The 46,857-nt window shown below is 64.2% G+C and carries 38 protein-coding genes; 27 read left to right on the top strand and 11 right to left on the bottom strand.

What is annotated here, in order from left to right:
* Positions 1 to 295: 295 nt before the first annotated feature.
* The 3 genes from galE to B2790_RS05930 form a co-directional block, all read right to left on the bottom strand.
* Positions 296 to 1,270, bottom strand: a complete 975-nt coding sequence (gene galE / locus B2790_RS05920) for a UDP-glucose 4-epimerase GalE (protein ID WP_286918436.1) — start codon at positions 1,268 to 1,270, stop codon at positions 296 to 298.
* Positions 1,271 to 1,349: 79 nt separating this feature from the next.
* Positions 1,350 to 3,965 (bottom strand): cellulase family glycosylhydrolase, encoded by a 2,616-nt coding sequence (locus B2790_RS05925; RefSeq protein ID WP_286918437.1) that lies wholly within the window; start codon positions 3,963 to 3,965, stop codon positions 1,350 to 1,352.
* A gap of 5 nt (positions 3,966 to 3,970) precedes the next feature.
* Complete coding sequence (locus B2790_RS05930; RefSeq protein WP_286918438.1) at positions 3,971 to 5,497, bottom strand: O-antigen ligase family protein; 1,527 nt, start codon at positions 5,495 to 5,497, stop codon at positions 3,971 to 3,973.
* Between the two features lie 376 nt (positions 5,498 to 5,873).
* Between B2790_RS05930 and B2790_RS05935 the strand changes: the two genes are divergently transcribed.
* The 9 genes from B2790_RS05935 (at position 5,874) to B2790_RS05975 (ending at position 15,660) form a co-directional block, all read left to right on the top strand.
* On the top strand, positions 5,874 to 7,340 hold the full coding sequence (locus B2790_RS05935) for an FAD-dependent oxidoreductase (protein WP_286918439.1): 1,467 nt from the start codon (positions 5,874 to 5,876) through the stop codon (positions 7,338 to 7,340).
* Positions 7,341 to 7,395: 55 nt separating this feature from the next.
* Entirely contained in the window at positions 7,396 to 8,352 is a 957-nt protein-coding gene (locus B2790_RS05940) for a glycosyltransferase family 2 protein (protein WP_137163860.1), read from the top strand.
* A gap of 8 nt (positions 8,353 to 8,360) precedes the next feature.
* Complete coding sequence (locus B2790_RS05945; protein WP_286918440.1) at positions 8,361 to 8,885, top strand: serine O-acetyltransferase; 525 nt, start codon at positions 8,361 to 8,363, stop codon at positions 8,883 to 8,885.
* A gap of 5 nt (positions 8,886 to 8,890) precedes the next feature.
* On the top strand, positions 8,891 to 9,868 hold the full coding sequence (locus tag B2790_RS05950; protein ID WP_286918441.1) for a glycosyltransferase family 2 protein: 978 nt from the start codon (positions 8,891 to 8,893) through the stop codon (positions 9,866 to 9,868).
* A gap of 9 nt (positions 9,869 to 9,877) precedes the next feature.
* Positions 9,878 to 10,882 carry a VirK/YbjX family protein gene (locus B2790_RS05955; RefSeq protein ID WP_286918442.1) on the top strand — a complete coding sequence of 335 codons (1,005 nt, stop codon included), beginning with the start codon at positions 9,878 to 9,880 and terminating at the stop codon, positions 10,880 to 10,882.
* A 60-nt stretch (positions 10,883 to 10,942) separates the two neighbouring features.
* On the top strand, positions 10,943 to 12,145 hold the full coding sequence (locus B2790_RS05960; protein WP_286918443.1) for a glycosyltransferase: 1,203 nt from the start codon (positions 10,943 to 10,945) through the stop codon (positions 12,143 to 12,145).
* A complete protein-coding gene (locus B2790_RS05965; protein WP_286918444.1) occupies positions 12,142 to 13,329 on the top strand; it encodes a glycosyltransferase family 2 protein in 1,188 nt (395 codons plus the stop codon). Before B2790_RS05960 ends, B2790_RS05965 begins: the two co-directional genes overlap by 4 nt.
* Positions 13,329 to 14,081: a WecB/TagA/CpsF family glycosyltransferase gene (locus B2790_RS05970; RefSeq protein WP_286918445.1), complete on the top strand. Its 753-nt coding sequence runs from the start codon at positions 13,329 to 13,331 to the stop codon at positions 14,079 to 14,081. Before B2790_RS05965 ends, B2790_RS05970 begins: the two co-directional genes overlap by 1 nt.
* A 157-nt stretch (positions 14,082 to 14,238) precedes the next feature.
* A complete protein-coding gene (locus B2790_RS05975) occupies positions 14,239 to 15,660 on the top strand; it encodes an undecaprenyl-phosphate glucose phosphotransferase (protein WP_286918446.1) in 1,422 nt (473 codons plus the stop codon).
* Between the two features lie 279 nt (positions 15,661 to 15,939).
* Here B2790_RS05975 and B2790_RS05980 read toward each other — a convergent pair whose 3' ends face one another.
* A complete protein-coding gene (locus tag B2790_RS05980; protein ID WP_075046970.1) occupies positions 15,940 to 16,881 on the bottom strand; it encodes a LysR substrate-binding domain-containing protein in 942 nt (313 codons plus the stop codon).
* Between the two features lie 146 nt (positions 16,882 to 17,027).
* On the opposite strand from B2790_RS05980, the gene B2790_RS05985 reads away from it, so the two are divergent.
* Entirely contained in the window at positions 17,028 to 18,404 is a 1,377-nt protein-coding gene (locus B2790_RS05985) for an L-serine ammonia-lyase (RefSeq protein ID WP_286918447.1), read from the top strand.
* 158 nt (positions 18,405 to 18,562) lie between these two features.
* Here the strand turns inward: B2790_RS05985 and B2790_RS05990 are convergent, their stop codons facing one another.
* The 4 genes from B2790_RS05990 to B2790_RS06005 form a co-directional block, all read right to left on the bottom strand.
* Entirely contained in the window at positions 18,563 to 19,240 is a 678-nt protein-coding gene (locus B2790_RS05990; protein WP_025339019.1) for a DUF3313 domain-containing protein, read from the bottom strand.
* Positions 19,241 to 19,444: 204 nt separating this feature from the next.
* Positions 19,445 to 20,740, bottom strand: a complete 1,296-nt coding sequence (locus tag B2790_RS05995) for an NAD(P)/FAD-dependent oxidoreductase (RefSeq protein ID WP_085704449.1) — start codon at positions 20,738 to 20,740, stop codon at positions 19,445 to 19,447.
* Between the two features lie 13 nt (positions 20,741 to 20,753).
* On the bottom strand, positions 20,754 to 21,842 hold the full coding sequence (locus B2790_RS06000) for a polyamine ABC transporter substrate-binding protein (protein WP_286918448.1): 1,089 nt from the start codon (positions 21,840 to 21,842) through the stop codon (positions 20,754 to 20,756).
* A 139-nt stretch (positions 21,843 to 21,981) separates the two neighbouring features.
* Positions 21,982 to 23,340, bottom strand: coding sequence for a glutamine synthetase family protein (locus tag B2790_RS06005; protein WP_025339022.1), 1,359 nt, complete (start codon positions 23,338 to 23,340; stop codon positions 21,982 to 21,984).
* 183 nt (positions 23,341 to 23,523) lie between these two features.
* On the opposite strand from B2790_RS06005, the gene B2790_RS06010 reads away from it, so the two are divergent.
* Together B2790_RS06010 and B2790_RS06015 are read left to right on the top strand one after the other, a co-directional pair.
* Positions 23,524 to 24,423, top strand: coding sequence for a helix-turn-helix domain-containing protein (locus B2790_RS06010; protein ID WP_085589571.1), 900 nt, complete (start codon positions 23,524 to 23,526; stop codon positions 24,421 to 24,423).
* Positions 24,424 to 24,611: 188 nt separating this feature from the next.
* Entirely contained in the window at positions 24,612 to 26,522 is a 1,911-nt protein-coding gene (locus tag B2790_RS06015; protein WP_286918449.1) for an AAA family ATPase, read from the top strand.
* A gap of 114 nt (positions 26,523 to 26,636) precedes the next feature.
* Here B2790_RS06015 and B2790_RS06020 read toward each other — a convergent pair whose 3' ends face one another.
* Complete coding sequence (locus B2790_RS06020; RefSeq protein WP_286918450.1) at positions 26,637 to 28,022, bottom strand: aldehyde dehydrogenase family protein; 1,386 nt, start codon at positions 28,020 to 28,022, stop codon at positions 26,637 to 26,639.
* A 107-nt stretch (positions 28,023 to 28,129) separates the two neighbouring features.
* On the opposite strand from B2790_RS06020, the gene ptrR reads away from it, so the two are divergent.
* From ptrR to B2790_RS06040, 4 genes are all read left to right on the top strand, one after another.
* On the top strand, positions 28,130 to 28,996 hold the full coding sequence (gene ptrR / locus B2790_RS06025) for a putrescine utilization regulator PtrR (RefSeq protein ID WP_013972688.1): 867 nt from the start codon (positions 28,130 to 28,132) through the stop codon (positions 28,994 to 28,996).
* A gap of 125 nt (positions 28,997 to 29,121) precedes the next feature.
* On the top strand, positions 29,122 to 29,565 hold the full coding sequence (locus tag B2790_RS06030) for a hypothetical protein (protein ID WP_025339026.1): 444 nt from the start codon (positions 29,122 to 29,124) through the stop codon (positions 29,563 to 29,565).
* A gap of 54 nt (positions 29,566 to 29,619) precedes the next feature.
* On the top strand, positions 29,620 to 30,366 hold the full coding sequence (locus B2790_RS06035; RefSeq protein ID WP_286918451.1) for a phytanoyl-CoA dioxygenase family protein: 747 nt from the start codon (positions 29,620 to 29,622) through the stop codon (positions 30,364 to 30,366).
* 197 nt (positions 30,367 to 30,563) lie between these two features.
* On the top strand, positions 30,564 to 31,085 hold the full coding sequence (locus B2790_RS06040) for an acyloxyacyl hydrolase (RefSeq protein ID WP_286918452.1): 522 nt from the start codon (positions 30,564 to 30,566) through the stop codon (positions 31,083 to 31,085).
* Positions 31,086 to 31,253: 168 nt separating this feature from the next.
* Here the strand turns inward: B2790_RS06040 and B2790_RS06045 are convergent, their stop codons facing one another.
* A complete protein-coding gene (locus B2790_RS06045) occupies positions 31,254 to 33,377 on the bottom strand; it encodes a TonB-dependent siderophore receptor (protein WP_286918453.1) in 2,124 nt (707 codons plus the stop codon).
* A gap of 242 nt (positions 33,378 to 33,619) precedes the next feature.
* Positions 33,620 to 34,510, bottom strand: coding sequence for a universal stress protein (locus B2790_RS06050; protein ID WP_025339029.1), 891 nt, complete (start codon positions 34,508 to 34,510; stop codon positions 33,620 to 33,622).
* Between the two features lie 146 nt (positions 34,511 to 34,656).
* On the opposite strand from B2790_RS06050, the gene hisN reads away from it, so the two are divergent.
* From hisN to B2790_RS06105, 11 genes are all read left to right on the top strand, one after another.
* On the top strand, positions 34,657 to 35,448 hold the full coding sequence (gene hisN, locus B2790_RS06055) for a histidinol-phosphatase (RefSeq protein ID WP_286918454.1): 792 nt from the start codon (positions 34,657 to 34,659) through the stop codon (positions 35,446 to 35,448).
* Positions 35,449 to 35,639: 191 nt separating this feature from the next.
* A complete protein-coding gene (locus B2790_RS06060) occupies positions 35,640 to 36,371 on the top strand; it encodes a hypothetical protein (protein WP_025339031.1) in 732 nt (243 codons plus the stop codon).
* A 370-nt stretch (positions 36,372 to 36,741) separates the two neighbouring features.
* A complete protein-coding gene (locus B2790_RS06065) occupies positions 36,742 to 37,698 on the top strand; it encodes a helix-turn-helix transcriptional regulator (protein WP_286918455.1) in 957 nt (318 codons plus the stop codon).
* 160 nt (positions 37,699 to 37,858) lie between these two features.
* Positions 37,859 to 39,217 (top strand): benzoate 1,2-dioxygenase large subunit, encoded by a 1,359-nt coding sequence (benA, locus tag B2790_RS06070; protein ID WP_286918456.1) that lies wholly within the window; start codon positions 37,859 to 37,861, stop codon positions 39,215 to 39,217.
* Complete coding sequence (gene benB, locus B2790_RS06075) at positions 39,214 to 39,699, top strand: benzoate 1,2-dioxygenase small subunit (RefSeq protein WP_004374327.1); 486 nt, start codon at positions 39,214 to 39,216, stop codon at positions 39,697 to 39,699. Before benA ends, benB begins: the two co-directional genes overlap by 4 nt.
* 72 nt (positions 39,700 to 39,771) lie before the next feature.
* Positions 39,772 to 40,782, top strand: a complete 1,011-nt coding sequence (benC, locus tag B2790_RS06080; RefSeq protein WP_025339040.1) for a benzoate 1,2-dioxygenase electron transfer component BenC — start codon at positions 39,772 to 39,774, stop codon at positions 40,780 to 40,782.
* 145 nt (positions 40,783 to 40,927) lie between these two features.
* Positions 40,928 to 41,689, top strand: coding sequence for a 1,6-dihydroxycyclohexa-2,4-diene-1-carboxylate dehydrogenase (locus B2790_RS06085; RefSeq protein ID WP_137163876.1), 762 nt, complete (start codon positions 40,928 to 40,930; stop codon positions 41,687 to 41,689).
* A gap of 58 nt (positions 41,690 to 41,747) precedes the next feature.
* Positions 41,748 to 43,076 (top strand): MFS transporter, encoded by a 1,329-nt coding sequence (locus B2790_RS06090; RefSeq protein WP_286918457.1) that lies wholly within the window; start codon positions 41,748 to 41,750, stop codon positions 43,074 to 43,076.
* A gap of 30 nt (positions 43,077 to 43,106) precedes the next feature.
* The gene (catA, locus tag B2790_RS06095) at positions 43,107 to 44,021 is read left to right on the top strand and encodes a catechol 1,2-dioxygenase (protein ID WP_286101846.1); all 915 of its coding nucleotides are present in this window, start codon (positions 43,107 to 43,109) and stop codon (positions 44,019 to 44,021) included.
* A gap of 283 nt (positions 44,022 to 44,304) precedes the next feature.
* Positions 44,305 to 45,504 carry a benzoate/H(+) symporter BenE family transporter gene (locus B2790_RS06100; RefSeq protein ID WP_286918458.1) on the top strand — a complete coding sequence of 400 codons (1,200 nt, stop codon included), beginning with the start codon at positions 44,305 to 44,307 and terminating at the stop codon, positions 45,502 to 45,504.
* Positions 45,505 to 45,558: 54 nt separating this feature from the next.
* A complete protein-coding gene (locus B2790_RS06105) occupies positions 45,559 to 46,809 on the top strand; it encodes an OprD family porin (protein WP_075045183.1) in 1,251 nt (416 codons plus the stop codon).
* Positions 46,810 to 46,857 lie beyond the last annotated feature (48 nt).

Here is a 46,857-nt window from a genome sequence, read left to right on the forward strand (position 1 = left end):
TCGCGGCTAAGGCCGCTCCCACAGGTACAGCGTGATCCCGAAGCCAGCGCAGTACCTGTGGGAGCGGGCAAGCCCGCGAAGCAGGCGACGCGGTGGATGGCACCGGCTGCGCCGGTGTTCGCGGGTAAACCCGCTCCCACAGGTACAGCGCATTCCTTCAGCTGGTGGGCACCCTGTGGGAGCGGGCATGCCCGCGAAGCAGGCGACGCGGTGGGTGGCACCGGCTAGGCCGGTGTTCGCGGGCATGCCCACAGGTAGGGCGCATTCCTTCAGCTGGGTAGCGAGCCCCACAATCTCAGCTTTGGCGCTGAACCCAGGGGTACTGCAACTCCCACTGCCACGCATGTCGCACAATCGATTCCAGCGTGGCAAACTCCGGCCGCCAGCCGAGCATGCGCATGGCCTTGCCGGCATCCGCCACCAACCGGGGCGGGTCGCCGGGGCGGCGGGGGGCATCAAGGGTGCGGATCTGCCGGCCGGTCACCGCCCGGGCCGTATCGATCACCTGCTGCACCGAAAAGCCCAGCCCATTGCCCAGGTTGAACGCGGTTCGCTCGCCACCCGCCAGCAGGTAATCCACCGCCAGCGCATGGGCCGCCGCCAGGTCGGCCACATGTACATAGTCGCGTATGCAGGTACCATCCGGCGTGTCGTAGTCGCGGCCAAATACCGTTACCGCATCACGCCGGCCCGAAGCGACCTGCAGAATCAACGGAATCAGGTGGGTTTCCGGGTCATGGCGCTCTCCCAGCTGGCCTTGCGGGTCTGCGCCGGCTGCGTTGAAGTAACGCAGGCATACCGACTTCAAGCCGTACGCCCGGTCGAAGTCCTCGAGAATCTGTTCGACCATCCATTTGCTCAACCCGTACGGGTTGATCGGCCCCTTGGCATGCGTTTCGTCGATCGGCACGTACTGCGGGTTGCCGTAAACGGCCGCGCTGGAAGAAAACACCAGGTGCCTGATACCGGCATTCACCATGGCCTGCAGGAGGGAAAGGGTGGCCGCGACATTGTTCTGGTAATACTTGCCGGGCACGCTGACCGACTCGCCCACCTGAATGAACGAGGCAAAGTGGAACACGGCGTCGAAACGGCAAACCCCGAACAGCACATCCAGGGCGGGTTCGTCGGCGATGTCCAGTTTCACCCACTGGACGCCGGGGCCGGGCGATACCAGGTCCGCCACCACCACCTCATGGCCCGCAACGAGCAAGTGCTTGACCATGTGCGAGCCAATGTAGCCTGCGCCACCGACAACCAGAAACTTCATCCATGCCTCCCGGACTCTGCTGTTGTACAGCCGCGCTTTTCAGCTACAGGTCTGTGGTGAGGGTAGATGGCCATATACCCTATTTCAAGAACAGCCAGTTGGACATGTACTTGCCGTCGAACGTGATGCTGTAGTGCCCATCCTGGTAAGCCATCGGCAACGGTTTCAACTGTGCCTGCGCGTCCCGGGCGAACAGTTTCAGGCCAGCAGGCGCCTTGATGCTCAAGGTGCCGGCAAGCGGCTCGACGTTGAACGGCGTCTTGTAATCGGCCTTGGGCACGGCACGGGTACCCAGCGACAGCAGCAGTTCGCGTGACTGGCCCAGGGGCTTGCCGTCCAGGCTTTGCACCACGACGCTGGCGTACGGCGTTCGTGCTTGCACCTGGATGGCGCCCAGGCTGATCGAGCGACCTCCCAGCCAGCCAGTGGCGGCCTGGGTCAGGGGTGTGTCGATGGTATAGATGCCCTGTTGCCAGTTGCGCTTGAGCTCGCCCGTGTCGCTGAGCGCTTGCGTGGCGTCGGCTGGCAGCAAGGACTGCCCCGGGTCCTGCAGTACCTGCGCGCCGGCAGGGATGGCGGCGGGCTTCAGCCAGGGCAACTCCGGCGTCTGTGGCAGGGCGATCTGCAGTTGGCCCTTTTCCATGGCCGTGCGCAGCAGCGCTGAAGTGCGCGGGGTGATCTCCTGGTTGTACAGGGTGGCGGGTGTCGGCGCGAACACATAGCGGGTCGTGGCCGGCTTCACGTCCGCGCGGCGATAGAGCAGGGCGGCAGCGGGCAGGGTGGCGATCATCGCCGGGTCGTTGTACGCGTGCCAGTTGTCCGCCGTGCGCCAGCCTGGGTTGAAGGCTTGCTGGCTGTAGGCGTACTGCAGCATGGCGTCCCAGCCCTGGTGGGCGGCGGTGCCGGCCACGTACAGCGGCAGCGAGTGGCGGTCGGGCAGCGGGAAGGGTTCGGCGTTCCACTCGGAGACGGTCAGCGGCTTGCCGACTACCTGGGCGGCGGCGAGCCAGTTGATCATGCCGTCGCTGGTCAACGGGTTCTTCTCCAGTTGCCCATTGGCACCGTAGGCATGGGCATCGATGACATCGCCTGCGGTCAGCGCCGGCAGCGCGCTCAGGCCATTGCCGCCCCAGGTACTGGTGGTGGCAATCGGTACTTTCACGCCGAGGCCGCGCAGGTGGCTGATCATGTCGGCGTTGAAGCGCTGTTCCAGGTCGTTGAGAAACAGCTTCGAAGGGCCATGCTCCCAGGCGCGCCAGGTGAGGTCGGTGGGCAGGTCGTATTGTTTGGCGAAGGCTTTGGCAGCTTCCATGTAGCGCTCGCTGTGGTGCGGCACATCCTTGTTCGGCATCAGGGCGTTACCATAATGCTGGGTGAGGTCGTTCTCATTGGTGAGCAGTACGGCAGCGATGGCCGGGTCGTCCTTGTAGGCCAGGCCGGTGTATTCGTTCACATGGGTCAGGTACTGCTCGGCAAAGCGTTTCATCGCCTGTTGGATACTGCGGTTCACATAGGCGTATCCCTTCAGGTCGACGTGGTTCTCGCCCTTGGCCAGTTCCTTGAAGTCATCGATGTTGTCATTGACGGTAAGTGCCCGCTGCACGTGCAGGTCCAGCCAGATATAGATGCCTTCGTCCTTGAGCGCGTTGATCCACATGTCCAGCTTGCGCAGCGATTCGGCACTGAGCTGCTGGGTATCGCGCACCAGGGTGCCGTCGCCAAACACGTTCGGGCTGACCCAGGGCGAGTCGTGGTGGTGCAAACGCACCAGGTTGAAACCCAGTGCCGACAGGCGCTTGGCCTGTTGGCGGATTTCTTCGTCGGGGCTCTTGAACAGCGAATAGGCGGACAGGTTGGTGCCCCAGAAGCGCACCGGGGTGTTGTTTTCGAACATCAGCTGCTCGCCCACAGCCTTGACGAAGCCGTGCTTGCCGGCAGGCTTTTCCGCAGCGTTGAGGAATGACAGGTCCACTGGCGAGGTGCGCCAGTCCAGTTGGTCGTCGGGCCAACCGGCGGGGTCGGCCAGACCGAAGCGTTCGCTGGGCGTGGGCCCCAGGTCGATGTCGCCGGTAATGTTCAGCACCGCCTTGATCTGCTGCCGACCGGCGTTGATCGGGTCGCTGTAGATGAACGCACGCAGTTCGGACGGGTTGCCGCGCTCGAAATACACCTTGGCCAGCGGTGGGTCGAAGCGCATTTCGATGCGCCGGCCCTGGTCAGCCTTGCCCCACGACCAGCCACGGTTGCCGGGCAGCAGCTGCGGGGTGCCCATCTCGCCGGCAATTTGCGCAGGGTCGAACTCGAACACCATGCCGCCGCCCATCACCCCGGCCTGGCGGCTATGGGCGTCGAGGTCGAAGGCCCAGCTCAGGGTTTGCGCCTGCTCCTTGCGGATATCCGCCGCCAGGTCGAAGTCCAGCTCCTTGTTCTTGCCCTGCAGCGTGTAGTGGTAGGGGCCATTGACCTTGAACGTGGTGGAGAAACCGGTCCAGCTCCAGTTGGCTGCCCAGAAGTCGAACTTGGCTTTCATCACCGGCCCACCGCCGCGGGTCACCATGGGCAGGCCGTTCTGTTCATCGACACTGACTTGCCACGCCGATGCCCAGCCGGTGAGCGGCAGCAAGGCCAGGCCGGCAATGGCCGAAACCCGCAGCAGGGTTTGAAAACCCCGGCTGCGCAGGGGGAACAGGCTCATGACTGTCACCTTGGTTGAAGGCCGGGGTCGGCCAGCGCGATGGCCTGGCTGCTGTGCAGCCTGCGGACCATCTGGATGTAGGCCACGCCCAGCCCGGCGACAGTCCAGTACACCACCGGGATGAAGGTGATGCTGCTGACGGTGAAGATGATCACCAGGATGCCGATCAGTGTCGCCAGCAATGCCCGGCCGAGCTGGTGTTGTTCGTCGTCCTTGTCGGGGAAACTGCGCATGGCCTTGCGGATGCCGTGCAGTACGGCGGCGAAGAACGCCACGAACAGGCCAAGCCCGACCAGCCCTACCCGCAGCGCCAGGTTGATGTAGGTGTTGACGATGTCGATGATGCCTTCACCCTGGATCATCGATTGCATTTCCGGGGTGTTGCGGAAGTCGAACGAGCCGAACAGCGGGTTGCGCTGGATGACGATCCACGAGTTGTCCATCAGCCTTGCGCGGTAGGTGATGTTCTCTTTCTCGAGGTTGCCAATGAACGGCAGCATGTCCAGTACCTTGTCGCCACCGGGCACGATGGTCAGCAAGGGCAGGGCCAGCACGCCGGCCGCGGCGAGCAGCGCCAGGCGCCTGACCGCACCTTTGCCCAGGGCAATGAACACCACCACGATGACCACGGCGCCGATCCACGGGCCACGGGACAGTGGCGCGAACAGCCCGGCGGCCAGCAGCAGGGCGCCCAGCGCCCGCTGCAGGGGGCGGCGCACGTAACCCTGGACGAACAGGAACAGGCCGATGGCCACGCTCATCACATAGCCCAGGGCAATCGCCTGCCCGGTGGTGACGCTGGCGCGCAGCGAACCGCCACGGCTCAGGTAGCCGGACATGCTCCACGGCACGCCCATGGCGTCGACCAGGGCGCTGTACAGCAGCCAGTGGCGCACGTACTCGGCCACGCCGATCAGGGCCAGGACGAAGGAGGCAAGCACGAAGGCCAGCAGGGTGTCCTTGAAGTCGCTGATCTGGCGCAGGCCACGGCTGGCCACGTAATACGGCAGTAGCACGTCGACATACAGGTACAGCGTCTGGCGCAGGGTGTCGGTCAGGGTGGTTTCGCGCAGGTAAAGCACGCTCATCAGCAGCAGGCCGGCCGCCAACAGCCTGTCGGGCCAGGTGCGGCCGAAGCGCAGGGTGTCGCCTTGCCGGCGCAGGGCCAGTGCCGCCGGCAGCAGCACGCACAGGGTCAGCAGGCGGATATGGTTGAGGTCGACCAGGTAATTGACCACGCCAAAGCCGGGCACCTGCACCGAAGCCGGCGGGACCAGGAACAGCAGCATGTAGAACAGCGCCATGGGGTTGTGTTCGCGGCGCCCGGCGATGTACAGGATGACGGCGCCAGCACCCAGGTACAGCCAGAAGCTGTGCGAGAAGAACGCCAGCAGGGTAAGCAGGAACCAAAGGTTGCGCCGGCGCTTGAAGTCGCTGAGCGGGATCAGGTCGGTGGCAGGCCGCCGCGCCAGCAGGAAGACCACGCTCGCCAGAAACAGGATGACGATCAACGCACGAAAATGTTCAGGCATTGGCTATGTGCACCTATGCGTCGGTGGGCAACGGCTAGCATCGTGGCTGATTGAAACTATAGTGACCTTTTAGCCAATCGGTCAGAGATCGACGCCATGCCGTCGATTGTGACGCTGGCCCCGGGGACTGGCGGTAGTAATGCGGCTTGTCGGGTAAATCTTTCAAAGGTGCAGGTCACTGTGTCATGGGGAAGCTTACTTTTTGCACTGCGCAAACGGGCCGTAGAGGATTTCTCCAGAGTTGCGTGTTGCTGGGGGTTGGTGGTTTGGTGTTCGCTGCTACGCCCGCCGCCGCCAGCCAACCTGCCGGCAGGCCCGGGTTCGTGGTGATCAACGGCTGGGTATTGCCGTCTCGCTACTTCCGGAACGAACACCCATGATCAAGGATTATCAGCAGCAGAAGGCCCTGCGCGACAGTTACGATGTCTGCATCATCGGTGCCGGCCCCGCGGGCATCACCCTGGGGCTGCGCCTGGCTGCAGCCGGCTGGAGCGTACTGCTTGCCGAAGGTGGCGGGCGTGAATATTCGGCGAACTCGCAAGCCTTGTACGCCTGTGCATCCACTGGCCTGGAGCTGTACGCCGGGGAGGCTCGCCTGCGTTACCTGGGCGGCACATCCAACCATTGGGCCGGCCGTTGCCGGCCGTTCAGCCCCTCGGACTTCGCCGTTCCCCCTATTGGCGACCTGCCTGGCTGGCCCATTCCCTACTCGGAGATAGCAGGCTACCTGCCTGCTGCCATGGATATCGTCGACCTGCCGCCCGGGTCGGATTTTCACGCGTTGAATGCTGGCCTCGACGGCGGAGAATTCGAGCCAGACCGCTTTCTGCTCAGCCCGCCCACGCGTTTTGCGCAAAAGTACGCCACGGCCCTGGAACAGACCCAAGGCCTGGACGTGTTCATCAACTGCAATTGCGTGAACCTGGAGTTCGACCAGGCCTCCGGCCACCTGGCCGCAGTCGTACTGTCCGATTACGCGTGCAATCGCCAGCGCCTGGTTGCGAAAAACTTCGTGCTGGCCACCGGTGCCATCGAGAATGCCCGGCAACTGCTCAACAGCGAGTCGTTGCTGGCGGCGGGGGTCGTGAGCAAGGACGGGCTGGTCGGCCGGTGCTTCATGGAGCATCTGAACATTGACCTTGGGACTTTCATCCTCAAGTCGGGGCTGGACCCCGAGCCGCGCGAGTACTACACCACCGATGCTTTCGTTGACGAATACAAGGCAGGTAAAGGCAATGTCAGGGCCGCCTTGCTGGCCGATGTACAAACCTATGGTCGTACTGCCGAGGTGAAGCATTTTCTGGAGAACCTGGCCTGCGACATGGGGGTCGCCAGCAAGATCGCCTTCGTGACCAAGTTCAGTTGCCCCGGTGACGGTGTCATCAGCACCATGATCGAGCAGTTCCCCAACCTGCGCAGCCGCATTTCGCTGCTGGACGAGAAGGACGCACTGGGCGTGGCCAAGGTCAATGTCAACTGGGCCCTGAGCGCTGATGACCGGCACACCATCAAGTGCATTGGCAGTGAACTGGCCAAGCAATGGGCGGACATGAACCTGGGCTTCATCAAGCTCAATGACTTCGTTTATGACACCTCGATACCGCTGAAGCTGTCGCCACATGCCCACCACATGGGTACCACGCGCATGGCGTCGTCGGCGCAGTTCGGTGTTGTCGATACCAACTGCAAGGTGTTCGGTACCGAAAACCTTTACATCGCCGGCAGCAGCATCTTTGCCACGGGCGGGGCCTCCAACCCGACCATGCCGCTGCTGCAGTTTGCGGTACGCCTGGCCGACCACCTCGATGCCAGGATGAGCGCGGCCAGGGAAGCCGTGGTGTGAGGAATGTTGTGCTGATGCTGCAAAGGCGCGGGGACTTCTTCGAGGGATGGCAACAATGGCTAGCAAACCTGTGGACGTCATGGTGGTCAACTTCAACACGGCCAGGCTGCTGCAGCCGATGTTCGATGCGCTGCGCCGCGCCGACAGCGAACGGCTGGCCAGCTACCTGGTGGTGGACAATGCCTCGGTCGATGACTCGCTGCAGCGCATGGCCGAGGTGTGCCCGCAGGCGCTGCTGCTGAGCAACAGGCAGAACGTGGGGTTCGGCCGGGCCAACAACCAGCTGTTGGCGCACCTGAAGGGCAAGTACGCCTTGCTGCTGAACACCGACGCCTTCGTCGCCGCCGATTCCTTGCAGAAAACCCTCGACTACATGGAAGCCCACCCGGAGTGCGGGGTGCTGGGGGTGCGCCTGGAGGGCCGCGACGGCGACCTGCAGCCCAGTTGCCGCTACTTCCCCACACCGCTCAACGTGTTCGTCGGGCGTACCGGGCTGGGGCGCTTGTTCCCCGGCCTGAAGATGGTCGACGAAATGAACTGGGACCACGCTTCGGTCCGCGAGTGCGACTGGCTGCCTGGCTGCTTCTACCTGGTGCGCCGCGAAGTGCTCGACCAGGTGGGCCTGTTCGACCCGCGCTACTTTCTTTATTACGAAGAGGTCGACCACTGCAAGCGGGTGAAGGCGGCCGGCTGGAAGGTGGTGTTCTACCCGCATACCACGGTGGTGCACATCGGTGGGGAAAGCTCCAGATCGGTGGCCGAACTTGAGGCGGCCAGCCGGCAGATCTCGTCATACCAGATCGAAAGCGAGCTGCTGTACTTCCGCAAGCATCACGGGCTGGCGGGCCTGGCCCTGCACATGCTGCTGGTCACCTTGGGCGACCTGGTGCTGGCACTAAAGGCGCTGTTGAAACGACGCGGCCGGGGCGCGATACAGGCCTGCTGGCGTCACTGCCGGGCGACCTGGTCTCTGTTGTTCAAGACCCGGTACGCCAGCCAACCGACAAGGTAGGTGGAGCCATGTTCGAGAATATTCGTGCCGACCTGCGTGCCCACGGTGGCGACTGGGGCGCCCAGGGCTTCTGGGTACTGCTGGTGTACCGCTTCGGCCGCTGGCGCTATGGGGTGCGCCCGGCACTGCTGCGCAAGCTGTTTTCGCTCATCTACAAGGTCCTGTTCAAGTTCGTGCAGATCATCACGGGTGTGGAGCTGCCGTGCGAGGTGGTGATCGGCCGCAACTTTGTCATCGACCATTTTGGCGGCATCGTCATCAGCGGCTATGCCCGCTTTGGCGATGACTGCCGTATCCGCAATGGGGTGGTGGTGGGCCTGAAGAACGTCGACGAGCCGATTGCACCGGTGTTCGGCAACAACGTCGATATCGGCACCGGCGCCAAGGTGCTCGGTAGCATCCGTATCGGCAACAACGTGATCATCGGTGCCAATGCCGTTGTGCTGGTGGATGTGCCGGACAATTCGCTGGCGGTGGGGGTGCCGGCCATCATCAAGGCCAGGCAACCGGCCGCCACGGCGCCCGTCGAGTGAAACCCATGGCGAGCGGGGTCGGTGTGGTGGTCATTGGCCGCAACGAAGGCCAGCGCCTGGAGCGTTGCCTGCGTTCGCTGCTGAAGGGGACGGACAAGGTCATGTACGTCGATTCGGGCTCCACCGATGGTTCACTGCACTTGGCCCGCAGACTGGGGGTAGAGGTACTGGCGCTGGACCTGGGCACCCCGTTTACTGCCGCACGCGCCCGTAACGAAGGCTTTTTCGCCTTGCAGCGGCGGCTGCCGTCGATGCAACTGGTGCAGTTCGTCGATGGCGATTGCGAGGTGGATAGCGGCTGGCTGCCCGCGGCGCAGGCGTTTCTCGACGACCATCCCGACGTGGCGGTGGTGTGTGGCCGCCGTCGCGAGCGCTTCCCGCAGCGGTCGGTGTACAACCTGTTGTGCGACCTGGAGTGGGACACCCCCATCGGCGAGGCCAAGGCCTGCGGTGGCGATGCCCTGATGCGGGTAGATGCGTTCGCCGCGGTCGGCGGCTTTCGCCCCGAGCTGATCGCCGGAGAAGAACCCGAACTGTGCGTGCGCCTGCGGGCAAAGGGCTGGAAAGTCTGGCGCCTGGACGCCGAGATGACCCTGCACGACGCCGCCATTACCCGTTTCAGCCAATGGTGGCGGCGTAGCCTGCGCGCTGGCCACGCCTATGCCGAAGGGGCCTACCTGCATGGTCAGCTGCCCGAGCGGCACTGGCTGCGCGAATCGCGCCGGGCCTGGCTGTGGGGCCTGGGCATCCCCGCGGTGACCGTGCTGGCCTGCCTGCTGCTGGGCGGCTGGAGCCTGCTGTTGCTGCTGGTCTACCCGCTGCAGGCCGTACGCCTGGCCCGGCGTGGCGGCAAGTCGGTGCGGGAGAACTGGCTACAGGCGGTGTTCCTGGTATTGGGCAAGTTCCCGGAAATGCTCGGGCAACTGAAGTTCTTGCGCCACCGCATCGCGGCCGGCAAATCGACGTTGATCGAGTACAAGTGAGAGGGGCCTATGATGCTCGGCACGATCGTGAAAAGCGTGTTTACCTTGCACCCCGGCTACTCGTTGCGGGCGCTGAACAACAAACGCAAGTTGACGCTGCAGATTGCCAGGCAATGGCCTGAGCTGAATGCGTTCCTGCAGCGCATGACGGCGACGCTGGGCCCACAAGGTTTGCAGCGGCTGGGGGTGGATTGCATCGGTGTCGTGCAGTGGCCCTACCTCAGCAAATGCTGGGAAGCCCCGCAGCGCCTGGAGGTGCTGGCTTCGCACTTCGAAGTGCTGGCCGGGCAGTTTCCGGCGCTGTTGCTGCTGGGGCGGGACGAAAGCCTGACGCTGTGCGAGCTGTCCAGCCATTCGCCGGGCTGCCGCCTGGTGCTGGACCGGCCGATCTGGTTCAAGCGCGAAGGCGAGTTGGTATTGAACCTGTTCCAGGGCGACCTGCGGGTGGCCTCCCTGGCGTTCAGCCTGTGCCGCAGCCAGGGCGAGCTTTGCCTGTTCATCGGTGCCGTGCAGGGCATCCACAAGGGTGTCGACAGCGAAACCTCATTGGCCATTTACCGCGACCTGACCAAGGACTTCGAAGGGTTGCGCCCGCGCAGCCTGTTGCTCGAGGCATTGAAGTGCCTGGCCAGGACCCTGGGCGTGGCGCACCTGTATGCCGTCAGTGACGCCTGCCGCCACCATCGGCACGCGTATTTCGGCAACGACAAAGGCCAGGACCTGGCGGCCAATTATGACGTGATCTGGCTGGAGCACGGCGCTACTGCGTCGAACCATGCGGATTTCTTCGCCCTCCCGCTGGCCGCGGTACAGCGGGCGGAACAGGACATCCCGGCGAAGAAGCGGGCGATGTACCGCCGCCGCCAGGCGTTGCTCGACGATGTTTTCACCCGCTTGCAGGCCAGGTTGCCAGGCAGCGGTCACAACCTTGGGCTACAAGGGAAACAGGAGGATGCACCTGACGAGGTGGCATCGGCGGGGCGCCGGCCGCCGGTAATCGACAGCCTGAAGTAACGGCCGGCCCTGCCACGGCAGGCCTGAAGGTTCATTACGCGGGTCTTGATCTGGATTCCTATGCGCATTGCTTATTTCATTAACCAGTACCCGAAGGTCAGCCACAGTTTCATCCGCCGCGAGATCCTGGCGCTGGAGCGCCAGGGGGTAGAGGTGCAGCGTATTGCCCTGCGCGGGTGGGACGCCGAGTTGCAGGATGCCGAGGACTCGAGCGAACAGGCCAGGACCCGCTATGTGCTGCAACGTGGCATCAAGGGCTTGCTGGCACCGGCCTGGCAAGTGCTGCGCGCACAGCCGCGCCGGTTCTTCCAGGCGCTTTGGCTGGCCATGCGCCTTGGCCTGCGGGCCGACCGCGCCTGGCCCTACCACCTGGTCTACCTGGCCGAGGCCTGCCAGGTGCTGCAGTGGTTGCAGGCTGGCGAGGCAAAACATGTGCATGCGCATTTCGGCACCAATTCCACCGAGGTGGTGATGCTGGCCAACGTGCTGGGCGGGCCAGCCTACAGCTTTACCGTGCACGGGCCGGAAGAGTTCGACAAACCACAGTTCCTGCACATGGGCGAGAAGGTGCGGCGTGCCGCATTTGTCGCGGCGGTCAGCTCGTACGGGCGCAGCCAGTTGTTTCGCTGGGTGGCACACGACCACTGGGCCAAGGTGAAGGTGGTGCATTGCGGCCTTGAGCGCAGCTTCCATGAGGTGGCGCCGGTCGGCGTGCCCACGGCGCCACGCCTGGTGTGCGTCGGCCGCCTGTGCGAACAGAAAGGCCAGTTGCTGTTGCTCGAGGCCGCGCGGGTACTGGCCGCGCGGTCGATCGCCTTCGAGCTGGTGCTGGCCGGCGACGGTGAAATGCGTGGGCAGATCGAGGCGTTGATTGCCCGGCACGGCTTGCAGCAGCAGGTGCGCATCACCGGCTGGCTCAGCAGCGCACAGGTGCGCGAGGAAATCCTTGCGGCGCGTGCACTGGTGCTGCCCAGCTTTGCCGAGGGGTTGCCGGTGGTGATCATGGAGGCCATGGCCTTGCGCCGGCCAGTGCTGACCACCTATGTGGCAGGCATTCCCGAGCTGGTGCGGCCGGGCGAGAACGGCTGGTTGTTCCCTGCCGGCGCCGTGGACGAGCTGGCGGCGGCCATGGCCGACTGCCTGGCGCAACCTGCCGAAGCGCTGCAGCGCATGGGCGAGGCAGCCCGCCAGCGTGTGCTGCAACGGCATGACATCGATACCGAGGCGGCCAGGCTGGCCAGCTATTTCAAGGCGTCCGCATGATGAGTGTATTGGCTTGGTCATTGGGCACGCTGGCGGCCATCGCCCTGTTGCCGGTGCTGCTGCTGTTGGTGCAGGTGTTGATGGCTTGCCTGCCAGCGCGCGCGCAGCCGTTGGGCAACAACGCTCGTCCGCAGGTGGCCGTGCTGGTGCCAGCCCATGACGAGGCTTCGCTGATCGGCGCCACGCTGGCGAGCATTGCCCCGCAGTTGCGGCCTGGCGACCGCTTGCTGGTGGTGGCGGACAACTGCACTGACGACACCGCGCAACTGGCGCGCGAGGCCGGTGCCGAAGTGGTTGAGCGCCGCGATGCGCGGTTGCGCGGCAAGGGCTACGCCCTGGACTTTGGCGTGCGCCACCTGGCCAGCCAGCCGCCCGAGGTGGTGATCGTGGTGGATGCCGACTGCCAGGTGGGCGAGGGGGCGATCGAGCGCCTGGCACGGCGCTACCGCGAGGTCGCTCGCCCGGTGCAGGCGCTGTACCTGATGCACGCACCGGCAGGGGCCGGGCTGGCAGTGCAGGTTGCCGAGTTCGCCTGGCGGGTCAAGAACCTGGTGCGCCCGCGTGGTTGGGCACGGTTGGGCCTGCCTTGCCAGTTGATGGGCGCTGGCATGGCGTTCGGCTGGCGTGACCTGGCCTTGATCGACCTGGCCAATGGGCATCTGGTGGAGGATGTGAAACTGGGCCTGGACCTGTGCCAGCAGGGCAAGCCGCCAGTGTTCTGCCCCGAGGCCGTGGTCAGCAGCCGGTTCCCTGCCAGCCAGCAAGGCCTGGGTAGCCAGCGCACCCGCTGGGAGCATGGGCACCTGAGCCTGATGCTGGCCGATGCGCCCAGGCGTGCGCTGGCCGCAGTCACCCAGCGTAACGGCAGCTTGCTGGCCATGACCCTGGACTTGCTGGTGCCGCCCCTGGCGTTGCTGGTGCTGAGCCTGCTCGGGCTCAACCTGGTGGCCTGGTTGGCGTACCTGCTGTTCGGCCTGGCAGCACCTGCCTGGATCGCCCTTTGCGCGCTGGCATTGCTCGGCCTTGCCGTCGCACTGGCCTGGGCGCGCTTCTGTCGCGAATTGATCCCGTTTTCCGTGCTGCTGTACGCGCCGTTTTACGCCGCAAGAAAGGCCCCGTTGTATCTGCGGTTCCTGATCAAGCGCCAGGTTGAATGGGTACGTTCAAAACGGGATGAAGGCTGATGGCTGAGTGGCAGAAACGCTGGAGCACCCTCGTCGGCAAGCTCGAAGTGGTGGCGGATGCCACTGCCGCGCAGCGCCTGCTGGACAGGCTGAGCGCCCCGGAAGCCGCGACCGTGCTGGGCTTCGTCAATGCCCATGCAATGAACCTGGTGGTTCACGATGGCGCCTGCCACCAGGCATTGTCGGTGGCCGACGTGCTGCTGCGCGACGGGGCCGGCATGGCGATCCTGTATCGCCGGCTGGGGCTTGAACCGGGGCTCAACATGAATGGCACCGACTTCATACCTCGGCTCCTGGCTGCCTACCGTGGGCGGCGGGTCGCGTTCTGGGGCACCCGGCAACCTTACCTCGACCAGGCCGTGCAGCGCAGTGTAGCCATGTTCGGGGTGGTGCCGGTGTCGGTCCACGATGGCTTTGCCAGCGTCGATACCTACCTGCAACTGGCTAGGGAGCGACAACCGGAGCTGATCGTGTTGGGCATGGGCATGCCCAGGCAGGAGGTTGTGGCGGCAAGGCTGGCAGCAACTGGCGGGCCGTGCCTGATCGTGTGCGGCGGCGCGATCCTGGACTTTCTCGGCGGCAAGGTCAGCCGGGCGCCCGAGTGGCTGCGGCGGTTGGGCGGGGAGTGGCTGTACCGGCTGTTGCGCGAGCCGAAGCGTTTGTTCATGCGTTATGTGGTGGGCAACCCGTTGTTCCTGCTGCGTACCTTGCTGTACCGCCGCGACGGAGGGGCGGCCAGACACCCCGTATGAGCGGCACAATCCGCGCACACTGATGGCGGGTGGCTGCTACAGTGAGATCAATGGGTTGGGGCTGCAGGATTTCGCTTCACGGGCTTTGCATGAGCCGTTGTCAAGTCTTGCTGGTTTGTGGAATGCACTTGCTGCACGCAAATTGATGAGGTCTGAAATGGTTCTAGAGCCCAGAAGCAGTCGGTCCTTGTTGCAGAGAAGAAGCAGCGTAAGTAACGCCATTCAGGCCGGCCTAGATGGGATTGCAGTCACCGGTATCGCCTGGTACCTGATCTACGACAAGTTTGGCTACATCACCTCCGATTACGTGATCATGTTGCTGTTGCTGGTGGGGGCCTTGGCAGTCATCTACGATCACTATGCGATATACCGTACCAACGTTGGCCTTTCCATCAAGGCTTTCCGGCTGTTCAAGGCTTGGTCGGTAACCTTTTGCTTCCTGGTAGTCATGGCTTTCCTGGCCAAACAGAGCGAAACCTATTCGCGGCTGCTGGTCGTGCAGTTGTTCATCATTGGCTACATCGCCCAGTTGTTCCTGCACTTTGCCGTGCGCGAATTGCAAAAGCGCTTCACCGCCCATGCCCGCCTGGACAACGCCCTGATCATTGGCGCCGGTGACCTGGCCAACTTCCTGTACCAGAAAATCAGCAACAACCCCTGGTTCGGTGAGCGTGTGCTGGGTTGCGTGCTGATCGACAGCGCCGATGAGCCGGGGCGCGAAAGCGCCGACGGCAAGCAGCGCATGCCGGTACTCGGGCATGTTGCCGAGCTTGACGATATCGTGGCTCGCCACGGCATCCGCACGGTGTACCTGGTGACCCCACTGGGCGGTTCCGAGGTCATCAATGATGTGTATCTCAAGTTGCTCGACAAGTGCATTGCGGTGAACTGGGTGCCGGATATCTTCTCGTTGCGCCTGATCAACCACAGCGTGCGGGAAATTGCCGGCATTCCCGTGCTGACCTTGTCGGAAACACCGCTGACGGGCATGAGCCTGTTCCTGAAGAACCTCGAGGACAGGGTGTTGGCGGCGCTGATCCTGCTGCTGGCATCGCCGGTGTTGCTGGCCGTTGCGCTGGCCATCAAGCTCGATAGCCGCGGCCCGGTGTTCTTCCGCCAGGAACGCACCGGCTGGACCGGGGAAGCGTTCCGCATCTGGAAGTTCAGGAGCATGCATGTCCATCAGCCGGAAGATGGCGTGGTGAAGCAGGCGCAGAGGAACGACCCGCGGCTGACCCGGGTCGGCGCCTTCATCCGCCGCACCAGCCTGGATGAACTGCCGCAGTTGTTCAATGTGCTGACCGGGGAGATGTCGCTCGTAGGGCCGCGGCCGCATGCCTTGCAGCATGACACGCTGTATTCGCAGGACATCGTCGACTACTTTGCCCGCCACAATATCAAGCCTGGCATGACCGGCCTGGCGCAGGTGCGTGGGTTCAGGGGCGAGACCAGGGATATCGAGCAGATGATCCAGCGGGTGGACTCGGACATCGAGTACATCAACAACTGGTCGCTGTGGCTGGATTTCGTGATTCTGGTGCGCACGTTGAATGCGTTTACCGGCAAGCAGGCCTACTGACGCAGCACTGTTGGGCAAAGAGCAAATTTCGTAAGCGCCCTGCACACCCTGTGGGAGATTGCCCAGCACTTCGGGTTGCGCTGTCGCATAGGGATCAAGATTCGAGAGCGTGTCACATTCCATGTGGGAGCGGGCGTGCCCGCGAATGGCCCGACGCGGTGTATGGCACCGGCTACGCCGGTGTTCGCGGGCACGCCCGCTCCCACAGGGTACGCGGATTGCTTGTAATTCAATGTGTCATTTGCAATTCCATGAAAGCGTGCAACGCAATTGGCTGGCCTAGTCCTTGTTCAGCGGGTGCAACTCCCTGAACCCCCGCGCTTCCTCCACCAGCCAGTCATGCACCGCCCGCGCCCCCGGCTGGTTCAGCCCGCCCGGCGGGTAATGCACCACATAGCGCTTGTGGTTGGCGATCGGCACCCCGAACGGCACGATCAGCGCCCCGCGCTCCAGTTCGTCGTTGAGCAGCGTGCGCCGGGCAATCGCCACGCCAATGCCGGCAATCGCCGCCTCGATGGTCAGGTGGTTGCGGTTGAAGGTATGCCCGCGCCGCACATCCAGGCCGGCGGCGCCGATGCCCTCCAGGTAGAACTCCCATTCGGCATATTCCGAACTGCCGCGCCAGGCCGTGATGTCGTGCAGCAGCGGGTAGTGCGCAAGGTCTGCCGGCCCGTGCAGCGGCGGGCGCCCGCGCAGCAAGGTGGGGGAGCAAACGGGGAAGATCTGCTCGTCCAGCAGCGGCGTCGAGAGCATGCCGGGGTAGCTGCCATCGTTCAGGTCGATGGCCAGGTCGAAATCGCCCGGGGTCAACGCCTGGGCACTGTCTTCGGCCACCAGGCGCAGTTCGATGTCCGGGTAGCGTTGTTGAAAGCGCGGCAGGCGAGGCGTGAGCCATTTGGCCAGGAACGACGGGATCGAGCGCAGGCGCAAGGTGCCGCGGATTTCCCCCGCGTCCAGGCGCAGCAGTTCGGCTTCGATGCTGCCGTAGGCTTCGGTCACCGTCTGCGCCAGGCGTTGCCCTTCGGCGCTCAGTTCCACACCGCGTGCCCGGCGCAGGAACAGCCGATAGCCCAGGCGTTCCTCCAGCTGGCGCATCTGTTGGCTGACCGCGCCCGGGGTGATGTGCAGCTCTTCGGCACAGCGGGTGAAGGACAAGTGCCGGGCCGCACAGGCGAACACGTGTAGCCAGACGAACGTCTGGCCATTGAGTTGTCGTCGCATCGTTTAGTACCACTAAAGCCTTGCTTAGGAAGTTTCGTTGGTCATCCATGAGCCAGCGCGGCAGTATCGCGCAAAATCGCAATACCGCTCAATTTCTCCAAATAACCGTGCTGCGGCTTCATACCCGGGTACGGTCAGGCATTAGCATGGCTATCAGTGTTTTCGACCTTTTCAAAATCGGCATCGGGCCGTCCAGTTCCCACACCGTCGGCCCGATGCGGGCGGCGGCTACCTTTGCCCAGGCCCTGCGCGAACAGGGGCTGCTGGCCCAGGTAACCCGTGTCGAGGTGCGGCTGTACGGGTCGCTGTCGGCCACCGGGGTTGGTCACGCCACCGATCGCGCCTGCCTGCTCGGCCTGATGGGGCAGTGGCCGGACCGTATCGACCCGGCCACCATCGAGTCGCGCATCGGCCAGGTGATGCAGGAGCACTGCCTGATGCTCGATGGCAGCCACCCGCTGGCGTTCGAGTACAGCCGCGACATGCTGCTGCTCGACGAGAACCTGCCGTACCACCCCAATGCCATGAGCCTGGAAGCCATGGACGGGCAGGGCAGCCTGTTGCGCCAGACCTACTATTCGGTGGGCGGTGGCTTTATCGTCGAGCAAGCCGAGATCGATGCGCCAGCAGGCGAGGCGAATGCGGTGGTGCTGCCGTACGAGTTCGACAGTGCCGCGCAGTTGCTGGCCTTGTGCAAGGCCCATGGCTTGAGCGTGGCGCAGCTGATGATGGCCAACGAATGTGCCTGGCGCCCAGAGGCCGAGGTACGCGAAGGCCTGCTGCAGATCTGGGGCGCCATGCGTGAATGCGTCGACAACGGCCTGCGCAACGAAGGCATCCTGCCGGGTGGGTTGCACGTCAAGCGCCGTGCGGCGCGGCTGCATCGCAGCCTGCAGGAACTGGGCAAGCCCAACGTGATCGGTTCCACCCTCAGCGCCATGGAATGGGTCAACCTTTTCGCCCTGGCGGTGAATGAAGAGAACGCCGCCGGCGGGCGCATGGTCACGGCGCCTACCAATGGTGCGGCTGGCATCATCCCGGCGGTGCTGCACTACTACATGAAGTTCAACCCGGGCGCGTGCGACGCGGACGTGGTGGACTTCCTGCTGGCGGCAGCGGCGGTTGGCATCCTGTGCAAGAAGAACGCGTCGATTTCCGGGGCCGAGGTTGGTTGCCAGGGCGAGGTGGGCTCGGCCTGTTCGATGGCCGCTGCCGGCCTGGCCCAGGTGCTGGGCGCTACGCCGCCGCAATTGGAAAATGCCGCCGAGATTGCCCTGGAACACAACCTTGGGTTGACCTGCGACCCGGTTGGCGGCCTGGTGCAGGTGCCGTGCATCGAGCGCAACGCAATTGCTGCGGTGAAAGCGATCAACGCCGTGCAGATGGCGTTGCGGGGGGATGGCGAGCACTTCATCTCGCTCGACCGGGTGATCCGCACCATGCGTGATACCGGGGCGGACATGCATGCCAACTACAAGGAGACTTCGCGCGGCGGCCTGGCCGTTGCCTTCGTCGAATGTTGAGTCACCGCAGCGGTCAGCGCGGTCTTGTGGGAGCGGCCTTGTGTCGCGAAAGGGCTGCGAAGCAGCCCCATTCATGCGCCTGAGCTGAGATCCCGGGGCCGCTCTGCGGCCCTTTCGCGACACAAGGCCGCTCCCACAGGTTCCGTGTCCGGTCGGTATCAGCGGGCTTTCTGCTTCGCTTCCAGGAAGCTCGCGCGCATGTCCTTGGCCCAGCCATCCAGCACCGGCTTGACGTCATTCAGGGTCAGCTGCGTGGTCTTGTTCTCCAGATCCTGCCCCGTGCCCTTGCGCACGACCTGGGCCAGCACTTTCTGGCTGGCACCATCGAGGAACGCAGCTTCCACGCCGACATCCACCTCCTGGTCACGGCCGCCCATGGCGGTGTTCACACCGGCTGAAATCAGCGCGATAGGGATGACCTCATAGGGCTTGAGGCCCTCGTTGCTGGTGGACACCGCAGTAATGGCCGGGCGCACCACGATCACGCCCGGGCCGGGGCCCTTGGCCAGCGGTACAACGCTGCCCATTTCACGGCGCAGCGCTTCGTTGAAGTAGCGGGTGATTTCCTGCAGCGTCTGCGCCGAGATGACCGCCGTCGGCTGCGGCCTGGGGTAGAACTGGCTGGGCTCGATGAACACCTGGCTGTACTGGTTGACGTTGACCTTGGGGTCGATCCAGCGCATCACCGGGTCGCCCGACGGGCTCTTGGTTTCCTGCAGCCGGCTGTAATCCTTGAGGAAGCCGGAGTAGTCCTTTGGGTCCACGCGATTGCTGGAGCAGGCGGCCATGGTAAGCAGTGCGGCGCACAACAGGGTGATGCGGGGCAATGATTTCATGATGAAGATGCATCCATGATAGGTCGGCCAGAACAACGCTAGCAGGTGCGGGGCAGTTGGCCAGTGGGTAGGTTCAATCGATTGTGAAATGGTAGAAAGTTGGAGGGGTTGGAAGGGTTTGTCTTGAGTTTTTCTGCGCCTGTGAGACCGAGCGCCGCGCGGGCGGCGCTCGGTCTCACAGGCGCCGCAAAGCTCGTGGCGAACTCAACCCAGCACCTCCCGCAATCGATACCACAACATCCCCAGCGCCAGCAGCGGCGAGCGCAGTGCCTTGCCGCCGGGGAAGGTCAGGTGTGGCACGGCGCTGAACACGTCCAGCCCCTGGCTGTGGCCGAGGGCGATGCTTTCGGCCAGCAGTTTCGCCGTCCAGTGCGTCACGTTCAGCCCATGCCCGGAATAGCCCTGGGCGTAGTAAACGTTGGGGTGCTGGCTGAGGCGCCCGACCTGGGGGAAGCGGTTGGCGGTGATGCCGATCATGCCGCCCCACTGGTAGTCGATACGCACGTTGGCCAGCTGCGGGAACACCTTCAGCACCTTGGGCCGCATGTAGGCGGCGATGTCCTTGGGGTCGCGGCCGGAATAGTGGCAGGCGCCGCCGAACAGCAGGCGCCGGTCTGCCGTCAGGCGGTAGTAGTCCAGGCCGACTTTCTGGTCGCACAGCGCCATGTTCTGGGGGATCAGGCTGCTGGCCAGTGACTCGGGCAATGGCTCGGTAGCCACCACGTAGCTGCCGGCCGGCAGCACCTTGCCGCTCAGGCGTGGTTCCAGTTCATCGAGGTGGGCGTTGCAGCCCAGCACCAGGCTGCTTGCCCGCACCTTGCCACGGGCCGTGTGCAGGGTCACGCGGGGGCCGTGCTCGATGCGCAGCACCGGGCTCTGCTCGAAGATGCGTACGCCCAGGCCGTGGGCGGCGCGGGCTTCGCCCTGGACCAGGTCAAGCGGGTGCAGGTGGCCCGAGCCCATGTCCACCAGGCCGCCGGCGTACTGGTCGCTGGCGACGATTTCATGCAGCTGGTCGGCACTGACCAGGCGGGTTTCAGGGCGATAGCCGAGTGCGGCCAGGTCGTCCTGTTCGTCCTTGAACGCGGCGAACTGCGCAGGGGTGTTGGCCAGTTCGCAGAAGCCCCAGCGCAGGTCGCAGGCAATGCCGTACCGGGCGATGCGGCTGGCCACCAGCGCTACCGAATCGATGCCGGCCTGTTTCAGGTAGTGCACGCCGTCCTGGCCGACATGCCGGGCAAAGCCGCTGACGTCATGGCCGATGCCGCGAATCAGCTGGCCGCCGTTGCGGCCGCTGGCGCCCCAGCCGATACGCCGGGCTTCAAGCAGCACCACCGAGAGCCCGCGTTCGGCCAGTTCCAGGGCGGTATTGACCCCGGTCAGCCCGCCGCCGACCACGCACACATCGGCGGTCAGTTCGCCGTCCAGGCTGGGATAGGGCGCTGCATCGCGTGCCGTGGCGGCATAGTACGAAGCGGTGTGTTGGGTAGTGAAAGACATGGGCGTTCTCGACTCAGCGGTTGGACTTGATCTTGCTCCAGGAGCGGGTCATGACGCGCATGATCTTCGGGCTCGGCGTGCTGGAGATGTACAGCTTGTCCAGCACGTCCTGGGGTGGGTAGATCTCGGGGTTTTTCACCAGTGACGCGTCCATGTAGGCCTGGGCATCGGGGTTGGCGTTGGCATATCCGACCGTGGCGCTGACCTTGGCAATCACCTTGGGGTCGAGCAGGTAGTTGATGAACGCCAGGGCCTGTTCGGGGTTGTTGGCGTCCTTGGGGATGGCCAGCAGGTCGAACCACAGGTTGCTGCCTTCCTTGGGAATGCTGTAGGCGACTTTCACGCCGTTTTTCGCCTCCACGGCGCGGTTGGCGGCCTGGAACACGTCGCCGGAGTAGCCGAAGGCCACGCAGACATCGCCATTGGCCAGGTCGGAAACGTACTTGGAGGAGTGGAAGTAGGTGATATAGGGGCGCAGTTCGAGCAGGCGGGCTTCCGCCTTGGCATAGTCGGCCGGTTTTTCGCTGCGCGGGTCCATGCCCAGGTAGTTGAGCACGGCCGGGAACAGTTCATCGGGAGAGCCCATGAACGCCACGCCGCACTGCTTGAGCTTTTTCAGGTTCTCGGGCTCGAACAGCACCGCCCATGAATCGATATGGTCGACGCCCAGGGCCGCCTTGACCTTGTCGATGTTGTAGCCGATGCCGTTGGTACCCCACAGGTAGGGTACGGCGTACTGGTTGCCCGGGTCGTTCTGCTCAAGCTGCTTGAGCAGCTTGGGGTCCAGGTGCTGCCAGTTGGGCAGCTTGCTGCGGTCCAGCGGCAGGAAGGCACCGGCCTGGGCCTGGCGTGCGAGGAAGTGGTTGGATGGCACCACCACGTCATAGCCGGTGCGCCCGGCCAGCAGCTTGCCTTCCAGGGTTTCGTTGGAGTCGAACACGTCATAGACCACCTTGATCCCGCTGCTGGCCTGGAAGTCGGCCACGGTGGTGTCGCCGATGTAGTCGGTCCAGTTGTACACGCTGACCGAGGGAGTGGCCTGGGTGGTGGTGGCGAACAGCAGGGCGAATGCGGCGGGGATCAGGGTTTGCAGATGACGCATGGGGACACCTCGTTGGTATTGTTCTTCGAGTTCGGTGCAGGGGCTCGTGCCCTGTGGGAGCGGGTTTACCCGCGAATACGTCGTTGAATGCACCACAGCATTCGCGGGTAAACCCGCTCCCACAGGTACCGCGAAAAGGTCAGACGCTCAGCATCAGGAATTCACGCTCCCACGAGCTGATCACGCGCTTGTAGTTCTCGTGCTCGGCACGCTTGACCGCCACGTACCCTTGGACGAACTGCTTGCCCAGGTACTGCTGCACGGTCTCGCAGTCTTCCATGTGCTGCAGGGCGTCCTCGATGGTGATCGGCAGGCGCAGGTTGCGCCGCTCGTAGGCACGGCCCTGCACCGGTGCGCTGGGCTCGATGCGCTCGACCATGCCCAGGTAGCCGCACAGCAGGCTGGCGGCGATGGCCAGGTACGGGTTGGCATCGGCGCCCGGCAGGCGGTTTTCCACGCGCATCGCCTCGGGGCTGGAGGTGGGCACGCGCAGGCCGGCGGTGCGGTTTTCTTCACCCCACTCGACGTTCACCGGTGCCGAGGTGTCCGGCAGGAAGCGGCGGAACGAGTTGACGTTGGGCGCAAACATCGGCAGCAGCTTGGGGATGTACTTCTGCAAACCGCCGATGTGGTACAGGAACAGCTGGCTCATGCTGCCGTCTTCATTGGCGAAGATCGGCTTGCCGGTGGCGATGTCGACCACGCTCTGGTGCAGGTGCATGGCACTGCCGGGCTCGTCGGTGATCGGCTTGGCCATGAAGGTGGCGGCCACGTTGTGCTTGAGCGCGGCTTCACGCATGGTGCGCTTGAACACGGTGATCTGGTCGGCCAGGTCCAGGGCGTCGCCGTGGCGGAAGTTGATCTCCATCTGCGCCGGGCCGTCTTCATGGATCAGCGTGTCCAGGTCCAGGCCCTGGATCTCGCACCAGTCGTAGACGTCTTCGAACAGCGGGTCGAATTCGTTGGCGGCATCGATCGAGAACGACTGGCGGCCGCTTTCGGCACGGCCCGAACGCCCCAGCGGCACCTGCAGTGGCAGGTCCGGGTCTTCGCAGCGCTGGGTCAGGTAGAACTCCATCTCAGGTGCCACGATCGGCTGCCAGCCTTTGTCGGCATACAGCTTGAGCACTTTCTTCAGCACGTTGCGCGGCGACAGCTCGATGGGGTTGCCTTGCTTGTCGAAGGTGTCGTGGATCACGATCGCGGTCGGCTCGATCGCCCACGGGATCTGGTACACGGCGCTCGGGTCTGGGCGGCAGACCATGTCGATGTCGGCGGCATCGAGCAGGTTGTAGTAGATGTCATCGTCAACGTAGTCGCCGGTGACCGTCTGCAGCAGCACGCTCTCGGGCAGGCGCATGCCACGCTCGTGGAGAAACTTGGCGGTGGGCGCGATCTTGCCGCGGGCGATGCCGGTCAGGTCGCTGATCACGCATTCGACTTCGGTGATCCGGTGTTCTTTCAGCCAGGTGGACAGCTGATCGAAGGGGGCGTTCATACAGACCTCTTGGTTGGGTTTTAGTGTGGGAGCAAGCGTGCCAGCGTAAACCGTTCTACGGTTTCGAAGGCGTCCCGCTTCCCAGGTGACGCGCTGGAGACTATCTTGGTCGCAGCCCGCATGGCTGATCTATCCACTTTCTCCGGCAATGAATGCACCAAAAGAGTGCAACTAGGACCGAGCGTGACAACCGCCAATGCCCTGCAAGTCCAGGCTTTCCACACCACCGACGTGACCGAACAAGTACGTGCCACCCCTGGCTGGCAGCAGCAGTACCGGCAGATGTCGCCCGGGCATTTCAGCGGTGAGCTGCGTTGCCTGGGGCTGGACGGGGTGGAGGTATACGAGGAGCGGCTGAACACCCGGGTGGAGCAGTTTTTCCGCGCACCCAGCGGTTCGCTGGCGTTCTGCTTCGACCGCAGCGAGAACAGCCTGTACCTGCTGAACGAGCAGAGCCGCAACATCTGGATCACGCCGGAGAACTACCAGGAAGTGGCGGTCGTGTTCGACCAGGCCTTCCTGGCCCGCCATGGGCTGGACCCGCAGCGCCTGGAAGGGTTGTTCATGGTGCCGCTGGGCAGCGGCCAGAACGCGCTGTTCGGCAGCTGGCTGAGCGCGACGCTGACCCGCCTGGGCCAGGCGGATTGCCCGCTGCAGGGGCAGGCCCTGGCGGAGCAACTACTGGAGGACTGCCTGTTCATCCTCGACAACGCCTGCCAGCGCCTGCAGGGCGTGGCGTTGGGCCGGCGTGACGAGGAACGGGCGATCATGCGCCGGGTGAGCGAGTGGGCGGCCGACTGCCCAGAGGAGACGCTGAACCTGGTGGAGCTGGCGGATGTTGCCGGGGTTTCCCTGCGCCAGTTGCAGCAAGCCTTCAAGGCGTATACCGGGATGCCGCCGGCGCACTGGTTGCGCCTGCGCCGGCTCAACGGTGCGCGGCGCGATCTGCTGCATGGCGGTGAAGTGACCGTGGCCGAGGTGGCGATGCGATGGTCGTTCTGGCATTTGGGAAGGTTTTCAGAGAGTTACCGGCAATTGTTCAAGGAGTTTCCCAGCGAGACCTTGAAGCGGGGCAGGGGCTGAATCTGGTGGTGTAGCTGCTGGCCTCTTCGCGGGCTCGCCCGCTCCCACAGGGACCTCACAATGCCTGGCCTTGAGGTGATCCTGTGGGAGCGGGCAAGCCCGCGAAAAGGCCGGCCCAGGCAATACACAACCCAGCATTTCACAGCGAAAATTGCTATCGTGCCGCCCTGATTCCACCCGAGGTGCCGATGTTCTACCTGCCTTTGCCCAGCGACCAGGCCGACCGCCTCGCCAGCGAGCCCACCACCGACTTCTTCACCACCGCCAGCGTCCTCGACGCCGCCGCCGTGCTGTTCGTGCAGAACCTGCCGCGCCAGCCCGCCACCGCCTCGGCGGATGCGCAGGAACGCCGCTTTGCCGAAATAGTGCGCATTGCCAACGAGGTCGAAAGCGCCGCGCCGGGGCGCTTCCAGGGCCAGGTGGCGCAGCACTTCGATCGCGAAGCCTTCGCCATGGGCCTGGGCATGCTGGGCGAAAACGGTATCGCACTGCTGTCGACCGAGGTGGAGTACCAGGCCGACGAGCTGCTGGACGCCGAGGGCCAGTGGAACTTCCAGTTCGCCGACAGCTACCGCCAGCGGGCAACTCCGCTGCACCCGGTGTACCTGCCGTCACTGGCCAGCGACCTGATGCTCAGCGACCAACAGAACCGCCTGCTGCGCGAATTCCTCAGTGGTATCGATGAGTCGGTGGCGGTACAGGGCTTTGCCGGCACCGGCAAGACCTTCCTGATTCACCAGTTCGCGCGCCTGCTCGAGCCGCAGCGCACGCTGTTGCTGGCCTTGACCGAAGGCCAGCTGCGCGCGCTGCAGGCGCGGGTCAAGGATGCCGCCGCCTACACCGCACTGACCTTCGGCCAGCTGGCCGACGAGCTGCTCAACCGCGACCTCACCAGCAATGGCTGGCGCCTGCGCGACCCGTATCGCACCAAGCTTTCGTGGCGCCCGCAGGATGCGCAGGTGGTACGTTGGCTGGCCATCCCCGACATCGGCCCGCTCGCCGCGCGCGATGTGGTTGCCTTGTGCATCCGCGCGGTGCGCACGTTCTGCCACAGCGCCGACACCCAGCTGCAGTTGCACCACCTGCCCTGGGCCGGGCCGGGGACCACGCCACTGGACCAGGAGGTGTTGCTGGAAAAGGCACGGCTGTACTGGCAGGAGCTGATTCGCCCGTCGGCACGGGAAATCCAGTTGCCGGTGCGCGACTACCACCGGGTCAAACTGCTGTCGCTGACCGGTCATGTGATCGACAGTCGCTACACCCATGTCATCGTCGACGAGGCCCACGAGCTGTCGGCACCGATGCTTGCCCTGCTCGACCGCAGCCCGCAGTCGATCATTGCCCTGGGTGACGAGCTGCAGAACCTAAACGGCCTCAGCGCGCACCATGGCGGCTTTATCCGCCAGCGTTACATCGACCACTCGCTGCGGGCCGGGCCGGCGATGGACAACGTGCTCAACCCGCTGATCCAGGCCCACCCGGCGGCGATCCAGGCAGCCTTCAGCGGCAGCGCCGAGCATTACACGCGGGTCAGCTTCTTCGATGCGGTGACGGTGCCGGAACAGCCCACGGCATTGATCGTCGACGATGAATGGGGCCTGTTTGGCTGGTTCCAGCGCCTGACCCACCAGGGCGTGCCGTTCGTGCTGCTGAAAAGCGCGCGCAAGGACTTCGAGCTGTTCGTCGAAGACTGCATCGAGCTGTACCGCCATGGCACCCGGCCGCGTCACCCGATGCTGTTCCGCTATGCCAGCTGGCAGGCGCTGGAGCAGGACAAGGGTGATGACAAGGCGTTCGTCGCCGTGGCCAACATGCTGCGCAAGGGCTACACGCCAGAGCACTTTGCCAGGGCCAAGAGCCGTTACCGCTGGGACAAGGCGCCCAAGCTGTTCCTGGGGCGGGTGCGGGATGTGAAGAACATGGAGTTCGCCCGGGTGATGGTGTCGCCGGAGCTGATGGTGGTGCCGCAGGTGGCGGGGAACCGCAATGAACGGGCGCGGATGCTGGCGGGGTTGTATACCGCCTGTTCGCGGGCGCGGCATGAACTGATCGTGCCGGGGGGGATGCTGGACTGGGTCAAGGACCAGGTTCGGGATTGAGGCCCTGGGGCCGCATTGCGGCCCTTCGCGGGCACGCCCGCTCCCACAGGTAATGCGCCGCCCCGTGGGAGCGGGCGTGCCCGCGAAGGGCTGCAACGCAGCCCCAATTGCCAATCAGTTACGGTCCAGCCACACAGTCTGGGCATTGGTGAACTCACGCACACCAAAGTGCGACAGCTCACGCCCGAAGCCGCTCTTCTTCACCCCGCCAAACGCCACGCGGGGGTCGGAAGCGCAATAGCCGTTGATGAACACGCCGCCGGTATCCAGCGCCGCGGTCATGCGCTCGGCCAGCGCGTAGTCGGCGGTGTAAATGGTCGAGGCCAGGCCGAATTCGCTGTCGTTGGCCAGCTCCACCGCATGCTCCGCATCACGTGCGCTGATGATCGCCGCTACCGGCCCGAACAGCTCCTGCTTGAACGCAGTCATCTGCGGGGTGACGTTGGCGAACACGGTCGGCGCGTAGAAGTTGGCAACGCCATCGACCTTGTGGCCGCCCAGCAGCAGCGTGGCGCCTTCGGCGAGGGTCGCCTGGACCTGGCCATCCAACTCGTCGCGCAGGTCGTAACGGGCCATCGAGCCGATGTAGGTACCTTCTTCCAGCGGGTTGCCGACCTTCAGCTCGCGAGTGGCCTCGACGAACTTGCGGGTGAATTCGTCAACGATGCTTTCCTCGACGATCAGGCGCTTGGCCGCAGCGCAGACCTGGCCGGTGTTCTGGTAACGGCCGATCACGGCTGCTTTCACGGCGGCATCCAGGTCGGCGTCGGCCAGCACGATGAACGGGTCGGAACCGCCCAGCTCCAGCACGCACTTCTTCAGCGCCGCGCCGGCTTGCGCACCAATCGCCATGCCGGCACGCACGCTGCCGGTCAGGGTCACGGCGGCGATGCGCGGGTCGTTGATGGCGCGGGTGACGCCGTCCGGGGTCACGTTCAGCACTTCGAACACGCCTTCCGGCAGGCCGGCATCCTTGAACAGCTCGCCCAGCAGGTAGGCGCTGCCCATCACGTTCGGCGCGTGCTTGAGTACGTAGGTGTTGCCGGCCAGGATCGCCGGCACGGCGCCGCGCAGTACCTGCCAGACCGGGAAGTTCCATGGCATCACGGCCAGGATCGGGCCCAGCGGGCGGTATTCGATGCGGGCTTTCTCGACCTGGGTCGGCTCGGCGGCGAGCATGGCCGGGCCATGTTCGGCGTACCAGCGGCACAGGCCGACGCACTTGCTGACTTCACCACGGGCCTGGACGACAGGCTTGCCGATTTCGCGGCTGATCATTTGCGCGAAGGCTTCGGCCTTGGTTTCGAGGGTGCTGGCCAGGGCAAGCAGGTACTCGCTGCGCTGACCCAGCGACACCTGGCGCCACTGGCGGTAGCCAACCTTGGCGCGTTGCAGCGCCGCTTCCAGTGCGGCGTCGGTGTCGAACGGGTAGGCGCCGATCTGCTCGCCGCTGTACGGGTCGAGGGAGATGGCGTGGGTCAGGCTGCTGATCGCGCTCATGGCGGGACACTCTCGTTGTTGTTGAACCGTGACGCCAGACTAGTGGGCTATGGCTTTAATGAAAACTGAATAATAATGAGCGAAACATTCACGTTTGGAGAAAGGCTGTGGACCTGGTGCAACTGGAGATCTTCAAGGCCGTGGCAGAGCAGGGCAGCATCAGTGCCGCCGCGCAGCATATCCATCGGGTGCCGTCGAACCTGACCACGCGTATCAAGCAACTGGAGGAGGACCTGGGCGTGGAGCTGTTCATCCGCGAGAAGAGCCGCCTGCGCCTGTCCCCCGCGGGCTGGAACTTCCTCGAATACACACGGCGCATCCTCGACCTGGTGCACGAGGCGCGGCTGACCGTGGCCGGTGAAGACCCGCAAGGCACCTTCGCCCTGGGGTCGCTGGAAAGCACGGCCGCGGTGCGCATCCCGGCCTTGCTGGCGGCCTACAACCAGCGCTACCCCAAGGTCGACCTGGACCTGTCCACCGGGCCTTCCGGGACCATGCTCGAAGGCGTGTTGTCTGGCCGCCTGGTGGCGGCGTTCGTCGACGGGCCGGTGCTGCACCCGACGCTGGAAGGCATGCCGGTGTTCGAGGAAGAAATGATGGTCATCGCGCCGCTCAACCACGCCCCGGTAACCCGCGCCCAGGACGTCAACGGCGAAAGCATCTACGCCTTCCGCGCCAACTGTTCGTACCGCCACCACTTCGAGAACTGGTTCGTGCAGGACCAGGCGGTGCCGGGCAAGATCCACGAAATGGAGTCGTACCACGGCATGCTGGCCTGCGTCAGCGCCGGCGCCGGCCTGGCCATGATGCCGCGCAGCATGCTCGACAACATGCCCGGTTGCAGCACCGTCAGTGCCTGGCCGATGTCGGAGGATTTCCGTTACCTGAAGACCTGGCTGGTGTGGCGCCGGGGCACGGTATCGCGCAGTTTGAGCATGTTCGTGAAACTGCTTGAGGAAGGGCGCGCAACCTGATGTTCCAGCACAATATTCACACCATTGATGCGAATTTCATCCAGACGACCATGCATCAGCACGAACGCCGTTACGCCCGAAGGATCAGATAATAGGTAAGCCATCCTCGAAAGGAGGGTCGTACCATGCGTAACCATCACTATGCCCTCGGCGCGGCGCTGCTGATCACCCTGGCGCTGCCATGGACCCTGGCGGCCGCCGCCGACCTCAATGCCCCCATCGACATGCAGGCCGTGCAACTGCAACAGCAGGAGCAGAACGGCGTCCGCTACCTGCAAGGCGGCATCGGCCAGGACGAAGCCAACGCCCTGCGCAAGACCCCGGGCTATGACCTGCACGTGGAACTCTCCACCGGCCCGGAAGGCAAGTTCCAGAGCGGTGCCACCGTCGACATCCAGAATGCACAGGGCCAGCCCGTGCTCAGCCTTACGGATGCCGGGCCGCTGCTGTATGTGCAGTTGCCTCCCGGCAAATACAAAGTGACTGGCAACGCCCAAGGTGAGACGGTGCAGCAATTGGTGACCGTGAATGGCAAGACCCCCGCGACCGTGAACCTGAACTGGCGTTGATGGAAAAACGGGCAGGAGTACGGATGTGCTCCTGCCTGAAAGGAGCGCATCGCCATGAGCCTGGACCTTCAGCTGGAGATGTTGGACGAGCGGGGCTATGTGTTGCTCCCCGGTGTGCTCGAACCCTTGCGTATCGCCTTGTTACGCTGCGCTATCGATGACCTGCAGCCCATCCACTGGGATTACCAAGGGCTGCTGGAACACTACAAGTGCGTGTTCAACCGCAACCCGTTGTGGTTGCCCTTTCTCGACCTGCCGCCGCTGATTGCCCTGGCCGAAGCGGCACTGGGCGCCGACTGCCATGTGATCGGCCAGACCGCCTGGCGCAGCCACCCGGGCTACCCCGGCGTGGCCCTGCACCTGGACCATCTGCCCATGCAGTTGCCCGACTGGCTCAGCGAACGCGGCGACTTCACCCAGCCCCCGCAGATCCTGACTGTGCAGCTGTACCTGAGCGATATCGACCATCACATCGGGCCGACCTGGATTGTGCCCGGCAGCCACCGCGCGGCGCGGCCACCACAGGCTGGCGAGCAACACTGGCAGGGCCGTGAGGCCCAGCCGGTGCTGTGCAAGGCAGGGGACGCGCTGGTGTTTCGCAGCGATGTCTGGCACAGCGGCGGGGCCAACTGCACCCAGTCACGCGAGCGCGACATGCTGCAAGTGCACTATGGCCGGCGCATGGTCGCGCAGAAGTTTTCGCCGTACCTGAACTGGCGTTTCAACCCGCAGGTGCTGGAGGAGGCAACACCCAGGCAAAGGCGCCTGCTGGGCGAACACGAAGAGGCGGAATACGACTGACCGCTGCTGTTCGGCATGGCAGATGTTGGCGCAGGGTATTAGCCAATGGTGGCAATTCACTTTCAACTTTGTGTTTATCTGGTCGATAATCAGAAAAGTATTACTTCGTGTGACCGGTCTGGATGCATCCGGTCGCCACATAAGATCGAGGGGCCCAAGCCCCCGCTTGCCGTATAGACCATCAGGAGAAGTCATTGATGAAAACCCGTCTAGCAGCTTCGTTGGCTGCTGCAGTGCTGGCCTTTGCCGGAACGAATCTGGCTCAGGCAGCACAGGTGACCGGCGCCGTCGGCGCCACTGGCCAAGGCGACATGACCTACCGTATCGGCCTGTCGTTCGACTGGGACAAGAAATGGCTGGAAAGCAGCACCGGTCATCTGACCGGATACTGGGATGCGGCCTACACCTATTGGGAAGGCGGTGAGGCCAGTGGCGCGCACTCGCTGTCGTTCAGCCCGGTGTTCACCTACGAGTTCAGCGGTTTCACCTATACCCCGTACATCGAGGCCGGCATTGGCCTGGCGGCGTTTTCCAAGACCGACGTGGGCGACCAGCGTCTGGGCTCGTCGGTCAACTTCGAAGACCGCATGGGCTTCGGTCTGAAACTGCCGGGGGAGCAGAAGGTGGGGATCCGCGCGATGCACTACTCCAACGCGGGGCTCAAGCAGCCTAACGACGGCATCGAGTCGTACTCGCTGTTCTACAGCAAAGGGTTCTGAGACCGGGGGCCGCTTTGCGGCCCATCGCCGGAAAGCCTGCTCCCACAGGGACCGCGCAGTTCTTTGGGTCTGCGCTGGCCCCTAAAGGGACTGCGTATGGCTGGGATGATGCGGTCGAGGTGGGAGCTGGCTTGCCGGCGATGGGCTGCAAAGCAGCCCCATTAACTGTCAGAAGGTATACGAAACCCCAGCTTGCACTGTCCGCGGCGCGCCTGGGTAGGCGTAGAAGTTGAATGCTCCCTCGTCGTATTCCTTGTTGAACAGGTTCTTCAGGTCCAGGTTGAGGCGAATGTTGTCGTTGACCTTGTAAAAGGCCAGCAGGTCGACAACGGTGTACTGGTCCATGTTGTAAGTCACTGCCTCGGTTTGGCCATTGCGGTCATCGACGTACTTCACCCCAACCCCCAGACCAAGGCCTTTAGCCAATCCGTCCTGGAATTCGTAGGTGTTGAGCAGGCTGAAGCTGTTCCTTGGAATGTTCGCCAGCCGGGTGCCAGAGGGCAGGCGGTTGTCCTTGGTCACTTCAGCGTCAACGTAGGCATAACCACCGATCACACGCCACTCCGGTGTCAGGTTTCCGGCAACGTTGATATCCAGGCCACGGCTACGTACTTCGCCAGCGGCAAGGTTGTAGTTGGGGTCCGCCGGGTCGCGTGTCAGCACATTTTCCTTGACGATGTGGTAGATCGCCGCGTCAACGCTCAGTTGACGGTCCGGCGCTTCCCATTTCACACCCAGCTCATACGACTTGCCTTTCTCCGGATCGAAGCCCGAACCTTGCAGGCTGGCGCCGCTGTTGGGCTTGAACGAACGGGCGGTATTGGCATAGACGGCAACCGTATCGGTCAGGTCGTAGATCAGGCCAACGCGCGGGGTGACGCCATTCTCGCCTTTGCTGAAGTCTCGGTTTGCGGGCCGCTTGTCGTCGTAGTCATGCTCGAAACGCTCGAAGCGAACACCTGCAAGTGCCTTCAAGCGCTCAGTCAGAGCCACCTGGTCCTGGATGAAATACGCCCAGGTCTCGAGCTTCTCGCTGTCCCAGGTGGTTGGTACCGCTGCCAGCTCCGGCCTCGGCTGGCCTAGTACCGGGTTGTAGATATCGATCGTGTAGGGCGCGGTGGAACGTCGAATGATCGAACTGTAGTGATAGTTCTCGTACTCGACGCCGGTCAGCAGGGTGTGGCTGAACGCGCCTGTATCGAAATGCCCGGTGAGGTTCAGCTGCCAGTCGCGGTCGGTCCACTCCAGCTTGCGGTAATTGAAGTTGCGCTGCAGGGTGCGGCCATCTGCAGGGGCACTGGTGGCCTCTACAGCATTGCCTTTGAGTGAACCGTCAAGGTATTGGAAGCCTCCACCCAGCGTCCAGTTGTCGTTGAGCAGGTGCTCGAAACGCAACTGGGCCATGTTGTTGTCATTGTGCAGCAGGTTGTCGCTGCCTTTCTCCCAGATGTAGGTATCGCGCGAGGCGCTGCCAGTCTGGGTGGCGTAGCGGGTCAGGCCACGGTCCAGCGGGTGGTTGTTGCGCATGAAATCGCCCTCGAAGACGATCTTCGTGCTGTCGTTGACCTGCCAGCTGAGCACCGGCGCCACGTCATAGCGCTCGCTTTCCACGTCGTCACGGAAGCTTTCGCCGCCTTCGCCCAGCAGGTTCAGGCGGTAGGCCAGCGAGCCGTCCTGGTTCAGCGGCCCGGTGGCGTCCAGGGTCGCGCGGTGCATGCCCTGGTCATCGAACTGGCTGCCCAGGGTAACTTTCGACTCTGGCAGCGGCTGCTTGCTGACCACGTTGAAGGTGCCGCCGGGGTCGCCACGGCCGTACAGGCTGCTGGCCGGGCCACGGATCACTTCCAGGCGCTCGACGGTGTTGGCGTCGGGGGCGTTGGGGTAGCCGCGGTTGATCGGGAAACCGTTGCGGTAGAACTCCCCGGTGGTGAAGCCACGCACGGTGAAGGTGGTCAGGCCCTGGCCGCCGAAGTTGTTGGCGCGGCCGACACCGCCGGCGTAGTCCAGGCCATCCTGCAGGCGCGTGGCGCCGGTGTCCTCCAATACATCTTTGGGCACCACGCTGACCGATTGCGGGGTTTCGTGCAGGGCGGTGTCGGTGCGGGTGGCGCTGGCCGAGCGGGTAGCCTTGTAGCCCTCGACCGGGCCATCGGCACGTTCGCTGTCGGCGCTGCTGGTGATGTTCAGGGCCTGGAGTTCGATCTGGGCGGGTTCGCCGAGCGGTTCAGGCTCGGCAAAGGCCAGCGGGGAGACAGCATGAAGCACACAAAGCGAAACGAACGTGCGACGCATCGACGGTACGATCCTGGAGTAGGGCGCTGAGGGTAGGGTGGGCAAGCGCCGAGAAACTACTACGAATCATTATCAAATGCATTCTTTTTATGTAGCACTGGTGTACCAGATACCAAGTGGAATTTGTGCTGGATTCTTCGCGGGCACGCCCGCTCCCACAGGTTCGTCACAGGCTCAGGCTTTGTGCATGACCTGTGGGAGCGGGCGCGCCCGCGAATTGGCCAGTTCAGGTGCAGCAGCTCTCAGCGAACCGCCTTGATCGCCAGCACATTGCACAACGGATGTTCCAGCACATGCGCCGTGGTCCCGCCCAGGAACGTCTGCATGGCGTCATGCCGGTGGCTGCCCATCACGATCACATCCGCCCGGCTGTGCCCGACGAACTGGGCAATCACCTTGATCGCGGCCCCTTCCAGGAAGTGCCTGCGCTCCAGCGGGATCTGGTGGTGGTCGCCCAGCCGGTTGAACGCCGCCCGCTGCGCGGTGCGCACGCTGACATCGAAGCCGGGCATGGTCACCGTGCCGGCGCCGAAGTCGGCAATGTGGGTCTTGGCCGCGTCGCACACATGCAGCAGGTGCAGTTCGGCATTGCACTGCAGGGCCAGGGCATGGGCGCAATGGATCACCTGCTCATCCAGGTGCTCGCCGGCGCCATGGCTGTTCAGGTCCACCGCGGCGGCAATCTGCCGGGGCAGGGGCAGGCGGATATCGCTGACCAGGTGCACGGCGACCGGGCTGTCCTTGAGCAACTGCCAGTCCAGTGGCGTTACCAGCAGGCGCTTGAGCACCGGTTCGTGCTGCACGTCCTTGATCAGCAGGTCGCAACCCAGCCGTTCCACCCGCTCCAGCACGCTGCCCAGCGGATCGCGGGTCAGCAGTAGTTCGGTAGACACATCCAGGCCGGCGTTGGCCAGTTGTTCGGCTTCGTCCGCCAGCCATTGGCGGTTGTCGCTGAGCAGCCGCTCACGCTCGCGGCTATCGCTCATCAAACCGAAGGTGTCGACATCGTCGACGAACACGTTGATATCCAGCAAGGCACCGCTGGATTCCGCCAATGCCGCAGCGCGTTGCAGCGCTGGCGTGTGGCGCATCTGCGGGCCGAGCATGACGAACAGACGCTTGAACTGGCTCATCTCACACCTCCACGTGTGGCAGCCCCCCGGTGTCTGGTCTTGTTCAGTCTAGACCGCGCAGGGCCGCATGAGCAGCCGACGGAGGCTGGCGCGGCACGGTGTGTCGGGTATGATGCGGGCCCCATCATTTTCACGAGGCCCGCCCCATGTCCCTGAGCGCTGAACAGATCGGCGAATTCCGCGCCTTCGCCGAGCAGCTGGCCGATGCTGCTGCCGTGGCGATCAAGCCATACTTTCGCGCCAGCCTGGACGTCGAGGACAAGGGTGGGCGCCTGTACGACCCGGTGACCGTGGCCGACAAGGCTGCCGAGGACGCCATGCGCGAGCTGATCCAGGCCCGCTATCCCGACCACGGCATTCTCGGTGAAGAAGCCGGCGTGGCAGTCGGCAGCAGCCCGCTGACCTGGGTGCTCGACCCGATCGACGGCACCCGTGCCTTCATCACCGGCCTGCCGCTGTGGGGCACGCTGATTGCCCTGAACGACGGCACGCGCCCGGTGGTAGGGGTGATGAACCAGCCGTTCACCGGCGAACGCTTTGTCGGCACACCGGAAGGCGCCTGGCGCAGCGGTACGCCGTTGCAGACCCGCGCCTGTGCCGACCTGGCCTCGGCCACGCTGATGTGCACGACCCCGGACATGTTCGATACCGCCGCGCGCAAGGCTGCGTTCGAGGCCGTTGCCGGCAAGGCGCGCCTGATGCGCTACGGTGGCGATTGCTATGCCTACTGCATGCTGGCTTCCGGGTTTGTCGACGTGATCGTCGAGGCGAGCCTGCAGCCGTATGACGTGCAGGCGCTGATGCCGATCATCGAAGGGGCGGGCGGGGTGATCACGGCGTGGGATGGCAGCAGCGCGCAGTATGGCGGGTGCGTGGTGGCCTGTGGTGACCCGGCGCTGCATGCACAGGTGGTGGAGATGTTGCGTCACGCCATGTGATTCATGTGTTGCTTTTGCCGGCCTCTTCGCGGGCTTGCCCGCTCCCACAGGTTCACCACAGGTGCTCCGCGAAGAGGCCGGCACAGGTATGCAAAACCCCCGATCACCGCACTTTTTCCAATTTCCGGGCTCTATGCTTGGCCAGGCCACACTGATCCCCGGTGCGGCCGCCGAATATCGACCCGGTGCCGATGGTTGCAAGCAAGCCAAAATTCTTCCTTCGCCTGCTATTGGCAGGCACCCTCACGTGCCTGTGCGCCTGCACCCAGCAGCAGGGTCGCGACATGGTCAACCAGCTCGGCAACGGCAAGCCCAGCGAACTGTTCCAGACCAGCGTCGACCGCCTGGCCACGCTGTCCATGCGCGACAACCTGCAGAGCTTGTACCTGCTGATGAACAAGCTTTACCTGCGCAACCCCAACCAGTGGAAGCTGTCCGGCTACGTGGACGCGGCCACTGCCGAGCGGCAGATCCGTATCGCAATCGAACAACGCCAGCCCTTGCCGCAACTGGGCAACCGTCGCGACCTGGCAGCCTTGAGCTATGCCCTGAGCCCCGAGTTTCGCGGTGACCGGGTCGGCGCCTTCATCTACGCCATCGGCAGCATGCTGATCACCGCGCACGGCGGGCGTACCGAGTTCTACATGACCGATACCATCGACCCGCTGTTCGTCAACAACGCGGCGCGCAATATCGAGAAGGCCACCTGGATGCTGAGCCAGCGGCAGGATGCCAATGGCGTGCTGCTGTTGTTCTCCAACGAAATCTCGGAAGAGGGCAGCAACCTAAGTTTTGCCGTGGAGTTCGGCAAGATCGTGGCACGGCTGGACTTGCTGGCGGAGTTGCTGGATGAGCGATACAGGCGGATTGGTTTGAATTATGCGCAGAGCCTGCTGTTGATGAACTTCCTGCCGGTGCAGTGAAGTGGGCGGTTCTGGGTTGCCTGTACCGGCCTCTTCGCGGGCATGCCCGCTCCCACAGGTTTTGCATAGGTCTTGAGGCCGCGGTGATCCCTGTGGGAGCGGGCGTGCCCGCGAAGAGGACAGCACAGGAAAATACCGTTCGATAAACGAACACAGACCCTGGCTGTCCTGTCCGCCATTCGCCCATCCATTCCAAAGGTCGCATTGCCCAACCCCCCGCCTTTTTGCTTAAGTGTGCCCATCCACCGGTTGTCGCCTGCCCCCGCGACCCGCAGCCGGCTCGATAGAATGACCGTGACGACCGCAACCACAGCCCCACCGGGCCGTAGGAAGCGGCGACCAGAACAATAACGATCCGAGTGCCTTGCCTATGGAAAGCCGCCTGCTGAGCGAGCGTAGTAGCGTGTTTCATCACGCCGACCCTTATGCTGTGTCCGATTATGTGAACCAGCACGTAGGCCAGCATTGCATCGGTCTGTCCCGCACCACTCACCCGCAAGCCAGCCTCAGCCACCGCAAGTTCGCTGAACTCGACCTGTGCCGCATCAGCTACGGCGGCAGCGTGCGCGTTACCTCGCCGGCACTGGAAACCATCTACCACCTGCAGGTGCTGCTCAACGGCAACTGCCTGTGGCGTGGGCACAAGCGCGAGCATCACCTGGTGCCGGGCGAGCTGTTGCTGATCAACCCCGACGACCCGGTTGACCTGACCTACTCGGAAGACTGCGAAAAATTCATCCTCAAGGTGCCGACCCGGCTACTGGACTCGATCTGCGACGAACAGCGCTGGCACCGCCCCGATGGCGGGGTGCGGTTCTTGCGCAACCATTACCGGCTGGACGAACTGGACGGGTTCGTCAACCTGCTGGCCATGGTCTGCCAGGAGGCAGAGGTGAGCGATTCGCTGCCTAGGGTGCAGGGCCACTACAGCCAGATCGTCGCCAGCAAGCTGCTGACCTTGATGAGCACCAATATCCGCCGCGAAAGCCTGAGCGCGCCGCAAGCGGGGCTTGAGCGCATTCTTGACTACATCGAGCGCAACCTGAAGCTTGAACTGACAGCTGAAGCACTGGCGGAGCAGGCGTGCATGAGCCTGCGCTCGTTGTATGCATTGTTCGACCGGCATCTGCAGACCACGCCCAAGCAGTATGTGCGCCAGCGCAAGCTGGAGCAGGTACATGCCTGCCTGGGTGATGCCAGTTGCTCGGTACGCAGCGTGACCGAACTGGCCATGGATTATGGCTTCATGCACCTGGGGCGGTTTTCCGAGGTGTATCGGCAGCAGTTTGGCGAGTTGCCCTCGGAAACCTTGCGTAATCGGCGCTGAGCCGCACCGGCCTCTTCGCGGGTGAACCCGCTCCCACAGGGCCCCCGCAGAAACACCAGCCTGCACAAAACGGATAGCACCGCGCACAAACCGGATATTCCCGCCCAATACCAATCCCTAACCTGACCAGGTCTAAACAATAACAAGGGAGACCCTGGCCATGTCCCTGGGATTCGACTACCTCAATGCCTTGCTCGAGGACGACCGTGAAAAGGGCATCTACCGCTGCAAGCGCGAGATGTTCACCGACCCACGCCTGTTCGACCTGGAGATGAAACACATCTTCGAGGGCAACTGGATCTACCTGGCCCATGAAAGCCAGATCCCCGAGAAAAACGACTTCCTCACCCTGACCATGGGGCGCCAGCCGATCTTCATCGCGCGCAACAAGGACGGTGAGCTCAATGCCTTCCTCAACGCCTGCAGCCACCGCGGCGCCATGCTCTGCCGGCACAAGCGCGGCAACCGCTCCAGCTACACCTGCCCGTTCCACGGCTGGACCTTCAACAACAGCGGCAAGCTGCTCAAGGTCAAAGACCCGAGCAACGCCGGCTACCCCGACAGCTTCAACTGCGACGGCTCCCATGACCTGACCAAGGTGGCGCGCTTCGAGTCGTACCGTGGCTTCCTGTTCGGCAGCCTGAATGCCGACGTCAAGCCGCTGGTCGAGCACCTGGGCGAGTCGGCCAAGATCATCGACATGATCGTCGACCAGTCGCCGGAAGGCCTGGAAGTGCTGCGCGGTGCCAGCTCGTACATCTACGAAGGCAACTGGAAGCTCACTGCCGAGAACGGCGCCGACGGCTACCACGTCAGTTCCGTGCACTGGAACTACGCCGCCACCCAGAACCAGCGCAAGCAGCGCGAGGCGGGTGAAGAGATCAAGACCATGAGCGCCGGCGCCTGGGCCAAGCAGGGCGGTGGCTTCTACTCCTTCGACCACGGCCACCTGCTGCTGTGGACCCGCTGGGCCAACCCCGAGGACCGCCCGGCCTACGAGCGCCGTGACCAGCTGGCCGCCGACTTCGGCCAGGCCCGTGCCGACTGGATGATCGAGAACTCGCGTAACCTGTGCCTGTACCCGAACGTGTACCTGATGGACCAGTTCAGCTCGCAGATCCGCATCGCCCGGCCGATTTCGGTGAACAAGACCGAAATCACCATCTACTGCATCGCACCGAAAGGCGAGAGCGCCGATGCCCGCGCCAAGCGCATTCGCCAGTACGAAGACTTCTTCAACGTCAGCGGCATGGCCACCCCGGATGACCTGGAAGAGTTCCGCTCGTGCCAGACCGGCTACGGCGGCGGCACCGGCTGGAACGACATGTCCCGCGGCGCTGCGCACTGGGTGGAAGGCGCCGACGAGGCGGCCAGGGAGATCGAACTCAAGCCGCTGCTGTCGGGCGTACGCACCGAGGACGAAGGCCTGTTCGTGCTGCAGCACAAGTACTGGCAGGACACCATGATCCAGGCCCTGAAGGACGAACAGAAACTGATCCCCGTGGAGGCCGTGCAATGAGCCTTTATGAAACCGTGCGCGACTTCCTCTACCGCGAAGCGCGCTACCTGGACGATGCCCAGTGGGACCAGTGGCTGGAGCTGTACGCCAGCGATGCCAGCTTCTGGATGCCGAGCTGGGACGATGACGACACCCTTACCGAAGACCCACAAAGCGAAATCTCGCTGATCTGGTACGGCAACCGTGGCGGCCTGGAAGACCGGGTGTTCCGCATCAAGACCGAGCGCTCCAGTGCGACCGTGCCCGACACCCGCACCTCGCACAACATCAGCAACATCGAGATCGTCGAGCAGGGCGAGGGTAGCTGCCAGGTGCGCTTCAACTGGCACACCCTGAGCTTCCGCTACAAGACCACCGACAGTTACTTCGGCACCAGCTTCTACACCCTCGACCTGCGCGGCGAGCAGCCGCTGATCAAGGCCAAGAAAGTGGTGCTGAAGAACGACTACGTGCGCCAGGTCATCGACATCTACCACATCTGATCCAGGGTTTTGCGAGCGCTGCCCGGTGCGTCCTGCGACGTGCCGTGGCCCGGCTCGCCCGCGAGGTGCAACATGAGCTACCAGATCGCACTGAATTTCGAAGACGGGGTGACCCGCTTCATCGAGGCCACCGGCCATGAAACCGTGGCCGATGCCGCCTACCGCCAGGGCATCAACATCCCGCTGGACTGCCGCGACGGCGCCTGCGGTACCTGCAAGTGCAAGGCCGAGTCCGGGCGCTACGACCTGGGCGACAACTTCATCGAAGACGCCCTGAGCGAAGACGAAGTCGCCGAAGGCTACGTACTGACCTGCCAGATGCGCGCCGAAAGCGACTGCGTCATCCGCATCCCGGCGTCGTCGCAGCTGTGCAAGACCGAGCAGGCCAGCTTCGAGGCTGCCATCAGCGATGTCCGCCAGCTGTCGGCCAGCACCATTGCCCTGTCGATCAAGGGCGAGGCCCTCAGCCGCCTGGCCTTCCTGCCGGGGCAGTATGTCAACCTCAAGGTGCCGGGCAGCGAGCAGAGCCGCGCCTATTCGTTCAGCTCGCTGCAGAAGGACGGCGAGGTCAGCTTCCTGATCCGCAACGTGCCGGGCGGGCTGATGAGCAGCTTCCTGACCAACCTGGCCAAGGCCGGCGACAGCATGACCCTGGCCGGGCCGCTGGGCAGCTTCTACCTGCGGCCGATCCAGCGGCCGCTGCTGCTGCTGGCCGGTGGCACCGGCCTGGCGCCGTTTACCGCGATGCTGGAGAAGATCGCCGAGCAAGGCAGCGAGCACCCGCTGCACCTGATCTACGGCGTGACCAACGACTTCGACCTGGTCGAGCTCGACCGCCTGCAGGCGCTGGCAGCGCGCATCCCCAACTTCACCTTCAGCGCCTGCGTCGCCAACCCGGACAGCCAGTACCCGCAGAAGGGCTACGTGACCCAGCACATCGAGCCGCGCCACCTCAACGATGGCGATGTGGATGTGTACCTGTGCGGCCCGCCACCGATGGTCGAGGCGGTCAGCCAGTACGTGCGCGAGCAGGGCATTACCCCGGCGAACTTCTACTACGAGAAGTTCGCGGCGGCGGCCTGATTCCTTTTATTCCAAGTAATACGCCGACCCTGTGGGAGCGGGCGTGCCCGCGAAGAGGCCAGCAGGTTCAACAACTTTGTCTGGTCGGACGCATTCGCGGGCATGCCCGCTCCCACAGGAACTGTGGCGAACCGGAGAGATGGATATGAACAACCGATTCCAAGGCAAGGTCGCCCTGGTCACCGGTGCCGCCCAGGGCATCGGCCGTGGCGTGTGCTGGCGGCTCAAGGCCGAAGGTGCGCAAGTGGTCGCGGTAGACCGCTCCGAACTGGTTCACGAACTGGCCGGCGAGGGCATGCTCACCCTCACTGCCGACCTGGAACAACACGCCGACTGCGCCCGGGTCATGGCCAGCGCGGTTGAAGCGTTCGGCCGCCTCGACATCCTGGTCAACAACGTCGGCGGCACGATCTGGGCCAAGCCCTTCGAACACTACGAAGTGGACCAGATCGAAGCCGAAGTACGCCGTTCGTTGTTCCCCACCCTGTGGTGCTGCCATGCCGCACTGCCGTACATGCTCGAACGCGGCAGCGGCGCCATCGTCAACGTCTCGTCCATCGCCACCCGTGGCGTCAACCGCGTGCCCTATGGCGCGGCCAAGGGCGGCGTCAATGCGCTGACTGCGTGCCTGGCCTTCGAAACCGCCGGCCGGGGCATCCGGGTCAACGCCACCGCTCCCGGCGGCACCGAAGCGCCGCCCCGGCGCGTGCCGCGCAACAGTGCCGAGCAGACCGAACAGGAAAAGCACTGGTACCAGCAGATCGTCGACCAGACCCTCGACAGCAGCCTGATGCACCGCTACGGCAGCATCGACGAGCAGGTGGGCGCAATCCTGTTCCTCGCTTCCGACGAAGCCTCGTACATCACCGGCGTGACCTTGCCGGTAGGGGGCGGCGACCTCGGCTGAGCGACACCCACAAGGCAAAGAGCTTTCTTTCACAACAAAAACAAGAGCGACAGATGCCATGCGAACCCTTGACGTACACCCGATCATCGATAACGCGCGCTTTACCCCGTTCCACTGGATGGTCATGGCCTGGTGCGGCCTGCTGCTGATCTTCGACGGCTATGACCTGTTCATCTACGGCGTGGTACTGCCGGTCATCATGAAAGAGTGGGGCCTGACCCCGTTGCAGGCCGGTGCACTGGGCAGCTATGCGCTGTTCGGCATGATGTTCGGCGCCCTGGCGTTCGGTAGCCTGGCCGATCGCATCGGGCGCAAGAAGGGCATCGCCATCTGCTTCGCCTTGTTCTCCGGGGCGACCATCCTCAACGGCTTTGCCAGCAGCCCGAGCGAGTTCGGCATCTACCGCTTCATTGCCGGCCTGGGCTGTGGCGGCCTGATGCCCAACGCCGTGGCACTGATGAACGAGTACGCGCCCAAGCGCCTGCGCAGTACGCTGGTGGCGATCATGTTCAGTGGCTACTCGCTGGGCGGCATGCTCTCGGCGGGTGTCGGTATCTTCATGCTGCCGCGTTTCGGTTGGGAATCGATGTTCTTCGCCGCAGCGGTGCCACTGCTGCTGTTGCCGGTGATCCTCTACCACCTCCCGGAATCGATCGGTTTCCTGGTGCGCCAGGGCCGTACCGACGAGGCTCGCAAGCTGCTCAAGCGGCTGGACCCGGATTGCGACGTGCAGGCGGATGATGTGCTGCAGGCGGCCGACCGCAAAGGCGGCAAGGCGTCGGTGCTGGAACTGTTCCGCAATGGCCTGGCCATTCGCACCCTGGCGCTGTGGCTGGCGTTCTTCTGCTGCCTGCTGATGGTCTACGCGCTCAGTTCCTGGCTGCCGAAGCTGATGGCCAACGCCGGCTACAGCCTGGGCTCGAGCCTGTCGTTCCTGCTGGCACTGAACTTCGGCGGCATGGCCGGGGCGATCCTCGGCGGCTGGCTGGGCGACCGCTACAACCTGGTCAAGGTCAAGGTGGCGTTCTTCATTGCCGCCGCGCTGTCGATCAGCCTGCTGGGCGTCAACAGCCCGATGCCGGTGCTGTACCTGCTGATCTTCATTGCCGGCGCCACCACCATCGGCACGCAGATCCTGCTGTATGCCGGCGCCGCTCAACTGTACGGGCTATCGGTGCGTTCCACCGGGCTGGGCTGGGCCTCGGGCATCGGCCGTAACGGCGCCATCGTCGGCCCGCTGCTGGGTGGTGCGCTGATGGGCATCAACCTGCCCCTGCAACTCAATTTCATCGCCTTCGCCATCCCCGGCGCAATTGCCGCGCTGGCCATGGCCGTGCACCTGGCCAGCGGCCGTCGGCATGCCCAGGCCATTGCGGCGCAGGCGTAACTCCAGAACAACAACATGAGGTAACCCACCATGACCGTGAAAATTTCCCACACTGCCGAGGTACAGCAGTTCTTCGAAGAGGCCGCAGGCTTTGGCAACGATGCCGGCAGCCCGCGCCTGAAGCGCATCGTGCAACGCGTGCTGCAGGACACCGCGCGGCTGATCGAAGACCTGGAAATCAGCGAGGACGAGTTCTGGCATGCCGTCGACTACCTCAACCGCCTTGGCGGCCGTGGCGAGGCGGGGCTGCTGGTGGCGGGGCTGGGCATCGAGCATTTCCTCGACTTGCTGCAGGATGCCAAGGACCAGCAGGCAGGCCTGGTCGGCGGCACCCCACGCACCATCGAGGGCCCGCTGTACGTGGCCGGTGCGCCCATCGCCGAAGGTGAAGTGCGCATGGACGACGGCAGCGAGGAGGGCGTGGCCACGCCGATGTACCTCGAGGGCCAGGTGCTCGACCCGCAAGGCCGGCCGCTGCCGGGGGCCACGGTCGACCTGTGGCATGCCAATACCCGGGGCACTTATTCGTTCTTCGATCAGAGCCAGTCCGAGTACAACCTGCGCCGGCGCATCATCACCGATGGCGAAGGGCGCTACCGCGCGCGCTCCATCGTGCCGTCCGGGTATGGCTGCGATCCACAGGGGCCGACCCAGGAGTGCCTGGACCTGCTCGGCCGTCACGGCCAGCGCCCGGCGCATGTGCACTTCTTCATCTCGGCGCCGGGGTACCGACACCTGACCACGCAGATCAACCTGGCCGGGGACAAGTACCTGTGGGATGACTTTGCCTATGCCACGCGCGATGGGCTGGTGGGCGAGGTGGTGTTCGTCGAAGGCGAGGCGGGGCGGCATGCCGAGCTGAAATTCGACTTCCAGTTGCAGCGGGCCCGGGGCGGTGCCGATGAGCAGCGCAGTGGGCGGCCGCGGGCTTTGCAAGAGGCCTGAGCCACCGGGTTGGCTTCTTCGCGGGCTCGCCCGCTCCCACAGGATCACCACAGGGCTGAAACCTGTGTGATCCCTGCGGGAGCCCACGGCGGTGCCGATGAACAGCGCAGTGGGCGGCCGCGGGCTTTGCAAGAGGCCTGAGCCACCGGGCTGGCTTCTTCGCGGGCTCGCCCGCTCCCACAGGATCACCACAGGGCTGAAACCTGTGTGATCCCTGTGGGAGCTGGCTTGCCGGCGATCAAGGGCGCAGCCCTTGCCATACATCACCGATGCGAGAGGTGCCATGATAACCCTGATCAAGGACAGTTCACTGTCCGCCATCGTCGCCGGCTGCATCGCCACGATGATCTCCTACGCAGGCCCCCTGGTGATCATCTTCCACGCCGCAGAAGCCGCCGGCCTGTCACATCGGCAACTGTCCTCCTGGGTCTGGGCAGTGTCCATGGGCAGCGCCGTGCTTGGCGCGCTGCTCAGCCTGCGCTATCGGGTGCCGGTGGTGATCGCCTGGTCGATCCCCGGCTCGGCGCTGCTGGTCACCGCCTTGCCGCAACTGGGCCTGGAACAGGCCGTAGGCGCCTACCTGGTGGCCAACCTGGTTTTGCTGCTGATCGGCATCAGCGGGGCCTTCGACCGCATCATCGCGCGCCTGCCGGGCTCCATCGCCGCCGGCATGCAGGCCGGCATCCTGTTCAGCTTCGGCATCGAGGTGTTCCGCGCCTTGCCGGTGCAACCGCTGCTCGTACTGGCAATGTTCGTCACCTACGTGCTGATGCGCCGGGTGCAGCCGCGCTACGCGGTGGCGGCGGTGCTGTGCGTGGGCACGGTGGTGACCGTGGCCAGCGGGGCGTTTCGCAGCGAGGCGTTGGTGCTGGAACTGGCGTCGCCGCAGTGGGTCACCCCGCAGTTCAGCCTGGCAGCGGTATTCAGCCTGGCACTGCCGCTGGTGCTGGTGGCCCTGACCGGGCAGTTCATGCCGGGCATGGCAGTGCTGCGCAACGCCGGCTACCCCACGCCGGCCAGCCCCATCATCAGTGCCAGCGCCCTGGCCGGCGCCGCGCTGGCGCCGTTCGGTTGCCACGGGCTGAACCTGGCGGCGGTCACCGCCAGCCTGTGCACTGGCCATGAAGCCCATGAAAACCCACGGCGGCGCTACGTCGCGGCGGTGGCTGGCAGTGCGCTGTACCTGCTGCTGGGGATCGCCGGGGCCACGCTGATGTCGCTGTTCGCAGCATTCCCCGCCGCCCTGATCGCCGCCCTGGCCGGGCTGGCCCTGTATGGCGCCATCAGCGAAGCCCTGGCCCGCAGCCTGGCGGAACCAACCGAGCGCGATGCCGGGCTGTTCACCTTCCTGGTCACCGCTTCGGGGGTGGCCTTCCTGGGCCTGTCGGCAGCGTTCTGGGGCCTGCTGTTCGGCCTGCTGAGCCATGGGTTGCTCAGGCTGCGCCAGCCACGTGCCCGGGAGGTGCTGCGCCGTACACCATGAACCACCGTGCTTCCAACGCTTTACCCATAAAAACAAGATCAAGAGAGCTTCGGAATGAACAACACCCCTTGCGTCGCCCTGGGCCTGACTTTGCTCAGCCAACCGTTGCTGGCCGCCGAAGGCGGCTTCTTCGAAGATTCGAAGGCCACCCTGAGTGCCCGTAACTACTACTTCAGCCGCGACTTCTCCGACATCGTCGGGGCCAACCGGCAATCCAAGGCCGAGGAGTGGGCCCAGGGCTTCATCCTCGACTTCAAGTCGGGTTACACCCCGGGCACGGTCGGCTTTGGCGTGGACGCCCTGGGCCTGCTGGGCATCAAGCTCGACAGCAGCCCCGACCGCACCAACACCGGGTTGCTGCCGGTGCACGGCGATGGCCGCGCTGCCGACGAATACAGCCGCCTGGCGCCCACCTTCAAGGCCCGGTTGTCCAGGACCGAATTGCGCGTCGGCGAACTGCAACCCAACCTGCCGGTGCTGACCTTCAGCGACATCCGCCTGTTGCCACCCACCTACCAGGGCGCAAGCCTGAGCTCGGCGGAAATCGACGGCCTGACCGTGCAGGCCGGGCACCTGAAAAGCACCCACCTGCGCAACGAAGGCGGCGACGGCAAGATGAACGCCATGCTCGGCCATGTGCCGATGCGCCAGGCAGAAAGCGATGCCTTCAACTACCTGGGCGGGGACTATGCGTTCAATGCCAACCAGAGCAGCGTCAGCCTGTGGTACGGGCAGCTGGAGGACATCTATGAACAGGGCTTTGTCGGCCTCAAGCACAGCAAGCCCGTAGGCAACTGGGTGCTCAGCGCCAACCTGGGGTATTTCACTGCGCGCGAGGATGGCGATGCGTTGCTCGGCAACATCGACAACCAGGCGTTTTTCTCGATGTTCACGGCCCGGCATGGCGGGCACAGCTTCCATGCCGGCTACCAGGGCATTTATGGCGACAGCCCGTTCCCACGGGTATTCGCCAACATCTCTCCGCTGGGTAACGAAGTGCCGACCTATGAGTTCGCCTACACCGACGAACGCTCGTACCAGGTGCGCTACGACTACAACTTCGCGGCCATGGGCGTGCCGGGGCTGACGGCGACCGTGCGCTATATCACCGGTAACAATGTCGACACTGGGCTGGGTTATGAAGGGCGCGACCGCGAGCGCGACCTGGACATCGGTTACGCCGTGCAGGGCGGGGTGCTGAAGGGGCTGGGGATCCGGGTGCGCAATGCCATGGCCCGGTCCAACTACCGCAGCGACATCGACGAGAACCGCTTGACGCTGGTGTACACCTGGCAGTTGTTCTGACGCATCCAGGGTGCCTGCGGGACCTTTGTAATCGATGGACTCGCCCCC

It is taken from the genome of Pseudomonas sp. UBA6753, assembly GCF_002453565.1.
Taxonomy (GTDB): Bacteria; Pseudomonadota; Gammaproteobacteria; order Pseudomonadales; family Pseudomonadaceae; genus Aquipseudomonas; species Aquipseudomonas putida_Z.

Coding starts and splice junctions, on each gene's coding strand:
- galE (WP_286918436.1), bottom strand. CDS start 1,270: ATGAAGTTTCTGGTTGTCGGTGGCGCAGGCTACATTGGCTCGCACATG.
- B2790_RS05925 (WP_286918437.1), bottom strand. CDS start 3,965: ATGAGCCTGTTCCCCCTGCGCAGCCGGGGTTTTCAAACCCTGCTGCGG.
- B2790_RS05930 (WP_286918438.1), bottom strand. CDS start 5,497: ATGCCTGAACATTTTCGTGCGTTGATCGTCATCCTGTTTCTGGCGAGC.
- B2790_RS05935 (WP_286918439.1), top strand. CDS start 5,874: ATGATCAAGGATTATCAGCAGCAGAAGGCCCTGCGCGACAGTTACGAT.
- B2790_RS05940 (WP_137163860.1), top strand. CDS start 7,396: ATGGCTAGCAAACCTGTGGACGTCATGGTGGTCAACTTCAACACGGCC.
- B2790_RS05945 (WP_286918440.1), top strand. CDS start 8,361: ATGTTCGAGAATATTCGTGCCGACCTGCGTGCCCACGGTGGCGACTGG.
- B2790_RS05950 (WP_286918441.1), top strand. CDS start 8,891: ATGGCGAGCGGGGTCGGTGTGGTGGTCATTGGCCGCAACGAAGGCCAG.
- B2790_RS05955 (WP_286918442.1), top strand. CDS start 9,878: ATGATGCTCGGCACGATCGTGAAAAGCGTGTTTACCTTGCACCCCGGC.
- B2790_RS05960 (WP_286918443.1), top strand. CDS start 10,943: ATGCGCATTGCTTATTTCATTAACCAGTACCCGAAGGTCAGCCACAGT.
- B2790_RS05965 (WP_286918444.1), top strand. CDS start 12,142: ATGATGAGTGTATTGGCTTGGTCATTGGGCACGCTGGCGGCCATCGCC.
- B2790_RS05970 (WP_286918445.1), top strand. CDS start 13,329: ATGGCTGAGTGGCAGAAACGCTGGAGCACCCTCGTCGGCAAGCTCGAA.
- B2790_RS05975 (WP_286918446.1), top strand. CDS start 14,239: ATGGTTCTAGAGCCCAGAAGCAGTCGGTCCTTGTTGCAGAGAAGAAGC.
- B2790_RS05980 (WP_075046970.1), bottom strand. CDS start 16,881: ATGCGACGACAACTCAATGGCCAGACGTTCGTCTGGCTACACGTGTTC.
- B2790_RS05985 (WP_286918447.1), top strand. CDS start 17,028: ATGGCTATCAGTGTTTTCGACCTTTTCAAAATCGGCATCGGGCCGTCC.
- B2790_RS05990 (WP_025339019.1), bottom strand. CDS start 19,240: ATGAAATCATTGCCCCGCATCACCCTGTTGTGCGCCGCACTGCTTACC.
- B2790_RS05995 (WP_085704449.1), bottom strand. CDS start 20,740: ATGTCTTTCACTACCCAACACACCGCTTCGTACTATGCCGCCACGGCA.
- B2790_RS06000 (WP_286918448.1), bottom strand. CDS start 21,842: ATGCGTCATCTGCAAACCCTGATCCCCGCCGCATTCGCCCTGCTGTTC.
- B2790_RS06005 (WP_025339022.1), bottom strand. CDS start 23,340: ATGAACGCCCCCTTCGATCAGCTGTCCACCTGGCTGAAAGAACACCGG.
- B2790_RS06015 (WP_286918449.1), top strand. CDS start 24,612: ATGTTCTACCTGCCTTTGCCCAGCGACCAGGCCGACCGCCTCGCCAGC.
- B2790_RS06020 (WP_286918450.1), bottom strand. CDS start 28,022: ATGAGCGCGATCAGCAGCCTGACCCACGCCATCTCCCTCGACCCGTAC.
- B2790_RS06030 (WP_025339026.1), top strand. CDS start 29,122: ATGCGTAACCATCACTATGCCCTCGGCGCGGCGCTGCTGATCACCCTG.
- B2790_RS06035 (WP_286918451.1), top strand. CDS start 29,620: ATGAGCCTGGACCTTCAGCTGGAGATGTTGGACGAGCGGGGCTATGTG.
- B2790_RS06040 (WP_286918452.1), top strand. CDS start 30,564: ATGAAAACCCGTCTAGCAGCTTCGTTGGCTGCTGCAGTGCTGGCCTTT.
- B2790_RS06045 (WP_286918453.1), bottom strand. CDS start 33,377: ATGCGTCGCACGTTCGTTTCGCTTTGTGTGCTTCATGCTGTCTCCCCG.
- B2790_RS06050 (WP_025339029.1), bottom strand. CDS start 34,510: ATGAGCCAGTTCAAGCGTCTGTTCGTCATGCTCGGCCCGCAGATGCGC.
- hisN (WP_286918454.1), top strand. CDS start 34,657: ATGTCCCTGAGCGCTGAACAGATCGGCGAATTCCGCGCCTTCGCCGAG.
- B2790_RS06060 (WP_025339031.1), top strand. CDS start 35,640: ATGGTTGCAAGCAAGCCAAAATTCTTCCTTCGCCTGCTATTGGCAGGC.
- B2790_RS06065 (WP_286918455.1), top strand. CDS start 36,742: ATGGAAAGCCGCCTGCTGAGCGAGCGTAGTAGCGTGTTTCATCACGCC.
- benA (WP_286918456.1), top strand. CDS start 37,859: ATGTCCCTGGGATTCGACTACCTCAATGCCTTGCTCGAGGACGACCGT.
- benB (WP_004374327.1), top strand. CDS start 39,214: ATGAGCCTTTATGAAACCGTGCGCGACTTCCTCTACCGCGAAGCGCGC.
- benC (WP_025339040.1), top strand. CDS start 39,772: ATGAGCTACCAGATCGCACTGAATTTCGAAGACGGGGTGACCCGCTTC.
- B2790_RS06085 (WP_137163876.1), top strand. CDS start 40,928: ATGAACAACCGATTCCAAGGCAAGGTCGCCCTGGTCACCGGTGCCGCC.
- B2790_RS06090 (WP_286918457.1), top strand. CDS start 41,748: ATGCGAACCCTTGACGTACACCCGATCATCGATAACGCGCGCTTTACC.
- catA (WP_286101846.1), top strand. CDS start 43,107: ATGACCGTGAAAATTTCCCACACTGCCGAGGTACAGCAGTTCTTCGAA.
- B2790_RS06100 (WP_286918458.1), top strand. CDS start 44,305: ATGATAACCCTGATCAAGGACAGTTCACTGTCCGCCATCGTCGCCGGC.
- B2790_RS06105 (WP_075045183.1), top strand. CDS start 45,559: ATGAACAACACCCCTTGCGTCGCCCTGGGCCTGACTTTGCTCAGCCAA.